Origin of the sequence: Arthrobacter sp. M2012083 (genome assembly GCF_000281065.1) — a bacterium.
Classification (GTDB): domain Bacteria; phylum Actinomycetota; class Actinomycetes; order Actinomycetales; family Micrococcaceae; genus Arthrobacter.
The window spans coordinates 1-57,671 of record NZ_AKKK01000058.1 but is presented as its reverse complement, the minus strand read 5'-3'; the positions used below and the strand labels follow the sequence as shown (position 1 = coordinate 57,671).

46 protein-coding genes and 4 pseudogenes are annotated in these 57,671 nt (G+C 60.1%); 18 read left to right on the top strand and 32 right to left on the bottom strand.

What is annotated here, in order from left to right; genetic code table 11:
- Nucleotides 1-187 precede the first annotated feature (187 nt).
- The 10 genes and pseudogenes from A477_RS0119225 to moaA all read right to left on the bottom strand — a co-directional run bounded on the left by A477_RS0119225 (nt 188) and on the right by moaA (nt 8,947).
- Entirely contained in the window at nt 188-424 is a 237-nt protein-coding gene (locus tag A477_RS0119225) for a hypothetical protein (RefSeq protein ID WP_017200517.1), read from the bottom strand.
- Nucleotides 425-439: 15 nt separating this feature from the next.
- Nucleotides 440-814 carry a DUF948 domain-containing protein gene (locus A477_RS0119220; protein ID WP_017200516.1) on the bottom strand — a complete coding sequence of 125 codons (375 nt, stop codon included), beginning with the start codon at nt 812-814 and terminating at the stop codon, nt 440-442.
- Between the two features lie 553 nt (nt 815-1,367).
- Nucleotides 1,368-2,645: a (S)-6-hydroxynicotine oxidase gene (locus tag A477_RS0119215; protein ID WP_016359462.1), complete on the bottom strand. Its 1,278-nt coding sequence runs from the start codon at nt 2,643-2,645 to the stop codon at nt 1,368-1,370.
- 67 nt (nt 2,646-2,712) lie between these two features.
- The gene (ndhC, locus tag A477_RS0119210; protein WP_026005773.1) at nt 2,713-5,163 is read right to left on the bottom strand and encodes a 2,6-dihydroxypyridine 3-hydroxylase subunit NdhC; all 2,451 of its coding nucleotides are present in this window, start codon (nt 5,161-5,163) and stop codon (nt 2,713-2,715) included.
- Nucleotides 5,156-5,653 (bottom strand): 2,6-dihydroxypyridine 3-hydroxylase subunit NdhB, encoded by a 498-nt coding sequence (gene ndhB, locus A477_RS0119205; protein WP_026005772.1) that lies wholly within the window; start codon nt 5,651-5,653, stop codon nt 5,156-5,158. The genes ndhC and ndhB overlap by 8 nt, the downstream gene beginning before the upstream one ends.
- Complete coding sequence (gene ndhA / locus A477_RS0119200) at nt 5,650-6,501, bottom strand: 2,6-dihydroxypyridine 3-hydroxylase subunit NdhA (protein ID WP_016359465.1); 852 nt, start codon at nt 6,499-6,501, stop codon at nt 5,650-5,652. The genes ndhB and ndhA overlap by 4 nt, the downstream gene beginning before the upstream one ends.
- A 443-nt stretch (nt 6,502-6,944) precedes the next feature.
- Nucleotides 6,945-7,118, bottom strand: a pseudogene (locus A477_RS23555) (IS481 family transposase); the annotation flags it as partial.
- Nucleotides 7,105-7,278: pseudogene (locus A477_RS23550) on the bottom strand (helix-turn-helix domain-containing protein); the annotation flags it as partial. The pseudogenes A477_RS23550 and A477_RS23555, both read right to left, overlap by 14 nt.
- Nucleotides 7,279-7,555: 277 nt before the next feature.
- The gene (locus A477_RS0119190) at nt 7,556-7,822 is read right to left on the bottom strand and encodes a MoaD/ThiS family protein (protein ID WP_017200510.1); all 267 of its coding nucleotides are present in this window, start codon (nt 7,820-7,822) and stop codon (nt 7,556-7,558) included.
- A 6-nt stretch (nt 7,823-7,828) separates the two neighbouring features.
- The gene (gene moaA, locus A477_RS0119185; RefSeq protein WP_017200509.1) at nt 7,829-8,947 is read right to left on the bottom strand and encodes a GTP 3',8-cyclase MoaA; all 1,119 of its coding nucleotides are present in this window, start codon (nt 8,945-8,947) and stop codon (nt 7,829-7,831) included.
- A gap of 223 nt (nt 8,948-9,170) precedes the next feature.
- Here moaA and A477_RS0119180 point away from each other — a divergent pair, with 223 nt between their 5' ends.
- From A477_RS0119180 to A477_RS0119155, 6 genes are all read left to right on the top strand, one after another.
- Entirely contained in the window at nt 9,171-10,526 is a 1,356-nt protein-coding gene (locus tag A477_RS0119180; RefSeq protein WP_017200508.1) for a molybdopterin molybdotransferase MoeA, read from the top strand.
- Complete coding sequence (gene moaC / locus A477_RS0119175) at nt 10,523-11,029, top strand: cyclic pyranopterin monophosphate synthase MoaC (protein ID WP_017200507.1); 507 nt, start codon at nt 10,523-10,525, stop codon at nt 11,027-11,029. Before A477_RS0119180 ends, moaC begins: the two co-directional genes overlap by 4 nt.
- A 112-nt stretch (nt 11,030-11,141) precedes the next feature.
- Nucleotides 11,142-11,609, top strand: coding sequence for a molybdenum cofactor biosynthesis protein MoaE (locus A477_RS0119170; RefSeq protein WP_017200506.1), 468 nt, complete (start codon nt 11,142-11,144; stop codon nt 11,607-11,609).
- On the top strand, nt 11,569-12,408 hold the full coding sequence (gene modA, locus A477_RS0119165) for a molybdate ABC transporter substrate-binding protein (protein ID WP_082038923.1): 840 nt from the start codon (nt 11,569-11,571) through the stop codon (nt 12,406-12,408). Before A477_RS0119170 ends, modA begins: the two co-directional genes overlap by 41 nt.
- Entirely contained in the window at nt 12,383-13,246 is an 864-nt protein-coding gene (locus tag A477_RS0119160) for an ABC transporter permease (protein ID WP_017200504.1), read from the top strand. The genes modA and A477_RS0119160 overlap by 26 nt, the downstream gene beginning before the upstream one ends.
- Nucleotides 13,243-14,292, top strand: a complete 1,050-nt coding sequence (locus tag A477_RS0119155) for a sulfate/molybdate ABC transporter ATP-binding protein (protein WP_017200503.1) — start codon at nt 13,243-13,245, stop codon at nt 14,290-14,292. Before A477_RS0119160 ends, A477_RS0119155 begins: the two co-directional genes overlap by 4 nt.
- A 1,558-nt stretch (nt 14,293-15,850) precedes the next feature.
- Here A477_RS0119155 and A477_RS0119145 read toward each other — a convergent pair.
- The gene (locus A477_RS0119145; RefSeq protein WP_017200500.1) at nt 15,851-17,602 is read right to left on the bottom strand and encodes a glycoside hydrolase family 3 protein; all 1,752 of its coding nucleotides are present in this window, start codon (nt 17,600-17,602) and stop codon (nt 15,851-15,853) included.
- Between the two features lie 11 nt (nt 17,603-17,613).
- Nucleotides 17,614-18,888 (bottom strand): MFS transporter, encoded by a 1,275-nt coding sequence (locus tag A477_RS0119140; protein WP_017200499.1) that lies wholly within the window; start codon nt 18,886-18,888, stop codon nt 17,614-17,616.
- Nucleotides 18,889-19,039: 151 nt separating this feature from the next.
- On the opposite strand from A477_RS0119140, the gene A477_RS0119135 reads away from it, so the two are divergent.
- Nucleotides 19,040-20,092 (top strand): LacI family DNA-binding transcriptional regulator, encoded by a 1,053-nt coding sequence (locus A477_RS0119135; RefSeq protein WP_202801628.1) that lies wholly within the window; start codon nt 19,040-19,042, stop codon nt 20,090-20,092.
- Nucleotides 20,093-20,413: 321 nt separating this feature from the next.
- Here the strand turns inward: A477_RS0119135 and A477_RS0119130 are convergent, their stop codons facing one another.
- Together A477_RS0119130 and A477_RS0119125 are read right to left on the bottom strand one after the other, a co-directional pair.
- Nucleotides 20,414-20,719, bottom strand: a complete 306-nt coding sequence (locus A477_RS0119130; RefSeq protein WP_017200497.1) for an antibiotic biosynthesis monooxygenase family protein — start codon at nt 20,717-20,719, stop codon at nt 20,414-20,416.
- A 265-nt stretch (nt 20,720-20,984) separates the two neighbouring features.
- Nucleotides 20,985-22,478, bottom strand: a complete 1,494-nt coding sequence (locus A477_RS0119125) for an APC family permease (RefSeq protein WP_237715840.1) — start codon at nt 22,476-22,478, stop codon at nt 20,985-20,987.
- A gap of 552 nt (nt 22,479-23,030) precedes the next feature.
- Here A477_RS0119125 and A477_RS0119115 point away from each other — a divergent pair.
- Complete coding sequence (locus A477_RS0119115) at nt 23,031-24,407, top strand: FAD-binding oxidoreductase (RefSeq protein WP_017200494.1); 1,377 nt, start codon at nt 23,031-23,033, stop codon at nt 24,405-24,407.
- Nucleotides 24,408-24,977: 570 nt separating this feature from the next.
- The gene (locus tag A477_RS0119110; RefSeq protein ID WP_157367129.1) at nt 24,978-26,336 is read left to right on the top strand and encodes an APC family permease; all 1,359 of its coding nucleotides are present in this window, start codon (nt 24,978-24,980) and stop codon (nt 26,334-26,336) included.
- Between the two features lie 55 nt (nt 26,337-26,391).
- Here A477_RS0119110 and A477_RS0119105 read toward each other — a convergent pair whose 3' ends face one another.
- Nucleotides 26,392-26,976: a TetR/AcrR family transcriptional regulator gene (locus A477_RS0119105; RefSeq protein ID WP_157367128.1), complete on the bottom strand. Its 585-nt coding sequence runs from the start codon at nt 26,974-26,976 to the stop codon at nt 26,392-26,394.
- A 703-nt stretch (nt 26,977-27,679) separates the two neighbouring features.
- Nucleotides 27,680-28,285, bottom strand: coding sequence for a MarR family winged helix-turn-helix transcriptional regulator (locus A477_RS0119100; RefSeq protein ID WP_157367127.1), 606 nt, complete (start codon nt 28,283-28,285; stop codon nt 27,680-27,682).
- 152 nt (nt 28,286-28,437) lie between these two features.
- On the opposite strand from A477_RS0119100, the gene A477_RS0119095 reads away from it, so the two are divergent.
- The 4 genes from A477_RS0119095 to A477_RS22555 all read left to right on the top strand — a co-directional run bounded on the left by A477_RS0119095 (nt 28,438) and on the right by A477_RS22555 (nt 34,918).
- Nucleotides 28,438-29,715 carry an MFS transporter gene (locus A477_RS0119095; protein WP_017200490.1) on the top strand — a complete coding sequence of 426 codons (1,278 nt, stop codon included), beginning with the start codon at nt 28,438-28,440 and terminating at the stop codon, nt 29,713-29,715.
- A complete protein-coding gene (locus tag A477_RS0119090) occupies nt 29,712-32,234 on the top strand; it encodes an alpha-L-rhamnosidase (RefSeq protein WP_017200489.1) in 2,523 nt (840 codons plus the stop codon). Before A477_RS0119095 ends, A477_RS0119090 begins: the two co-directional genes overlap by 4 nt.
- A 66-nt stretch (nt 32,235-32,300) precedes the next feature.
- On the top strand, nt 32,301-34,547 hold the full coding sequence (locus tag A477_RS0119085) for a glycoside hydrolase family 3 C-terminal domain-containing protein (RefSeq protein ID WP_017200488.1): 2,247 nt from the start codon (nt 32,301-32,303) through the stop codon (nt 34,545-34,547).
- A gap of 107 nt (nt 34,548-34,654) precedes the next feature.
- A complete protein-coding gene (locus A477_RS22555) occupies nt 34,655-34,918 on the top strand; it encodes a hypothetical protein (RefSeq protein ID WP_017200487.1) in 264 nt (87 codons plus the stop codon).
- Between the two features lie 324 nt (nt 34,919-35,242).
- Here the strand turns inward: A477_RS22555 and A477_RS22550 are convergent, their stop codons facing one another.
- The 3 genes from A477_RS22550 to mobF all read right to left on the bottom strand — a co-directional run bounded on the left by A477_RS22550 (nt 35,243) and on the right by mobF (nt 44,024).
- Nucleotides 35,243-36,001 (bottom strand): S-layer homology domain-containing protein, encoded by a 759-nt coding sequence (locus tag A477_RS22550; RefSeq protein WP_017200486.1) that lies wholly within the window; start codon nt 35,999-36,001, stop codon nt 35,243-35,245.
- Nucleotides 35,998-39,144 carry an S-layer homology domain-containing protein gene (locus A477_RS22545; RefSeq protein ID WP_017200485.1) on the bottom strand — a complete coding sequence of 1,049 codons (3,147 nt, stop codon included), beginning with the start codon at nt 39,142-39,144 and terminating at the stop codon, nt 35,998-36,000. Before A477_RS22545 ends, A477_RS22550 begins: the two co-directional genes overlap by 4 nt.
- Nucleotides 39,145-39,611: 467 nt before the next feature.
- On the bottom strand, nt 39,612-44,024 hold the full coding sequence (gene mobF / locus A477_RS0119065) for a MobF family relaxase (protein WP_017200484.1): 4,413 nt from the start codon (nt 44,022-44,024) through the stop codon (nt 39,612-39,614).
- A 405-nt stretch (nt 44,025-44,429) separates the two neighbouring features.
- On the opposite strand from mobF, the gene A477_RS0119060 reads away from it, so the two are divergent.
- Nucleotides 44,430-44,864, top strand: a complete 435-nt coding sequence (locus A477_RS0119060; RefSeq protein WP_017200483.1) for a hypothetical protein — start codon at nt 44,430-44,432, stop codon at nt 44,862-44,864.
- Here the strand turns inward: A477_RS0119060 and A477_RS0119055 are convergent.
- From A477_RS0119055 to A477_RS0119025, 7 genes are all read right to left on the bottom strand, one after another.
- Nucleotides 44,808-45,290: a hypothetical protein gene (locus A477_RS0119055; protein WP_026005769.1), complete on the bottom strand. Its 483-nt coding sequence runs from the start codon at nt 45,288-45,290 to the stop codon at nt 44,808-44,810. The genes A477_RS0119060 and A477_RS0119055 overlap by 57 nt on opposite strands.
- 7 nt (nt 45,291-45,297) lie before the next feature.
- Nucleotides 45,298-45,558, bottom strand: coding sequence for a hypothetical protein (locus A477_RS0119050; RefSeq protein WP_017200482.1), 261 nt, complete (start codon nt 45,556-45,558; stop codon nt 45,298-45,300).
- A gap of 40 nt (nt 45,559-45,598) precedes the next feature.
- Nucleotides 45,599-46,189, bottom strand: coding sequence for a thermonuclease family protein (locus A477_RS0119045; protein WP_017200481.1), 591 nt, complete (start codon nt 46,187-46,189; stop codon nt 45,599-45,601).
- A complete protein-coding gene (locus tag A477_RS0119040) occupies nt 46,186-46,443 on the bottom strand; it encodes a ParB family protein (RefSeq protein ID WP_017200480.1) in 258 nt (85 codons plus the stop codon). The genes A477_RS0119045 and A477_RS0119040 overlap by 4 nt, the downstream gene beginning before the upstream one ends.
- A 5-nt stretch (nt 46,444-46,448) precedes the next feature.
- The gene (locus A477_RS23815; RefSeq protein ID WP_017200479.1) at nt 46,449-47,306 is read right to left on the bottom strand and encodes a single-stranded DNA-binding protein; all 858 of its coding nucleotides are present in this window, start codon (nt 47,304-47,306) and stop codon (nt 46,449-46,451) included.
- A gap of 4 nt (nt 47,307-47,310) precedes the next feature.
- The gene (locus A477_RS0119030; RefSeq protein WP_017200478.1) at nt 47,311-47,577 is read right to left on the bottom strand and encodes a glutaredoxin family protein; all 267 of its coding nucleotides are present in this window, start codon (nt 47,575-47,577) and stop codon (nt 47,311-47,313) included.
- Between the two features lie 323 nt (nt 47,578-47,900).
- A complete protein-coding gene (locus tag A477_RS0119025) occupies nt 47,901-48,173 on the bottom strand; it encodes a hypothetical protein (protein WP_157367126.1) in 273 nt (90 codons plus the stop codon).
- Between the two features lie 586 nt (nt 48,174-48,759).
- Here A477_RS0119025 and A477_RS0119020 point away from each other — a divergent pair.
- From A477_RS0119020 to A477_RS22535, 4 genes and pseudogenes are all read left to right on the top strand, one after another.
- Complete coding sequence (locus A477_RS0119020; protein WP_026005768.1) at nt 48,760-49,035, top strand: hypothetical protein; 276 nt, start codon at nt 48,760-48,762, stop codon at nt 49,033-49,035.
- 547 nt (nt 49,036-49,582) lie between these two features.
- Nucleotides 49,583-49,711, top strand: a complete 129-nt coding sequence (locus tag A477_RS23915) for a hypothetical protein (protein ID WP_286130205.1) — start codon at nt 49,583-49,585, stop codon at nt 49,709-49,711.
- A gap of 248 nt (nt 49,712-49,959) precedes the next feature.
- Nucleotides 49,960-50,376, top strand: coding sequence for a DUF7878 domain-containing protein (locus tag A477_RS0119005; protein WP_020372850.1), 417 nt, complete (start codon nt 49,960-49,962; stop codon nt 50,374-50,376).
- 441 nt (nt 50,377-50,817) lie between these two features.
- Nucleotides 50,818-51,216 (top strand): annotated as a pseudogene (locus A477_RS22535) (recombinase family protein); the annotation flags it as partial.
- On the opposite strand, the gene A477_RS23810 reads toward A477_RS22535, so the two are convergent.
- The 6 genes and pseudogenes from A477_RS23810 to A477_RS0118970 form a co-directional block, all read right to left on the bottom strand.
- Nucleotides 51,197-51,583: a hypothetical protein gene (locus A477_RS23810; RefSeq protein WP_017200470.1), complete on the bottom strand. Its 387-nt coding sequence runs from the start codon at nt 51,581-51,583 to the stop codon at nt 51,197-51,199. The pseudogene A477_RS22535 and the gene A477_RS23810 overlap by 20 nt on opposite strands.
- Before the next feature lie 99 nt (nt 51,584-51,682).
- Nucleotides 51,683-52,162 (bottom strand): annotated as a pseudogene (locus A477_RS24035) (TniQ family protein); the annotation flags it as partial.
- Nucleotides 52,159-53,067: a TniB family NTP-binding protein gene (locus tag A477_RS0118985; RefSeq protein ID WP_026005767.1), complete on the bottom strand. Its 909-nt coding sequence runs from the start codon at nt 53,065-53,067 to the stop codon at nt 52,159-52,161. The pseudogene A477_RS24035 and the gene A477_RS0118985, both read right to left, overlap by 4 nt.
- Before the next feature lie 2 nt (nt 53,068-53,069).
- The gene (locus A477_RS0118980) at nt 53,070-54,758 is read right to left on the bottom strand and encodes a TnsB C-terminal domain-containing protein (RefSeq protein WP_017200468.1); all 1,689 of its coding nucleotides are present in this window, start codon (nt 54,756-54,758) and stop codon (nt 53,070-53,072) included.
- 454 nt (nt 54,759-55,212) lie between these two features.
- Complete coding sequence (locus tag A477_RS0118975; protein WP_020372849.1) at nt 55,213-55,590, bottom strand: hypothetical protein; 378 nt, start codon at nt 55,588-55,590, stop codon at nt 55,213-55,215.
- 252 nt (nt 55,591-55,842) lie between these two features.
- On the bottom strand, nt 55,843-57,183 hold the full coding sequence (locus tag A477_RS0118970; protein WP_017200466.1) for a ParB/RepB/Spo0J family partition protein: 1,341 nt from the start codon (nt 57,181-57,183) through the stop codon (nt 55,843-55,845).
- Nucleotides 57,184-57,671: the final 488 nt, after the last annotated feature.

The window sequence follows — 57,671 nt, the reverse complement described above, 5'->3', positions numbered from 1 at the left end:
CCACAGTGTCAGTCCAGGGCTTCTGTTCGAAGAACGGACTAATCCCGAATAAGAGCCATGGTCAGCACCCTAGGCGAGGTACCGGTCACTTCCCGATAGATGGTCCTTGAAACGGCCCAGATATTTGCTTGTGTCCAACGAGCTCTGGAAGAGACAGTTGCGCTGTCCCTACAGCCGGCTTCGATGGTCATAGGTCGCTTGGCACTTGGACCGCGCTACTTGCCTTAAGCGCGACGCGAAGCTCCGTGTCCCGTTCGCGCATTCCTGCGCGGACGGCGTCGGCAAAATCGTGAATTCCCTGAGTAATGCCGGCTACTGCCCGCTCTAGGCCTTCATGCCCCAATCCGGACTTTTTTTCATCCACCTTCCGAAGGGCAATGATTCCAATAGCCACACCGATTCCCATCCAAACAAGTCGTTTCATGCTTCTCTCCGGAACTCAGCGGCTTCGGCGGCCGGTGGCGGGTTTGGAGTGATTCACCAAGGCCGTTCTGACACCGTGACTAAAAGCCAATACCTTGATCAACGGTGACCCTATACTGGCAGCGAAGAGAGAGGACAGGGCGGAGACGTTGGCGCTGGCGTCAGAAACGTTAGTCGCTATGGTGTCCACCTTCTTGAGTTGGTGGTGTGTGGTGGTCACAATAGCTGTCACCTCATCCAACATCGGTGCGGTGCCGTCACTTAATGATCTGACTGCCATTCGCACCTCGTCGAGTACCTGGCCTAGCTTCATAATGGGCACCGCCAACAGCAGGACAAGGAGTGCAAAGACCCCAGCGGCAATCAGCCCGGCGATAGCACCAACAGACATAGATTCATCTCCAACAAGATTGATGTGTGAGCACAAAGGTGCCCGCAATGACGGGGAAAGAGTGGCGCTGAAAGCGCTGGCCTTGGTGCCGGCGAATCCTAAGGCAACAAGGCGAGACAGCAGCCTTTTACGCACCAAAGCCACCTGGTTAGCCTGAAACCTGATGGCAGCGTGCCACGAGAGAATCGGCCGATACTTACGGCTCCTGCCAGACACCCGCTGGAGCAGGAGAAACAGGCGTTGGGCACCGTAGCGGCACCAAGTTATGCGAAATACCCTGTATCAAGTCCTTGAACCAAAATCCGATGACCACGAAGCCCAAGCGGGGCGACCCTTGACAACCAGAAGGCCACCGGCCGCCATTCCTAACGGCCGGTGACGTTCATCAGACTCAGTGCAACTGCTTGCTGTCGTGGTTGCAGCAGGCGCCGGCGTCAACCCGTACGCTGCAGACGGTCACCTGTATCTGGGAGGTACCGCTTGCCTTAGTAATGCTGTCTTGGGCCGAAGTCATCCGAGAGCGCCGAGGAATGCATAAGTGAGGCTGCAGGTTCTACGAATGCAGAATTGCGTTCACCGCGCATTCAGCGGTTTCCAGTGCGCCTTCAATATATCCGGGGAACTCTAACGAAACATCGGAACCTACGAAATGAATCCGGCCAGCGGGCTCTCCAAGTTCCTTATGCACTCGACTAAATTGTCCCACGCGCGGTGCTACCCAGGGCCCTTCGAAAAGCGGGTCTGCGATCCAGTCGTGGTAGTCGATACCCAGAACTTCAACCTCCGGCAAGTAGTAAAGCACCGCGTCCTTGACTGCGCCGATATCGGTCGGATCGAAGGATCCTGAGTCCGTGAAAGCCACCAACAGTCGTTCGCTTTCCGACACCTCGCAATAATCGTAGAGAGTGGGAAATATTCCGTCTCCGACGCATTCAATTCCTGCCTCGGCTCCACGCACGTGGATAAGAATTTTCAGACCCTGACCACCATGCCCTTCCTCGATTACTGACCTGCGCCGTTCAGGAAGTGCGGGGGTGAAAACGATCCTTCGCCAAGTGTTCATTGGAGTAGCAACAATCACGGAATGAGCCTGGAAGGCATGCCCATCCTTGACCGTCACGTTCACTACATCGCCAGACTGGTCTATTCCGGTCACGACAGTCTGCAGTCTGATTTCAGGAATTTCTTGGCTCATTGCATCGACAAGGTCAGCGGAACCATTGGAAAAAACTTCATCCAGCGAGAGAACAACACCTAGGATGCTGTAGTGATGCGCTGCAACAAGTTGCAGCATCCAAAGCGCGGATGCTTGGTCAGCCGGCTGGCCAAGCATGTTCCATGCCCAAGCGAGCAAGAACTGCCTAGAAACAGGGGGCAAATCGAGTTTGTCAACATACTCGTTCAGTGGGATGTCCAGGTCCTCAAGGTCCTGGTTTTCCAATCCCTTTTCCAGATCTATCCTGTGCGCATCACGCAGCAATGTGTAGGTGGCTGCTTCCACCGCAACTGCTTCTGAGCCAGGAATAGGAAATGCCTGGTCTACTGCGGTCGGTCCAAGGCGATGCCTAAACGAGGTGAACTCGCTTGCAGCTGCAGTGGGAATTCCATACCGGTCCAATTCAGCTGCCAAACGCGGGTGGTGCTTCCGGTGAAGGTATGCTCCACCGATCTCGACCCGCAGGCCAGGTACATTCCGGGACTCCCGGGAATACGCCCGTCCTCCCAGACGTTCACCGCCTTCAAGCAGAAGTACCTTCTTGCCGGCGTTGGTAAGATCGCGTGCTGCTTTCAGCCCGCTGAAACCCCCACCAACCACAATCGCGTCATACAAAGTTTTCCTTCTTTCAAGTTTCTAGCTCGGGCGCTTTGAGCTGCATCAAAGATGCAGGAGCAATGCGTTACTCCCTGTCCATAGGGCCGCGATCAAGCGCGGGTACCCCTGCCCGTTCCCATAGCTCTGACCAGTCCTGGGGGCCCTGCAGGTCAATGATGCCTTTCGTTGCACGAACAACCTTCTCCGGAGTGGCAGGGAGTTCATAGAGGACAGAACCAAACGGAGATAGCGCATCATTTACGGCGTTCAGCACCGCAGCCGGCGCCGAAATCAGACCCGACTCCCCCATGCCCTTCACCCCAGATGCTGTCATCACGGACGGTGTTTCAATGTGCCTGATTTCAAATGGCGGGGAAACATCCATAGTCGGCGTCTGGTAATCCAGGAAAGATGTCGTAGACAAGTTTCCTGCGTTGTCATAAGCCAGCTGTTCGAAGAGGCCCATACCAATTCCTTGTACGACCCCACCTCGAATTTGACCTTCAACAATTGTGGGGTTGATAATAACGCCGCAGTCCTCTACAGAATGAACCTTTTCGACTTTCACAAATCCGGTGACAGGATCCAGTTCAACAATAAGGGCATGGCCGCCGTTCGAAAACATCGGCCGGGATGTGTCCCACGCCTTCGTGAACTCCAAACCAGGTTCAAAACCGGCGGGCCACTTGGATGAGTCCCAGTAGACTGCCATGGCCACGTCGGCGATGCTCACTCGTGATTCCGCAGCGCCTATGACGGACGCGAAGCCGTCTTCCAAAACGATATCTTCCTCAGAAGATTCGAGCATGTTCGCAGCTACGGCCACCAGTTTCTGTCGAATGGCATAAGCTGCACGGTTGACGCACCCGCCCGCGATGACAGCCGCTCGGCTTCCAATGGTACCGCTGCCATAGGCCCCCTTGGTGGAGGTCCCCGCATCGACACTGATCGATTCAAAAGGAATACCCAACACGTCCGCCGCTACCTGAGCGAGCGTGGTTTGATGGCCCTGACCCTGTGAGTTCAATCCCGATGTTATAGTGACCGACCCGGTTGAATCCATCTTGACGGTAGCCGTGTCATGAAATACATCCGTTGCGCCGTGAGCCTGCATCATGCCGGTGCTCTCGCCGCTACTTTCGACGAAAACGCTGATTCCCAGCCCTAGGTACTTTCCGGCTTTGCGGGCTTCATCCTGTCGCTTAAGAAAGGCCGGGTAATCGACCATTTCTTCCAACGCATCGATTACTTCAAGAAAGGATCCCTCCTCATAAACGACGCCCTGGGGATTTGTCCAGGGGAACTCCCTGACAACATTCCGTCTCCTGATTTCAAAAGGAGACACCTTCATCTTTCGCGCCAAATCATCCATGAGGGATTCTCTGGCAAGAGTTCCCGCCGTGTAACCAACGCCACGGAAGGCACCCATGGGGCACTTGTTGGTAACGGCCCCCTCGTAGACGTACTCAGCGGCCGGGATATCGTATACACCAGTTGGCGTGACTGCGGCGGTCGCCCAGCATTCCACAGCCATGGTCTGCGGGGGCATGTGGTAGGCGCCTCCATCAACTAAGGCATGCGTACGAACGCCGGTTATTCGTCCTTCAGCGTTGGCCGCATATTGGATCGTGACGAACTGTTCGTGGGCGTGTGAGCCCGCCAGAAGATTTTCCCGGCGATCCTCTACCCATTTCACCGGCGTCTTCAGGTGCTTCGAGGCCAAGGGCATGAGCATTTCCTCAGGAAATACGTGCGCCTTCTGACCAAAGCCTCCACCCGTATCGGGAGAAATGACCTCACTTCGGGACTCATCGAAACCAAGAAAGAGGCTGAGGCACATTTTTACGTAATGGGGCATCTGCGTCGACACCCAAAGTTTAAGCCGGTCCTCAGTCCATTCGTAGTCCGCTAGGCACCCCCTTGTCTCCATCGGTGCGGCGGCCACCCGACCAGGGTGATACAGGGCGGAAACCACATGCTCAGCATTGCTAAAAGCCTCATCCACGTCCCCAAAAGAAGCCCGCCCGCGAATGCCTACATTGTCGGGGCGTTCGCCATTCGCTACGGGGCCCCCTTGAATCGACTTGCGCGGGTCAAGCACTACCTCGAGGTGCTCAAGCTCAAGGCCTACAAGATCACAGGCATCTTCTGCAGCCGCTCGCGACTCGGCGACTACCAATACAACCGGTTCTCCAACGTAACGTACGACGTCCTTGGCCAAGAGCGGCATGGTCATAGCTTCGCATCCCTCAGCGGTGTACTGCGCTTCGATGCCGGCGCAGTATTGCTCAATGTCGGCGGATGTCCAGACAAGGTGAACGCCAGGCATTTCTGAGGCGGCCGACGTATCAATGCCGGTTATTTGAGCATGAGCAGCAGGGCTGCGCACGAAACAAGCATGCAGTTGGCCGTCGACGTTGATGTCGTTCAGGTACTTCCCGCGCCCGGTCAGAAGTCTTGCGTCCTCAGTTCGCGGAACTCGCTTACCGATGACGTTTCTTGTTATGGGAGGAGAGTAATAGTGTGGGTTATCCATTTTTGTTTCCAATCTGGCCCGCTGCGTCCAGGACGGCCTCAACAATTGTCTGGTAGCCGGTGCAACGGCATAAGTTACCGGAAAGAGCCTCGATAACTTCCTCTTTTGTCGGGCTTGGGTTTGCCTCGAGCAACTCCGTAGCCGACATGAGGAAGCCTGCAGTGCAAAAACCGCACTGGAGGGCGTGGTGCCTTTTGAAAGCTTCCTGAAGCGGGCTGAGGGCTCCGTCCGATAGGTCCTCGACGGTCCGTATGCTCCTCCCATCGCCCTGAGCGGCAAGAGTCAGACAAGATCGTACGGCTGCCCCGTCCATGAGTATCGTGCACGCACCGCAAACCCCGTGTTCACATCCGAGCTTAATACCCGTAAGTTTTTGGTCATTCCTCAGGTGGTCGGCCAGAGTTTCCCGCGCGTCCACTGCAACAGTGCGGCGACGTCCGTTTACTTCCACGTCTATTTCGACGCGATCTGATGGCGATGGTGTTGTCACGTACGTGCTCCTGCTTCAACTATGGTGCGGCGGATCAGCTCCTGCACCAGGCCATGCCGATATTCGGCCGATCCGTGGATGTCTGAGATATACGAGAGCGATTTCGCTCCAGCTTCTGAAGCGGCTTCAGCCCTTTCCGGTGACAGTTCGGATCCGTTGAGGACGTCTTCTGCATCGGGCACTCGTTGTATTTTGCCGACAGCGCCTCCTACGGCAATCCGGACATCAGAAATTCGCGAATCCGCAGTCGATAGAACGACTGCGACATTGGCGAGCCCATAGTCCCCGGATCGCCTGGCGAACTCCCCGTAGCCCCAGCCATTGGGCCGTGACGGTATCCAGACATCAGTGATGATCTCATCAGCGGCCAGGCTTGTCATGTACGGACCGACGAACAAGTCATCGGCCTCAATGGTGCGACGTCCTCTTACGCTTTGGACTTCCACCATTCCGTTGAGGGCAAGCAACACGAGCGGCCATTCCCCTGCTGCATCGCCATGGGCCAAGGAACCACCCAGGGTCCCCCGATTCCTGATCTGGGGATGGGCTATGTGGCGACCAGCTGCCGCCATCATTGGCAGGTGCTTGGCAACGGCAGGCGAATTTACGATTGTTGCATGGGTGACCATAGGCCCGAAGCGGACGTAGTCTCCGACTTCTTCCAGTCTAGTCAAGCCAGGAACGTTCCCGAGGTCTATAACGACGGACGGTTGGGCTAGTCGCATAGCCATGACAGGTAAAAGACTTTGGCCTCCGGCAATGATCTTGGAGTCCTCGTCGGTTGACAGTAGATCGCAGGCATCTTCAATAGATGCAGGTGATGCGTATCTGATAGCAGGTAGTTTCATCCTTCACTCCCTCGAATGACCTTCATCTTCCCCTACTCGCCGGGGCTTCTTGCATGACATGGAAGAACAACTCCATCGCACCATTTGTCGAAGTGCGCATAAGGAGCACCACGTCCGACATTCGGGGATAGACCGGGCAGAGGTGCGCAGGACAATGGTTCCATTTGAACGTCGTGAACCGTTTCATTAGGCACGTCTGGACGGGCATTCCTGGGTCCCTTGGGTTCTTTCCCGGCACAGCCTGTTAGAGCGCCGGTTAATTCACCAGCCGGAAGCCGCGGTGCGGCTTTGTCGCATGCCATTTGCGCCCGTCACCGGAGGAAGTAGCTGTCTACCCAGCACCCTCTGAGGAAGGTACGAGTACTGATACTCCTGAGGTAGACACCAAGCGAGCCTCTCTTGTTGGGCAACCATTGGAAGTCCACAAAAAGCCCCGGCAGCAACTAGTTGTATTGACCTGAGAGGTTGGTGACGCGGCTGGCTGGCGTCTGACCTTTGAGCGCAGTGGCGGCTCGATGGTGATTGTAGGCATGGAGCCAGTCGGGGAAAGCAGCAACCCGCTCGGCTTCTGAGCGGTAGGGGCGGATATAGGCCCATTCCTCGAGCATGGTGCGGTTCGGGTCCCTCCTCGAGGTAGCGCTTCGCCCAACGTTCAGCGGTCGGGACCGAGACCGGAAACCGCTCCGCGGCACGGCGCAGGCTCCAGCACTGATCAACAACGCACTGCGCGAGCTGCAACCGGCCACGAGGAGTGAGGAAAGCGTTAGGGTGGGACACGAAGACCTCCGTGTGTGGAAAAGGACTCTAGACAAGCCCCACTCCACCCGGAGGTCTTCTTCATGTCACCAAACCACGCCGAGCGTCACTAACGTCCGTGGTCAATACAACTCCAAAGATCCACAGGCTGCCTCTTCATCAGGGCTAGGGTCCAAGTAGCTATCGACGATCCTTAACTACGGCGTCGTGCGTAAAGCAGGCCTTCAGTGGAGTTCACTCAGACAGTTACTCTCGGTAACAGCGAGGTGTCGGCCGGATGCACGAGGACAGAACCGGCTTATCCCCCAGCGAAGGGGGGCAGTACGTCAACCACGTCGTCCGGCCCCAGCACCGTCGCCTGGTTGCGGACGGCAACCTCATTGAGAAGGAAGCTGCACCGCGCCAGGATCCGGGGGAGCGGAGGAGTGCCAGCCGGAGGTTCCGGCCGCTGCACAGACTGGATGGCCTCCAAAAGCCCGGCCACGGTTGTTCCCTCCGGCAGGTCGAACTTCTCTTCCTCAAGTCCCGCAGCAGCGCGAGCGGCAGCGAAGTAACGTACGTTCATAACAGGTCAGCCTCCGATGGCGCTCATGCTGCGGTCCGGTTGGACGAAGTCCGGAGCGTCAAGTCCCACGTGGTCCATGCCGTGGGCCTTTGGCTTGAGCCACATCGCATCCTGCCACCGGCGAGCCAGATCATCATCGGAGGCGCCCGAACGCAGGAGCCCCAGCAGGTCGAACTCCTCCCGGGAGAACAGGCAGCTCATGATCTTGCCCTCGGCAGTAATCCTGGTACGGCGGCAATCGGAGCAGAACGGCTCCGTAACAGACGCGATGATGCCAACCGTCCCAAGCACGGGACCGAGCCCGGCACCGGACCCCGCCACCCGGCGTCGTACCTCAAACCGCTCGGCCGGGGCACCGTCCCGTGCCCGCGGGTCCGGGGTGAGGACAAAATCAGTGGACAACAGATCGCGGATCTCCGCCGCGGTAATCATGTTGCGCCGGGTCCAGCCATGGTCGGCGTCCAGCGGCATCTGCTCAATGAACCGCAACTCGTAGCCGCGCTCCACTGCCCACGTCAGCAGCGAAGGAGCTTCAGCGTCGTTGATCCCCCGCATCAGCACCGCATTCAGCTTGACCGGGCCCAGCCCGGCTGCCCACGCCGCATTCACCCCTGCCAGGACCTGGTCCAGGAACGGCCGACGGGTCAGCTTGGTGAAGGTCTCCTCATGAAGCGAATCCAGCGACACGTTGATCCGGGTCAGCCCGGCAGCCTTGAGCGGCGCAGCCTTCTTGGCGAGCCCCACGCCATTGGTGGTCATGGAAATCGGCAGCTCAGGATGGTTGCGGCGCAACTCCGCGATGATGTCCACCAGGTCGTGCCGCACCAGCGGCTCGCCGCCGGTAAGCCGCAATTCCCGGACCCCCAGGCGCCCCACGCCAATCCCGACAATCCGGACGATCTCCGAAGCCGACATCACCGCCTGCTTGGACAACCACTCAAGCCCCTCGGCCGGCATGCAGTACGTGCAGCGGAGGTTGCATTTATCCGTCAAGGACAGCCGCATGTCCGTGGCACGGCGGCCGTAACGGTCCACCAGCCCGACACCCGCGTCTGCAGACCGAGCGGCGGGCACGGACAAGCCTGCGCCCTCCCGGGGTTGCGGTATGCCTAGCTGGACAGTCATGAATTCAGGCTACGCGAAAGCAGGCCAGGTGCGTTTGTGCTGGAACTGACAATTGCGGCAGCCAGTTGTGGCAAGTAGCTATAGCCCGAAGCGCCGCTTTCCTGCTGGAATCATTTTGCACTCAGGAGAACACGTTTGCGCGGTGCGGCGGACGGAAGGCGCACACGAAAACAACAGAGTTTGCTTATCGTCAATAGCTTTGTCGGAAATAAATCAGGTTGGCATGGCCGAGCAGGACCGACAAAATCTCCCGAAGGCAGGACATGCAAAGGCAACCCGAAAGCAGGACATGCAAAGGCAAGAAGAGCAGCTGACCGGACTGGCTGGCAAGCGGCCCGGCGTGGGGACCATTGGAAAGTCACTGCCGGAACATGAACACCGAAGCGTTTCAGTACACAGGCAGGCAATCAGGGATGTTCTCTTTCCGCTGTTGACCCCACCGCGGGTGGAGCGAATACCTCTAATGCAAGCAATGGGACGCGGCCTGGCCGAAACCATACATGCACCGACAAACTTGCCGCCCTTTACTAACTCCCAAATGGATGGCTATGCGGTTAGATCCCGCGACACAGGAGACGGCCAAGGAGGTTTGCGTGTGGCAGCGCCCATCCCGGCGGGCGCAGTACCGGCCCCATTGGCTGGAGGGACGGCTGCTCCAATCATGACGGGGGCTTTAATACCCGATGGAGCCGATGCTGTCGTCCCCGTTGAGCGCGCAGAGCCAAACCATTTCCCTCCTCCCGGTTTGGATGTGACAGTGCGGCTTCCTGAGATAGCCGCCGGAACGTACATCCGCAGCGCCGGCAGCGATATAGCTACAGGCGAATGCGCGCTGTCCGCTGGAACCGTTCTAGGCCCGCGTCAGCTTGGTCTGCTCGCCGCGTTGGGCATCACTGAAGTAGTTGTTAATCAGAAGTTGACGGTGCTGCTGGCTACCACTGGGGACGAGGTCCTTGAGCCCGGAGAGAAACTCGCCCTGGGCAAGATTTTCGATGCAAATAACACGCTCTTGCAGTCCTCTATGCTTCAGGCGGGGCTCAACGTCATCAGGGCCGGGATAGTCAAGGATGAACCGGGGGCTCTCTCGAAACTCTTGAGAAGCCATACCGCGCATGTCGACCTGATTGTGACCAGTGGCGGCGTGAGCGCTGGTGCCTACGAGCCCGTTAGACAGGCCATGATAGATCATGACGTTGAGTTTTCGCATGTAGCCATTCAACCTGGCGGTCCTCAAGGAGTCGGCACCTTCGAGGGGATTCCAGTCCTCGCATTCCCCGGGAACCCGGTGAGCTGCTTTGTCTCGTTTGAGATGTTCCTGCGTCCCCTCATCAGCGAAATGTTTGCAGCGCCCACACCTCGACTCTCCTTCCGCGCCCCCCTTTCGCATCCCCTGACGTCACCCCCAAAAAAGCACCAGGTCAGAAGGGGCGTCCTCTCAGCGGACGGCACTATACGACTGGAGGGCGGCGAAGGTTCCCATTTGCTGGGAGCACTTGCACGCTCGAACGTTCTGGTGCACATCCCAGAGGGAATTTCGGAACTGGCCAAGGGATCGGAAGTGGAGGTATGGGCGGTATGAGGCTGGAAAGTTGGTCTCCAGGCCTCACCCACCTGCGAACGGACGGCACTGCCCACATGGTCGATGTATCAGAAAAAGTTGAGTCCACCCGGGAGGCGACAGCTACGGGAACAGTTCGTACAACTCGTGAAGTTCTGCTGCTGCTCACATCAGACGGATTGCCCAAGGGTGACGCCCTGGCCGTGGCCCGGATCTCGGGCATCCTGGCGACTAAGAAGACGTCCGAATTGATTCCGCTGTGCCACCCCCTGCCTGTTTCTCAGGCGACTGTCGACTTCGTGCTCGGGTCTGACAGGGTGCAGCTCTTTGCAACCGTGAAAACACGCGGTGTGACAGGTGTAGAGATGGAAGCACTGACTGCAGTGAGCGTCGCCGCTTTGAACCTTTACGACATGTTCAAGGCTATTGATAAGCACGCTGTTCTCACCGACATTCGAGTACTGGCTAAGAGTGGCGGCAAGAGTGGGGATTGGGACCTGGGAACCTATGAGGAGAGAGCGTGACTGCAAACACCAGTGGACTTATCGGACGAGGGGACTGCCATCTATTGAGAGGACGGAAATGAGCGCTGTCCAGCCTAGGGGTACCGGGGAATCCGCCACCGGAGGGCAGTCAATGAGGCAAGCCTTTGCCGTCGTCCATTCCGCGCTCAGCGATCAGCCAATTTCCGTCGACGTGGCCATTGCGGCTGTGGATTCACGTACGTCTGGAGCAGTGGTGAGTTTTTGTGGAGTGGTGCGCGATCACGACGGCGGCAAAGCAGTCGACCGACTTAGCTACACCGCTCACCCCACGGCACACCAGGCCCTAAGCGACGTCTTGGAAGCGGTTGCTGCCAAGTACTCGTTCAGTGACGAGGCGGAGGAAGGCGTTCCCGTGCGAATCTGGGCGGCGCATCGTGTGGGCGCACTCCAAATTGGGCAAGCGGCACTCGTTTGTGCTGTAGCCGCCGGACACCGGGGACAGGCATTCGCCGTGTGTTCGGAACTGGTTGACCGCATCAAGGAAGAGGTACCCATTTGGAAGGAACAGTTCTTTTCCGATGGAACCGTGGAATGGGTCGGTGCCGGTGTCGCAGGTTGATTTATTCCGCTTATGCACCGGCGCGCTGCTGGCCGCAGGCGTCGTTGCAGCAGGACTGGCTGCTTGCGTTAACTCCACCCCGGACAAAGCCCCGAGCGCGAGCACGGACGGACGCAAAGCGGCCGCCAGCTCCGTGACGGTTTACGCTGCCGCGTCGTTGAAGTCGCCCTTCACCGAGATCGCTTCCAAGTTCGAGGCCGCCAACCCGGGCACGAAGGTTACGCTGAACTTCGCTGGGTCCTCAGCCCTGGTCTCGCAGATCACCCAAGGCGCTCCGGCCGACGTATTCGCCTCCGCCGACAGTAGGAACATGGACGAGCTTTCCGCCGCCGGCCTCATTGACGGAACGCCGACCAACTTCGCCACGAACGTCCTGACGATAGCAGTTTCGTCAGCGGACCCGGCATCGATTTCATCCTTCGCGGACCTGGCGAAGCCGGGCATCAAAGTTGTTGTCTGCGCACCGCAGGTTCCTTGCGGCGCCGCCACACGGAAGGTGGAAAAGGCTGCCGGAACGACATTGATGCCTGTCAGCGAGGAATCCTCCGTTGCCGATGTCCTAGGCAAGGTCACCTCCGGGGAAGCCGATGCCGGCTTGGTCTATGTCACCGATGTCAAGACCGCGGGCGATAGGGTCAAGGGCATCACGTTCCGCGAGTCGGACCAGGCCGTGAACACATATCCGATCGCCGCTATGGGCAGCAGCAAGAACAAGGAACTGGCCAATGCCTTCATCGCCATGGTCACCGGCAGCGAAGGCAAGAGGGTCCTCGGTGACGCCGGTTTCGGTGCCCTGTAGGAAACGCTGGACAGCCAGCAAGACAAACGGGCAGAACACCGGCTACACCGGTTTCCCGCCGTGGGTTTTCGCCCTCGCGGCAGCAGGAGGGCTGTTTGTCCTGCTGCCGCTGGCCGCGATGGTGGCCAGGATCAACTGGGGGCAGTTCATCCCGCTCATCACGTCGGAATCCTCGCTGACGGCGCTCGGCCTTAGCCTGCGGACGTCGGCTGCTGGCACGGTGCTGTGCATCGTCTTCGGGGTACCGCTGGCGTTCGTCCTGGCCCGTGCCAGCTTCCCCGGCCAGCGCCTGCTCCGGGCGTTCGTGTTGCTGCCCCTGGTCCTGCCCCCCGTCGTCGGCGGCATCGCGCTGCTTTATACTTTTGGCCGCCAGGGCCTGCTCGGGCGAACCCTGGAACTAGCGGGGATGCAGATCGCGTTCTCGACCACCGCCGTCGTCCTCGCGCAAACGTTCGTGGCGTTGCCGTTCCTGGTGGTCAGCCTCGAGGGTGCTCTGCGCACCGCCGGCATCAAGTACGAGGCGGTCGCGGCGACCCTCGGCGCCCATCCCACGACGGTGCTGCGTCGCGTCAGTATCCCGCTGGTGTTGCCCGGTATCGCCTCCGGATCCGTGCTGTCCTTCGCACGCTGTCTGGGCGAATTCGGCGCCACCCTCACCTTTGCCGGCAGCCTGCAGGGTGTCACCCGCACCCTGCCGTTAGAGATTTATCTTCAGCGCGAAACGGACGCCGATGCCGCTGTCGCGCTTTCCCTGCTGCTGGTGGCGGTGGCGGTAGCCGTCGTCGGGCTTTCCCGCCCCCGGCCCCGGCCGCTGGCGGAAGAGGCGGAATCAGAATGACCCTGGACTTCAACGCCTCGCTGCGCGCGCGCAACTTCAACGTTGCCTTCACAATGGAGGCCACGGAAACAGTCGCCGTGCTGGGTCCCAACGGGGCAGGCAAGTCGACGCTTCTCGGGATCCTCGCCGGGCTCATCCGCCCGGATAGCGGGAACGCCATGCTCGGCCGGAAACGGCTGTTCAAGCTCGACGGAGGCACTAACCACTTCCTGCCGCCTCATACCCGGGGAACGGCACTGCTCGCCCAGGAACCGCTGCTGTTTCCGCACATGAGCGTGCTGGAGAACGTAGCCTTCGGGCCGCGGGCGGCCGGCGCGAACCGGTCCAAAGCTCTGCAGACGGCACGGCACTGGCTTACAGAAGTGGAAGCCGCGGGGTTCGCCGATCGGCGGCCCGGCCAGCTCTCAGGGGGCCAGGCGCAGCGCGTCGCCATCGCGCGTGCCCTGGCTACGGACCCCGAGCTGCTGCTGCTCGATGAACCCATGGCGGCCCTCGATATTCACGCCGCTCCTATGCTGCGTCGCCTTCTGAAGCGTGTCCTAAGCAACCGCCGTGCCATCATCATCACGCACGATGTCCTGGACGCGCTCGTGCTCGCCGACCGGGCCATCGTCCTCGAAGGCGGGAGGATCACCGAGGAAGGCCCCACCCGCCGGGTTCTGGAAAAACCGCGCAGCAAGTTCGCTGCCGGACTCGCGGGCATGAACCTGCTCCCCGGAACCATCACCGGCTATGGGCTCACATCCGACGGCGGACTGGACATTACCGCGCATCCCGAGGACGGGGCCGTCCCCGGCCAGAACGGCGTCGCCGTCTTTTCGCCGACCGCAGTTTCGGTCTTCCCGAGCGCCAAGCACGGAAGCCCTCGGAACTCGTTCGCCGTGAACATCACAGAGCTGGAACCCCAAGGCGACCAGATCCGCGTCCACGCAGGCGGCCTGTCCGCAGACATCACCCCGGCGGCCTCGGCAGACCTAGGGCTCATGCCCGGGATGACCGTCTACTTCGTCATCAAGGCCACGGCCATAGCCGTCTATCCGGCGTAGCACACAAGACATGCAAAAGCCCCGTCTTCTCCCCGCCACAGTGCTGCTCCTATGCGATGGCGACACGCTCCCAGAGAGTACGCCTGCGGTGAGTAATGGCGCACAACACCGGCACTAAGCGCGGCAAGGTACGGCTATATCTTGGCTGCTGGTCCTTCCGTTTCAGACAACTGCCTTCAGAGAACGGAGTCGATCACTTCATGGTCTGCCTTCGCGGTCGCCGCAGGACCCGTTACTCCGCCGCATGAAAGCCCCACCTGCATGACCCTTAGCCTGTTAACGATCTCTCGGCTCCCTGACGGAGGCTTTGATGTCAGCTGACGGTGATAGTGCCCTTTTGCCGTAAAGAAATATTGATGGCCGCTATGAGAGGAAGGAGGCGCCGCGGACCTCTTCAAGTCGCACGGCTCGATTCCGACGTTCGGCGGAAAAACCTCAGGTGTCTCCGAATCCATCGAATTGAACGGCGCTCTCTCCGCTCCCCTTCAGCGGGGATGTAGAAGTCCGGATCTGTGCCCCCGCGAGGAAGATAGACCTCCTCACACGGCGCTGGAAACGACGTTGCTGGTTTCGTATCGTTAGAAGTCATCTAATCCTCCTTCGGCCCTCCCTGAAGGGCGTTCTTGATGAACCTGCGTTTCACAGGGAAATTCTGGTTGGCAATGCTCAACCTATGAACGCGCCCCCTCGACCAGTGATGGATTCACGATAGCCTCAGCGTGGCTGAGCGTCTTTAGACGCGTCCGTCATATTTGTCGTTCTGGCAGGGTCGAGGAACCCTTTACTTCCCGCCAGGTGCATGATATGCATCATTGCGGCAGGCGAAGAAAGCACCCTGTGCCGTGGCAAGAGCTCGTCACATCTGCCTTTTACGTGAGCTATTTATGGATTCTTGCGAGTCACCGGTTGGGTGAATAGGGGCTTCTCTCCCTGCCTTTGCCACTTGTTAACGCTTGGTTCCACTCCGGAGGCGAACTTCCCTGGACCCTTTTGGATACATCGGTGACCAGCTAGTTCGAACAGTGACTATCCAAGCGGACGACTTCCGCTACGAGAGAAGAATAATCATTGCAGGCACTCGACCGAACTCCTGGGTCTGACGACATTTCCAGCACCGTACCCGTGGAGTCAGCAGGCTGGAAAGATCACGCCCCACATCCCTGATGGCGCACGAGGTCAACGGGGACTGCTGGATGTGCCCTTACTACGTACTGACCCATTCCAAGATCAGTGACCAAGATCCCCATGTCGTTGCGTTGTGCGGCCTGAGCCACCAGATTGATGGCGGCATCAACTGCTCGCCCCTTTTCGGCACCCTCGGTTACCGTTACCTCAAGCATTCCTGGAGACCTTGAATCTTCGTTCCGGACAGTTGGGGCATCCTGCCTTCTCGGATCAGAAGCCCTGCTTTGAAGGTAAAGACCGTTGTTCGTGGCCTCCGGCATGGTAGATCCTTCTTGTCGTTGTGAGGTCGGCGGGTAATCAAACTTGCGTGATTCCTTTCGCGAGGGCCGTGCTGCCGTCAACGCCTAGCGGGCATTAGACGGGTTGGGAGAGGCTAACTGAGTGACGTGGGGGTTAGGCCCGCATTTAGCTTCAGTCCAAAGCCGGCGCGGAAGAGCGGAACCGCCATGTCGAACGGCACATCTTCCCGTGAGGCCTCGATATCGGCCATGGACGACGGAAGGTCAAAAGGAAGGCTTCCCCTGAACGCGGTACGTCCAGTAAGTGCATCCAGCAAAACCTCGTCGCTACAGCCAAACTCACCGATAATGGCTGACGCAACGCCGATAAATTGGGTGAGCACTGCCGGGCGTTCCAGGTATACCGCGAGGTAGACCGGGGCTTTTTTGGCATACGCGTCAATGCGCTCCACCGTCTCCTGGGAAAATTCGAGGGTCCCGCCATGGAAGAAGTCGCCGAGCGAGCCGCGACCGGGTTCGAAGGGCGCGTCAAGCCTCACCACAATGGCCTCAGCGTCCACGTCATTGTCAACGACAATTAGCTCGTTGCCTACATTTTGGGCTGACAACCCGTCAAGATACACACGGCTTCCGTGCCTAATGGGCAGTAAGGCCTCGTCTGCAGTGAGCAGCACCAGCGAATCTTTTTGAGCTACAACTCCTCTCTCGACGAAGACTGGCGAACCACACACTTCCAGGGTCCTTTCCAGATCCACACGCCGGTGTTCGAAGGCTCCCAGCCGAAATCTCTCACGCAGGAGCCGCAGCACTGATTGGTCGATGCGTTCTTCCGTTATGCGGCCGGAGTCGATGAGCTCCTCGATAAGGGCTGGGTTGCGGTCGCCACCAAACTGGTCCACGCCGACGTCTATTGCGATGGCAGCGCGTTCCTTCGGGTCGAGATGCTCAAGTCCCCAGCCATTTGGACCGAACGACAGCCCGCCGATCTGCTCTGCCTCAAGTAAATTCCAGTCTGTTAGAACGACGCCGTCGAAACCTAGTTCCTTTCGCAGGATGTTCTGTACAACAGGGGCATTGAATGCAAAGCCGACTTCTTCCCAGGATGTTCCCATCGGCTTCCCGTAGTACGTCATAACCTGCGATGCCCCTGCCGCAAATGCGCGCCGGAACGGGGCCAGATGCAGGTCCTGCATTCCCCCGGGGTACACCTGTTCCGGATATCGCGGATCGTGGGCGTCGTCCCCTTTGAGCTGAGGGCCTGCACCCGGGAAGTGTTTCACGACGGCAGCCACCGACTGCGGGCCCAGATGGGGCCCTCCCCGCAAGGCCTCAATGAACGCTGCGGTGAGCTCGGAGACGCGTTCGGGGTTCTCGCCAAAAGTCCCCGAACCGCGTGACCACCGTGGTTCACTGAAAATATCTGCCATAGGCCCGAGGAAGACGCGGATTCCCATGGCCAGCAATTCTTGGCGCATAGTGTCGGCGTAACTGCGGACGGTGGTAAGTTCTCCAGTCGCGGCGATTCCGGTGGTCTCCGGCCAGCGCGAAAGACTTCCTAGCGCCTGCCCGGTAAACGGATTACTACGGAAGCCATGCCGGGGGTCTGTCGAGAGGGTGACTGGGATAGCTAGCCGGGTTCCCTCGGCAATCTCCTGTAGAGTATTGTGCCATTCCGCAACGGAGAGACTGTCTTCGCCGGCGAGCACATTGAAGTGGGTGATGCCGATGTTGCCAACGTAAAGTTCCGCAGCAGCGAGTAGGCCACCATCACCTGGCGTGGTTGATGGGTGAAACATCAAGGCCGCTTTTTCAGCGACTGTCATGCGGCTGAGCAGGTCTTCTGCCCGGCGTTCTACGGGCAGGGATGGGTCACGATAATCATTCACAACGGCTCCGATCAGCGGGTCGAGCGTATGAAGAAGAGGGGCACAATGCCGAGCAACGTCAGAGCAGCGCCCACGGAGAGTAGCAGGGGGTAGTTTGGAGCTCCCCCGCCGACACGTAACAGCAGCGGCGCGATAAAGGGCATGACCGAGAAGGGCAACGTGAAGGCGATGTTGGTGACACCGAGGTCACGCGCCGCTGTGTTGGGGTCATTCATGGTGGCTACGGCCAGACCGATGTAGCCGCCATAGAGCATTCCGCCGGCGATGCCGCTCACGATGCAAACACCGATTAGGAAAGGCACGATGCCTTCCGCGAACGCGATTTGGATGGTCCCGGCTGCCATAAGCACAGCCGTCGCCGCCAGGACCAACTTCCGGCGGCCCGTGCGGTCATTGAGCCAGCCTGCTATCGGCGCGAAGATCACCGCGAGGATGCCGGGGATGACGTAGGCCAAGGTGATGACACTCGGCAGTTCCTCTTCCGGCACTGCAATCCGGTCCTGCAGGAGATAGACAGTGTATGTCGAAACAACGCCCCAGGCGCACGTAACGAGGAACATTGCTACGAGAAAGGCGCTGAAGTCAGGGGACTTCCGCGGATTCACGTAGAAGCTTCCCAGAAACTCGCGGAAGCCGAAAGGACTGATGTCCCCCCTTGCTGGCTTGTCGTCGCGCAACAGTACGAGCAGCAGCCCGCAGAACACCACTGCGACCGCAACCGGCAAACCGAACTGGGCCAGCACATTTGACGGGAACCACTGCACGAAAAAGACGCCGACGAGTATCGCCGCAGAAGCGGCCATACCCGAAAGCGCTCCAACAAAACCCTGCTGTTTCTCGGGAATGCGGTCAGCGACGATGGCCAGGGAGGCAGCAATGGCGGCGTTTACGAACGCCTGCATCATGATCCATCCGAGCAGCAGCAGCGGCATTGAGTTGCTGAATCCGATGACACCGGCCCCGGCAATGGTGCCGCTGAGCCCCACAACTATCCAGGGTCGTCTACGGCCAAACCTGCTTCGGGTCCGGTCGCTGAGTCGTCCGAAAAGGGGGTTTGCGAGCAAAGCGGTCAACGTGCCAATGCCGGCAGCCATCGAATAGCTCGTCGCTTTGCCTTCAGGGTCGAGCTCGTCGATACGCAATGCGAGGGTGACGGAGGCGGGCAAATTAATCGACATCCAGATGCCGAACAGCGCGAGTACGTAGATTGCTATGAAGATGGGGCTGACGCGCTGCGGTGCGCTCGTAGTAGCCCCCGTTTCGGTAGCGCTAACTGGTCCTGACATGAATAAGCCTCAACATTGAGAGTAGTGGCTTGATCGGAAACGATACCGGAAACGTTACCGGAAACGCTCCCGATAGACTAGAAAGGGTCGTTTGCAGCGATCCTTGCACCATAGGTTTTAAGATCGGGAGTACATGCCTCGTAAAGTCACATTGGCTGACGTCTCACGTGCGGCAGAGGTCGGGGTAGCCACCGTGTCCAGGGCCCTCGGGGACCATCCGGATGTCAGCGAGGCGACACGCCAGCGCGTACGGGCAGTGGCGCGGAGTCTTGGTTATCGTCCTTCCGCCACAGCGCGCGCGCTCCGCACCGGCGAGTACCGGGCGATAAGTGTCATCGTGCCCGATGCAGGGTGGGGATGGTGGGAGCCGGTCGTTCGTGCTGCATTCAAAGCCGCCGCCGAAGTGGGCTACTACCTCATGGCCCATCCCGTCGCCGGCACTAAAGGTGGAGCCGCCGCGATTGTCGAGGCACTTGCCAACGTACCCACCGACGGCGTAATCGTAATCGGGGTGCCGGATCAAGATGGCGTGTGCGAAGCATGTGACCGCATCGCACTACCTGCTATCGCAATTGATGATACAAGTCGCACTGTCCGGTTTCCGACGATTTCTGCACAGAACCGGGAGGGTGCCCGACTTGCGGTCGAGCATCTGATTTCTCTTGGCAGACGGTCGATCGCGCTGCTGCGACCAAACATCGGAGTGGAGACGGACAACTGGGGTGACGGGCTGTTCATTGACCACCGCACCCTGGGTTACCGGGACGCCCTGGATTCGGCCGGAATTGCCTTCGACGAATCGCTGATTATCGACTGCACTGATCCCTTCAACGAAACACGAAAGCACTGGAGGGAACTGGAAGCCGAACTTTCGACAGGCGTCAGAATCGACGCCATGTTCTGCGCTGCAGACTCTATGGCGGGTGCCGCCCTACGGACCCTTCGTGCCCACGGGTTGAAAGTGCCAGAAGACGTATCGATCGTAGGTTTTGACGATGAGCGCGCCGCCATCCTGGTCGATCCGCAATTAACCACAATCCGGCAGCCCTACGAAGAGATGGGTTGCTACGCGGTTGAGTTACTACTGCGTAAAATTCAAGGCGAACACGTCGATATCCGCCGCTACGAGTTCGTCACGGAACTCGTCCGACGATCATCAACTGACGAGCCCGAGAGATTAGCAAAACCTGACGGCACAACGTAATGACCCGAAACCCGTCGGGGTTCGGCAGGCACAGCCGGAGGGTATGACTGAGCGCCTCGCGGCGGTAGACGTCGGTCGTCGTGACACGTCGGACGAGTGCGCAGGGTGTTGCGGCAGGCTTTTAGCTTCTTTAGGACAAGCGCGAACTCAGATATATTGCAGTCTCGGTACGCGCAAAGTGGCCTATGGTTAGCCCCCTGTCGACTCTTTGAACCCAAACGATCACAGGCACGTCGAAATCCTGTTTCTGAACCGATTCCCGCCCGACAATGCTCGGCCCGATTTGAGGGGAAAATACGGCTGGGGTCTTGGTTGGCCAAACTAGTTGCTGGCCTGGGCGCCCTCTATTACGTCGTACAGTGCGGTCTGATGGTCTATATGCTGTAGTTTGTCAAGCCTTCTCCGCGACGTGAGAAAGGCAGGATCCTCATGCCAAGCCTCCCAGTCCTGTCGGCTTTTCCAAGTCCCGATGATGACACGAGTGTTAGGTGCGTCAGAGGGGGCGAGCAACTGACCGGAGATCCACCCCACCCTATCCCGGGCTGATCTGAAGCGCTCTCGGATTAGTTGGTCCCACTCTTTCTCTGAGTTCGATTCAAGCTGCATAGTGCTAACGACGGTTATCATGCGACCTCCTCATAAGGATCCACCTCTACCACGAACGGTTAGTAGGTTCTTAAGGTTAGTTGCAGGCCTGTAAACGAAACAAGAGTGGCGCAGAAGGGAGTCGGTTTCGTAAGACCCGCTAAGGGATTCGGAATTTTCCCTTTTGCTGCGCCACAACTTTGGTCGTCCACCAGCCATAAAAATGCATCTACCGAGGGGACCCGCTCGACTTTGGAGCAGGTCCCCTCGATCATTGCCGAAAGAGCGGGTGCCTTACCGAAGTTTCTTACCGCTGTGCCAGCACTCGTTTCTTCTCTTTGGAACGGATAGATACTACTAAAGCGATGAGAAAGACCACGAACGTGCCGATCATGACGTACGGCAGTGCGTTCAGAGGTGCAGGACCGGGATTTATTATGCCGTTGAGGTATAGCCACAAAACAGTTGCTGAGGCTAATGCTGCTCCGACGTTGACGATGAAAGATCTACTGCCCTTGGTCCGGTTCAGTAGAATGGCGCCGCCAATACAAATGAGGAAGTAAGGGATCACCCAGAAATAAACGAGCAATGTCGCGATGTAGCCGTTGATTTCCAATGGGCTCGCTGGAGTAAGCCAAAGCAGCAAGGCTGGTCCGATCAATGAGGGAACCCCGATGAAAGCGATGGCAGCGCCGGGGCTTTTGTGTAGCTTGTTGACCTTGACTAGTGAAGATGGCAGGAGTCCATCGGATGCGGCGCTGACAACTACGCGGGATCCGTAGTTGAAGAATCCGATAAGGCTGGCGAAGATGGCTACTGCCAGAACGAGGTCGCTGACGTTGGACAGAAATCCAACGCCTGCTGCTTCTGCAAGTACTGCGTTGGGGGAGATGCCCAGGGCGAGTTTGTCGGCTGCACTAACAAGGGTCGGTACCTGAATCACCGTGCCGGCCAGATAGAAGAGACCTATGCCGACGGGAATGACTATGATCGCGCGGGGGATGTTGCGGTTGGGGTTTTTGGTTTCGGCGCCGAGCGCGGCGCTGCCCTCGAAGCCGATGAAGTATGCCGAACCGATCGCCAGGCCCTGGAGGAAATTGTTGAGCGTGAAGTCGTTGAGGCTGAACTGTCCCGCCAAGTCGACGTTTCCGCTGAACGCGGTGGCTATCGTGATGACCAGCATCACCGGCAAGGAGATGACAGTGAGAATAACGCTGGATCGGACTGAAAGGTCAATCCCCCGATATGCAATGGTCATAGCTACCAATGTTGCTACCACGTAGATCAACAGTTGAATTCCTGGTCCCGCCGCGTTTGCGACCCCTACCGACACTAGGAAACTTCCAAAAAAGACCCCCACTCCCACGATGAGCGACATGATCGCGACAATGTAGCCCGGGATCATCGCGGCGGCGATGACGAGCGTGCTCCATGAACCGAACGCGTGGCGAATGTAGGAGTAAAGCGACCCGGTTCCAATGAAGCGTCGGGCGAACATGGTAATGAACAGGCCAATGAGGGTGAATGCCACCACCGAGGCGGCCATCGCCAGCCACGAGGACCGCCCGGAGTAAGCGGCAAGGTATGCCGGCACTTGTGCCAGACCTACAGCTGGAACGAAAGAGGCTATAGAAAGGCCCATCACCTGACGTCCGGTTAAATGCCCTAACTGCAGGCCAGGGTTGGCAATATCACCCCCCGTCCTGCCTGTTTGGGGACCAACGGCCTCTCGCTGGCTCTCAGAAGAAGAAACTTGCAATGCAATACGCCTTTCAAATAGCTCGAGGAGCCGTTTGGCCACCTTACTTGAGGTTTCGACAGCAGATGGTGATCGACTGCGAGATTTGGGAAAGTGCCTTTTCGTCCACCTTCAACACATCCTCCCGGGGAGTCCTCCATGACTCATTAGCACCCCGAAGGAAGACCGGCCTAGGCGCCGCGGCCTTGAATGCCCAGCGAGCAGATCGCCCGCCCTTTGCAGCCCTGCCTGTTTCTGTTCAACTGGATGCCTGCCCTCTATAACCGCAGCATTCGCTACACGGCGAAAAAGCGCTGACGTAAAGTTGTCGTGCTCCCCCACCAAAGACCAGGGGAAGCCGCTGACTCATGATCTTCTTTTTTTGGGCAAGGAATCGCCATAGACGGCAGGATAAAATTTTTCCATCATTTTGACTGGACATGGCCTTGACAAGGACAAGTGTCCATGTCAGGGACAAAGTGCGATGTGTTCCGCCCCCCTAGTCGCGCAAAAAATAAACCCCATTGACATGGACACCTGTCCATGTATCAATAGGGTGATCACTCTCTCGAAGACGAGAATGCTGATTGTCAGCAGACAAAGGAGTTGGAATTGGTGTCATCAAAACTAGCCACCCCCCTTAGTATTCAAGGTGAAGTTATTTACCCTGATGACAGCGGATTTGATGCCATCGCGAGTATTTGGGACGGCCGTCATTTGCAGCGGCCGTCGCTAATTGCCCGGTGTCTGAGTGCGGGCGACGTTGCAAAGTCCGTCCGCTACGCATGTGACAACGGCCTGGAGATCGCGGTTCGATCCGGTGGCCACAATCCGAATGGCTATGCGACCAACGACGGTGGCATCGTCTTGGACCTCAGACTCATGAACAGCATCCACATCGACACCGCCGGGAGTCGCGCGCGGATCGGGGGTGGCGTAGTCGCTGGCGATCTCGTGAAGGACGCGGCCAAATTCGGTCTAGCGGCAGTCACCGGCATGCATCCTAAGGTCGGGTTCTGTGGACTAGCGCTCAATGGGGGCGTCGGCTTCCTCACCCCCAAATTTGGTCTCGCCAGTGACAATATCTTGGGAGCGACTCTGGTGACCGCAACTGGTGACGTTATCTACTGCTCTGATGATGAACGCCCGGAATTGTTCTGGGCGGTCAGAGGTGCGGGCCCCAACTTCGGTGTCGTCACAGAGGTCGAGGTCCAGCTCTACGAGCTACCGAGGAAGATGCTCGCCGGATTCATTACCTGGGCCCCCTCGGTCAGCGAACTCGCAGGGCTCCTGACATCCCTCCTTGATGCGCTCAATGAAATGGTGGATCACATCTACCCCAGCGTTTTCGTGGGCGTGGACGAAAACAGGGCACCTTCCGTTACGGTATGCGTGGGGCACCTCGGAGGGCTCGATATCGCTGAACGGGACATAGCACGGCTTCGGAGTCTGGGTCGGACGGTGTCCGATTCGATCGCCGTCCGATCATATGACGAGGTAGTGGCTCTTAACGCCGAGGTGGGCAGTTTCGAGGACGGAATGTCCAATCTCTGGATCGACCGGGAGATCGCGATGCCGAACGCTCGTTTCGCCGAAGCGATTGCAGGCAATCTTGACAAGTTTGTTAGTGAACCCGCAAGCGGAGGCTCCGTCAAACTGGAGATCGAGGGAATGCCGTTCGGAAACCCCAAGGGGACGCCCGCTCGACATCGCGATGCGATGGGCGTGCTGGCCCTGGCGGAATGGAGCGGGGCGGCTCCTGGAAGTGAAAAGTACCCCGAGTTGGCACGTGAACTGGACGCCGCGCTCCTTCGCGCAGGCGTGACGACTTCTGGGTTTGGACTGCTAAACAACAACTCAGAGGTCACAGCAGAGATGGTCGCCGAAGTTTATAAGCCGGAAGTTTATTGTCGTCTTGCGGCAGTCAAACGTGAATACGACCCTGAGAACCGTTTTCGTCACAACTACAATATAGATCCCGAGGGATCTTGAAACAGCCCCACCGCCACTGCACTGACTGCGGGTGCTTTGACGGATTAAGAAGAAGTGGGAGCTACGGGAAAACTATGCCGTCTCCTGCGATGCTGAACGCAGTTATACCGCTGGCCATGCACACCATTGAAACGCCCTAGCTAGTGTGATCATTTAAGCGCGAGGAGCGACCTTCACTGAAGGTAAGCCACAGTGCCGGTTAACTTTGCCGTTCAGGCTTCATTACCCCTGGCACGGCCTGCACGGAACGGGCTACCAAAAGCTGTAGCGTTCTGGTATCTGAGCAGCGTCTGACCTTAGAAGCATGGAGAGCCCGGCTGCAGATGTCGCCGTTTCAGATCTGGTGGCTCGTCTTGTGAAAGGGACCGTGCATCAGATCCTGTCTTCTACGACTGACGGCAGGCCTCCATGCGGGTGAGCGGCGGGTAAGCCCTGCCGCCGAATGGCGCGTCGCACTTGAGCTGACTAAACAAAAGCTTTCCCCTCTACATACAGAAGGTGATACCTATGTCTGAGTCCTCGTTAACTCTTCCTGGGCGGAAGGGCCTGCGGGCCCGCGACACCGTTGCTATGTGTACACCCCTCTTGAACGTCGTCTTTGTGGTCGCTGGGTCAACGGCCGGGGCACTCGGCATTTGGGGTGCCGCAGTGGTGTGCATTGTGCTTGCCGTGGTATCACTGTTGCAGAACTATCTTTTTGCAGAAATGGCTGCAATGTTCCCCGGCAAACCAGGTGGGGTCGCTCTGTTCGCAGCGGAAGCCTGGAAACAATTCTCTCCATTGCTTGCATCGGTTGCCGCGTTTGGCTATTGGTGCGGCTGGGGGCTGTCTCTGTCTCTGGCTTCTTTGCAGATCGGCCAAATTGTCACAGCGCAATGGTTCCCCGCAGCCACGAACCTCGACGTTAATCTGGGCATTGCCTCCATAGGCCTACCCCAGATACTGGCGGCAGCAGTGATGATCACGGCCGTGGGTGCCAACCTCTTGGGACTGAACGCCACCGTAAACCTGAATAAAGTGGTCGCCGCGGCCATGGTCTTCGTCCTGGCCGGATTGCTCGTACTGCCGGTGTTCTTCACTGAATGGTCGACTGCGAGCTTCAGCTTTAATCTTCTCGGCGAAGGAAGCAGCGTAGTGTCCGTGCTGGTTTGGATGTACGTGGGTGCTTGGTCGATTTACGGCAGCGAGCTATGCGCCACTTTTGCCCCCGAGTACCGCCGGCCCGTGCGTGATGTCAAGCGTGCGCTCAAGACCATGGCGATGATTTATATTTTGGTCTACGCACTTGTACCGGTAATCACCGCCGGCGCGATTGGGGAGCAGGGAGTCGTCACCGATCCGGTGAACTTCGGTGTCAATTTCTACTCGCAGATGCTCGGTGAGCCCGCCGGCGGAGTAGTAGCGGTCATTCTGGTTGTTGCCACCTTTGCCGCACTCTTGTCTTCTTCGGCGGATGCCTCCCACGCTCTCAAGGGCCTTGCCCAAGAGAAGCTGACCATCAGTCAGCTCGCACACACGAACCGGCGGGGTGCTCCGTCTGGCGCATTGGTCTTCACGCTGGTCGTAAACCTCGTTGTGCTCTTCTTTGTGGGCAACATAGTGGCAATTATTATCGCCGCCAACCTTGGCTACATGATTTCCGTTACCCTTGCCACGGCCGGCTTCCTGATCATGCGCAAAACTCACGCTCACATTCCGCGCCCCATCAAACTGGGACGTTACTGGGTCCCTGTCGCAGTCGCGGTTACAGCTTTCAACGCAACCATCCTCATAGCCGGCGCATTCAATCCGGGTCTTGCCGCCGGTGGCCAGGGATCGGAAATCCTCATCGCCCTCCTCCTACTTCTTCTCGGCGGCCTGTTTTACTGGGTCCGGTGGCGCTTCCAGGCAACTAAAGTTGCTGATTACAAGAGGCACTCGGCCCAATAGTCTGAGCGAAGAAAGACGTCGGCAGAAAGCGGCGCATCCCCATAAGGAGCAAGGGTTATAGTCCTACCCGATCGAGGTATGCATCTACGAGGTTGTCGCAGAGGTCCTTGTGGCGAGGGTCGGATGGGTCGGCAAAGTACTGAAGACTGCATCCATCCATGATCACAATCAGCGCCCTAGCAACGTTTCGAGCAGCTATGGTCTGCTTCTGTCGCTTTGCGGCGGCGACCAGCAGTTTTGAGATTTCCTCTTCGTAGTCGCTGTAAACGGTGCGGGACAGATCACCGTGATGCGGGTTACGCTTCGCCCAGATCCCTATTTCAAATTGGGCCAGGATATTCAACTCGTCTGAAACCATCTGGGCCCAAAACAAGTCCATGACCCGATGCGCGATAGCTCGAACGTCCTCCGAGCCGTCGACCACGCGCGGAATGGACCGGACCAGTTGCTGAAGCAGCTCTGCGGCAGCTGCCTGCATGAGCTCATCTTTGTTCGTGAAGCAAACGTGCACGGCTGCTAGAGAAGCCTTCGCTTCGCTGGCTATCGTTCTTAGGCTGGCACTTTCGACTCCATCCCGCCTAATTACACGAATAGCTGCGTCGATGAGCTGTTGGCGACGATCCACCGTGGAAATACGCAACTTGTCTCCTTGCCCCTGGACTCAGGTCTACTCTAAATGCCGTAGCGGTCCCATGAGGGTAGTCGCCCGGTTGGACCGTTCTGGTTTGGCCTCACAGCAACGCGGATCAGTTGAGGGAAGTAAGCGTTCGGCGTGTAGCGGAGGCGGTGCGGCATCCCAGGTGGCAAGTCCACAAAGACCATTCGGGCTGAACTTCCGGGGTGACCTCACAAGTGAGTGCTAAAAGCCCTGGAAAGCCAGTATCGGGACTCCGCGATTCTGCCCCTGCCTATTGGTGCGCCTGCACCGAAGACGATGGTCAATCCGTATTTGCAAGATGAGGAGCTTTCCGGCCGAATCGTGCGCAGAAAACCGTACACCCCAATCTGACGTAAAGGCCGTCTGACGTGGGAGGACTTTGCCGTTGGGTGAGCGTCTCAGTTGTTCTCGAACTTACGGCCCAGTCACGGCGGGTGACAAGCCCCTGGTTGACCCGACGTTGGCTCATGTAGTCCGAGTCTCTTGGACTGTTGCCCTGTTCTCAGGCCCCTGTCCAGGCCGCTTTCCTGACTCTTCGACTGTCAGGATGAGATCTGAGAACGTCACGGATCATTGTCAGGGAGTCCGGATTTCGCTCTATTCTGACGCGGGGTTGTTCTACTTGTTCGTGGTGACTGTGTGGCGTGGACTTTGCCGTGGCCAGGTCAATGCTCGGCCCGTGGACTCAGTTGGATGCTGCCATGTCGTTGGACTCCGTCGGTGTGCCTGCTCGTGGGGGTCTGGGGATGTGGACGCCGGATGTGCGTTCGATGGCGTGGTCGAGGCGGTCGTCGATGTTTGCTACGAGCCGGACGACCAGGGTCTCGAGTTGGTCGAAGTCTTCTTCGCTCCAGTCGTGGAAGATCAGTTCGTAGGCGGCACTTGAGACTGCGACGATCCGGGCGGCGACTTCCCTGCCCGCAGGGGTGAGGCCCACGACGCTTTGCCTGCCGTCTTCGGGGTCCGGCATCCGTCCAACGAGGCCGGCGACTTCCAGACGCCGGACGATTTTGCTCACGTTTGACCGGCCGGTGCCTATGGCATCGGCCATGTCTGTGGGGCGCGCTGTGGTGCGGTAGATCAACTGGTTCAGCAGCAGGAAGGCGGGCATGTCGTCGGGCAGGGGGAAGCGGCTTTGGGCGAGTATTCCCTCGCGGACTGCGGTGGAGTTCATTGCCGTCACCAGGGCCTGCAAGGCAATCGAGAAGTCAGATCCCCGGCCATGCAGGAGCGGCGCCGAACTCACGTCCACGTCCCGGAGGTCAACACTGGCTTGCGGTCTTCTGGCCATGCCCCCATTATGCCGGTAAGAAGTCCAAACAAAAATGATTGTCCTGAAGACAATGAAGATGTATGGTGATGGAAGTTCCGCGGAAATGAGACGTTTCAAAAACGCGGTATCACCGGCGGTTCCGCCGCTTATCGTCTTCAAAGGAGAAGCTCATGTCTCAACTCGCATCGGCCCGCAAGGCTCGTCCATGGTGGACGGCCGTCGTGTCCGGAATGGCCTCGTACATTGACGCGTCCGCGATTGTCAGTTTCGGAACGGCCATGGTCCTTTATCAGGCCGCGTTGGGTATCACCCCGGGCGAGATTGGTCTCGCCTCCGGAGGCCTGACACTTGGCATCGCCTTCGGTGCCATTGTCGGCGGCCGGCTGGGTGACAGGTTCGGACGCAGGCCGGTCTTCACTGTCACCATGGTCCTCATCATCGGTTCGGCCATCGCCCTAGCCCTGGCGACTTCCTTCCCGATGATCATGATCGCGGCATTGCTCCTCGGTGTTGCCACCGGAGCGGACCTGCCTGTCTCCCTGTCCACGATCTCCGAAGCGGCCTCAGACGAGAACCGCGGGAAACTCATCGGCTTCTCGCACCTGCTCTGGGCCGGCGGCATCATCGTCTGTTCTTTCCTGAGCGCCGGCGTCGCGAGCCTCGGTCAGTTTGGCGCCCAGATTCTCTTCGTCCACATCGCCGCCGTCGCGGCCTTGGTCCTGATCGGCCGCCTGACGATCCCCGAATCGACCGCCTGGATGGTCGCCCGCGATGAACGCCGCCGGGGTATCACCACTGTCCGGGCTGACCGGGCGTCCGTCAAAGACCTGCTGCGTGGCTCCTACCGGGCCCCGTTCCTTGGCTTGCTGGGCTTCTACGCCCTGACCAACCTCGCCGCGAACACCGGCGGCCAGTTCGGCTCCTACCTTCTGGTCAATGCCGGCGGCGTGGACCTGCAGACCGCAACCCTGATCGGCTTGCCCTTCATCCCCTTAGGCATCATCGGTGCGCTGTGGTTCATGAAGATCGCCGACTCGCCCAAACGGTTCACCTACTTCACCATCGGCGCCATCTGCTGGGTCGCCTCCCAACTGGTTTACGTCTTCTTCGGCATCAGTCTGCTCACGGCCATCATTGCCGGGCTCATCGGACTGATCGGCACCACGTTCGCGTTCGAGGGAATCATGAAGGTATGGACCCAGGAGCAATTCCCCACCCTGCTGCGCACCACAGCCCAGGGCACCATCATCGCCGTCGCCCGGTTGCTGGCCGCGGTACTGGCCACCGCAACCCCGCTCCTGGTGGCGCTCAGCCCAAACCTCTTCTATCTCTTCCTGGCCGTGGTGATCGCCGCCGGTTGCGGCATCGCCTGGAAGGTCTTCCGGACCCGTGACCGACACGATGAATTCAACAGCGAAGTACAACAGGATATGACACCCGTAGCATGAACACCCACACCCACACACCCACAGGATCACCAGCCGTGAAGTTCACTAGCCGGGCCGGGGCGTTCATCTCCGCGCCAGACACCACAGGCCAGGCAGCCCCCTATTTCCGCCGGGAGTTTACGGCGGAGCCAGGGCTCGTCCGGGCGACGCTGTCGGTGACAGCCCTCGGCATCGTCGAGCCGTACCTTAACGGCTCCCGCGTCGGGAACGAAGTCCTCGCCCCGGGCTGGACCTCCTACAAGCACCGCGTGATGGTCACTACCACTGATGTGACCTCAGCAGTCCGTCCCGGGCTGAACGCTATGGGTGCGATCGTGGGTGAGGGCTGGGCTGTTGGCCGGCTCGGGTGGGAAGGCCAGCGCCACCTCTACGCCGACCAGCCGGCACTGTTCCTTCAGCTCGTGCTGGACTACGGCGACCACGCCGTGGTCGTTGGCACCGACGAGAGGTTCCTCGTCGGCACTGGGGCGGTCCAGTCGAACAGCATCTACGACGGCGAGACCTACGACGCGCGGCTGGAACCGGACCGCTGGAGCGAACCAGGGTTCGACGACACCGCCTGGACGCACGCCCACCTTGTTGACTGGGACCTCACCACCCTCGAGGAACCGACCGCTCCCCCGATCCGCCGCATCGAAGAACTCGCCCCTGCAACGATCCTGACCAGCCCCTCCGGGAAGGTCATCGCTGACTTCGGCCAGAACATCTCCGGCTGGGTTCGCCTCACCGTCACCGGCGATGCGGGTCAGGAAATCACGATCAGGCATGCGGAGATCCTCACACCCGCCGGGGAGATGGAGACAGAAACGAACCGCACCGCCGAAGCCACCGACCGGTACATCCTGCGCGGCGGCGGCCCCGAAACCTGGGAACCGCGGTTCACGTTCCACGGCTTCCGCTACGCCCAAATCGACGGCTGGCCCGGCGAACTAACCGCTGACTCAATCAGGGCTGTGGTCGTGCACTCCGACATGGTCCGCACCGGCTGGTTCGAAACCTCCAACGACCTCATCAACCAGCTGCATTCGAACGTGGTCTGGTCGATGAGGGACAACTTCGTCGGCGTGCCCACCGACTGCCCGCAACGCGACGAGCGGCTCGGCTGGACCGGTGACATCAACGCCTTCGCCCCCACCGCCGCGTACCTCTACGACGTCCACGGAGTCCTCGGATCCTGGCTACAGGACCTCGCGGCAGAACAAGCAGAAAAGGGCGTCGTCCCCTGGGTCGTCCCCGACGCCCTGTCCCAGCCATCAACACCCACCGCGTTGTGGAGCGATGCCGCGGTCAGCCTCCCCTGGACGCTTTACCAGGAATACGGCGACCCGGACATTCTCCGGACCAGCTATGCCTCGATGACCACCCACACCCGCCAAGTAGCAGGGCTCCTGGATCAGGCCGGGCTCTGGAGTTCCGGTTTCCAGTTCGGTGACTGGCTGGACCCCGACGCCCCGGCGAACAACCCCGCCGCAGCCAAAACAGACCGCCACCTCGTCGCCTCGGCGTTCCTCTGCAAGACAACCCGGGAAATGGCCACCACGGCACGCTTGCTCGGCCACGACCACGACGCTGCCGAATTTAGTGCCCTGGCGACCCGCGTCCGCGAAGCGTTCCGGCACGAGTACGTCACCGGCTCGGGAAGACTGGTCACCGAATCCGCGACCGCCTACGCCCTGGCCATCACCTTCGACATCCTCGATCCCGCCCAGTTAAAGAAGGCCGGTGACCGGCTCGCCGACATCGTCGCCCAGCGCGGATACCGGATCTCCACAGGCTTCGCCGGAACACCCCTCGTGACCGAAGCACTCAGCAGTACCGGCCACCTGGACGCCGCCTACCAGCTCCTCCTGGAGCAAGAATGCCCTTCCTTCCTGTACCCGGTAACCATGGGAGCCACCACCATCTGGGAACGATGGGACTCCGTGCTCCCCGACGGGACCATCAACGCCACTGGCATGACCTCCCTGAACCACTATGCCCTCGGCGCCGTCGCTGACTGGCTCCACCGTGTCGTTGGCGGGCTCCAACGCACCGAACCCGGATACACGCGCGTGCGCATCGCCCCGCAACCGGGCGGTGGAATCACCCGGGCACACACCGCACACGACACCGCCCATGGACGGATCGAGGTGTCCTGGAAAATCCACGACAGCCAGGTCACCGTCGAAACCACCATCCCGCACGGCACCCAAGCCGACGTCGTACTCCCCCTCAAAACACACGACGCCCTGCACACCGTCGGCGAAGGCACCCACACCTGGCAATATCCCGCCCCGGAAGGGCACGACACCGCGACCACGGTCACCATGGACTCGCCCATCCGCGACCTGGCCAAGGACGGGACCATCTGGGAAGCCGTCATGAGCGTCCTCCACCGCTATTTCCCCGGCCTCCCCTTGGACGCCACCGCCCCCGAAGCCGCGGCAATGTCCCTGAACGTCGTCCTCCAACACGTCCCCGGAGTATCCCCCGAACTGGAGCACGACCTCAAAGACGCACTGGCCACAGCCAGCGCCTGAGCCCCAGCACAACTTCCCGTTGATCACCAAACAGCCCAACCACGGAGGGCTGCCAAAGGAGTTCCCATGCACCCGCTCATCGCGGAAATGACCCTTGAAGAAAAAGCAGGGCTCGTTTCCGGGGCTTCGTTCTGGACCACACGCCCCGTCGACAGGCTGGGTGTTCCTGCAGCCACGATCACGGACGGCCCTCACGGTGTCCGGATGCAACGAGAGTCCGCCGACCATCTGGGCCTGAACGCCAGCGAGCCGGCCACCTGCTTCCCCACGGCAAGCTCAACCGGTTCCACCTGGAACCCGGAACTCCTCACAGAGATGGGCGAGGCCCTGGCCGCCGAGAGCCGCGCCCACGGCGTCGATATCCTGCTCGGCCCTGGGGTGAACATCAAACGTTCACCCATGTGTGGCCGTAACTTCGAGTACTTCTCAGAGGACCCGTTCCACGCCGGTGTGATGGGGGCAGCCCTGGTGCGGGGCGTGCAATCCGGGGGTGTCGGCATCTCCTTGAAGCACTTCGCGGCCAACAACCAGGAAACGGACCGGATGCGGGTCGACGCCCAGGTCGACGAACGCACCCTTCGGGAAATCTACTTCCCCGCCTTCGAGCGGACAATCCGGGAATCTGCACCCACGACCGTGATGTGCTCATACAACAAAGTCAACGGCACCTACGCATCACAGAATCACTGGCTCCTCACCGAGATCCTCCGCAACGAGTGGGGCTTCGAGGGCTATGTCGTCTCCGACTGGGGAGCAGTGACAAACCCCGTGGCCGCCGTCGCCGCGGGCCTGGATCTGGAAATGCCCAGCACCGGCGACCGGAGTGTGCAGACAATCGTCGCGGCCGTGACCTCAGGTGCATTGGACGAGGCCGTGCTGGACGCCGCCGTTTCCCGGATCCTCACGGTGCACGAAAGGGTCATCGGCAACCGGGACACCGCACCGAGGGTGGACCTGGACGCCCACCACGCCCTCGCCCGGAGGATCGCAGCGGACGGCACAGTCCTCCTGGCCAACGAAGAACAGTTACTTCCCCTGTCGGCCACTGAGGGCGGATCCATTGCCGTCATCGGGCACTTCGCCACCACACCCCGCTACCAAGGCGCGGGAAGCTCACACGTCAACCCCACCCGCCTCGACGATGCCCTCACCGCGATCCGCGAGGCGACCAGCAGGACCGTACAGTTCGCTCCTGGATTCACTTTTGACGGCGACCACGACGATGAACTGCATGCAGAGGCCATCGCCTTGGCAGAGCAATCCAGTGAGGTCATCCTCTTCCTCGGTCTGCCCCCGAAGGACGAATCCGAGGGTTTCGACCGCACCCATATGCTGCTTCCAGACACCCAACGGTCACTCCTCAGCGCTATCGCACGCGTGAATCCGAGCCTTGTTGTCGTTCTCAGTAACGGAGGAGTCGTCAGCCTCGACGGCATCGCCGGCACGGCACCATCCATCCTTGAGATGTGGCTCGGCGGTCAAGCATCCGGAACAGCAGCCGCTGACCTTCTCTTCGGCACAGCACAGCCAGGCGGGCGCCTCGCCGAAACCATCCCGCACGCCCTGGCCCAGACACCGGCCTTCGTGAACTGGCCCGGTGAGAACGGAGTGGTCAGGTACGGCGAAGGTCTCTTCGTCGGATACCGCTGGTACGACCACACCGAACAGGACGTGGCGTTTCCCTTCGGCTACGGCCTCAGCTACACCACCTTCGAGTACACCGGCATGACCGTGACCGTACCCGACGACACCGAAGCCGCAGCCGTCATCGAAGTCACCGTCACCAACACCGGCGATCGGCCCGGCTCCGACGTGGTCCAAATCTACGTTACTGACAACGAAGCATCCGTCAGCCGGCCCCGCCGGGAGCTCAAAGGCTTCGCGAAAGTTTGGCTGGAACCCGGCGAACAAGCCCAAGTCCGTCTCGACCTGGACGAGCGCGCCTTCGCTTTCTGGGGACCCACAGGATGGACCGTCGAACCGGGGACATTCACTATCCACGCCGGACCCAACTCCCGCGACCTGCCACTCACTGAAGCGATCACACTCAACGTCCCGGAACCCGCAATCGCTTTGGACGCGGGATCAACGCTGCAGGAATGGGCCAACCACCCCACCGGCCTCGCCGCGCTGGAACAAGCCATGATCAGCATGGGACAACCAGCTGACACCCTCACCAACGAAGAATCCCTCCCCCTCTTCGGGTCAATGCCGTTACGCACCATCCTCGGATTCGCTCAACAAGCCCACTCAGCCGACTTCAACGTAGACGAAGCCATCGAGTCCCTTCTCACCGCAGTCAGGACCGCGTAGCCCAACACCTAACAAAGCCCGGCGTCAGGAGCTGCTGCACAAACCAAGCAATCAGCTGAGCCCCTCACCGTTCGGGCTCTGTTTCACGCATAAAGGAGGAAACGATCTTGGAAGCTCCATCAGAGACGTTCCATCACCAACAGCATGACCCTTGGCAGCCGGTAGACGACTGGACAACGTTGGAAGGCGGCCTCGCAGAATTCCATCAACGCGGCCGGATCATTGAGTCCGGCGCAGTAGAAGCCGTCACCAAAGACGGAAACATTCTCTGGCTCCAACAAGACGGTCCCACATGCCGCCGCATGCTCATGAAGCAGGAGGACATCCACGCCCGTTTCATTGCATCAGCTCACGTGCACAACTCCCCCTAGCGATTCGAAGAAGGGCTAGTAGAAGTCCACATGGACCACACTCCAACCTGACGTCAGCTAGTTGGCCGGCTCGCTGTCAGGATAGGGTTCGAAAGCTGGATCCAAGACGTTCCGCACTCCGGGTCTTAGATATCAACCTGACAAGTGGATGCTCGTCAGGAGCGAAGGTTTCCGGCCGGCAGGCGCAATCCCTGCACGGAACATGTCGAGATGCTGGCCGACCGCGGACGGAGATCTTTCCCAAGGCTGGAAAATCACGAACCGTCTGATCGCCCGATATGTGCAACCCGGTTCTGTTCAGTCCGAGGTCCGTGCTGTCTCGGTTCATGCTGAGACCGCGAGAGGCGGGTAGAAAAGGTTGGCGTACCGGGTCATGAAGACCGCCATGGCATCGCGGTTGACCGGTTGCCCGGGGCGAAATGTTCTTGAACCGTCGGCCTCGGTCCAGCCGCTGGAGATTCCAGTGTTGGCCAGCCAGGTTATTTCCTTGTAGAACTGTCGGCCGAGCGCGACGTCGGAAAATGGGCTGCTTTCAGGAGGGATGAACTCGGGCGAACCCTCAGACCTGTACAGGAAAGCGGCGTTCGCGTCCCGGTACACGGGTTGGGCGGGCCGGAAGGTCTTGGAACCGTCCGGTTCCATCCATCCCGAGGAGATGTTCTTGCTTGCCAGCCAAGTGATTTCCTTATAAAACTGCGTTCCTACCGGCACGTCCGTGAAGGGTGAAGATTCGGGAGGTACAAAATCAGGAGACCTTGCCAGCCTGTAGAGGAACGCTGCCATTGCTTCCCGGCTGACAGGTTCCAAGGGCCTGAAAGATCTGCGACCGTTGGGTTCAACCCATCCGGTGGCGATCCCTTGACCAGCCACCCATGAGATTGGCGCATAGAACTGGGACTTTGGAGTGACGTCGATGAATTCTAAGGCCTGGCCTTGAGGATCTGCAGGGGAGACTGTGTGGAAGGAGCCCCGATTCGAGCCTGAGGATAGGTCTTCCGCAGCAGCCAGACCGGCCGAAACAGCGCACCCGGTGACAGCCAAGAGGACGGCAGCAGCAGCCCGGCCTAAAATTACAATCTTCATTCTGACTCTTTCGCCACTGTTGCACGGTAAAAGGCGCTGCCCCAGCGGGTCTCGTCGGGACGAAGGTCCAAATCAGTCGAGGAAAAAGCTACGTAGCGACCATCTGCTGACAGGGTTTTCATTAGGTGCGAATCGTCAGAAGGCAAACCGCTAGGAGTACGCGACACGAGTTGCATGGCCCCAGTTTGCATGTCCCGAACATAAATGTCTTCGCCCTGCTTGGTCGCCCCGCTGAGCATGTCGAGTTCCGCTGTGATGAAGGCTACGTAGCGGCCATCTCCAGAGACCGAGGGGCTCACGGAAAAGCCGTCCACCGAGCTTCCCACTGGCTTTTCGGAAACAAGCCTGGCTTGGCCGGTTTCCATGTCCCGAAGGAACACATTGGGTGTTGAGCTGGTTGAGAACGAATGATAAGCAACGTAGCGACCATCGGCGGATATCGAGGGGCCGCCGGATCCTTTTCCAGGCTGTCCATTTAGCGGTGTGGATACCAAACGCGTTGATCCCAGTGTCGTGTCATGCACGAACACATCGACCACGCCGTTGGTATCACCGGCAACCAGATTCGATGCGGATGAGGAGAATGCAATGAAGCGGCCGTCAGCGGAAATCGAAGGATAATCTGACGAGCCGTTGGCATGTCCACCCGAAGCGGAGGCAGATATTAGACGAGTGGTTCCTGATTTCACGTCGCGAACAAAGACATCCGCCACACCGTTGGAGTCCCCCGCGACCAAATCTGAGGCTGTAGAGAAAAAGGCGACGAACCGGCCGTCACTGGATACTGAGGCGGCTAAGGAACCTCCATTGCCACGGTTTCCTGACGGTGTGGCAGAGACAAGCTGTGTAGAGTCGCCGGTCAGATCGCGAATGTAAATGTCCTGAGTCCCCGGCAGAAATGCATTTGAGAGGTTGGTGGCATCAGACACAAAAGCCACAAATTTGCCATCTGCGGAGATGGCCGGGCCGTCAGATCTCAAATCTCCGGGTTGTCCCTGTGGAGTGGCTGAGACCAGTCGCACGGTCCCCGATGACATGTCCTTCACGAACACGTCGTCCACTGAATTTTCGTCTCCGGACACCAAGCCAGGCACTGCAGAAGTGAAGGCCACAAACTGTCCGTTGCCCGAAATGGAGGGGAGGTAGAAATCCCGGTTTCCGGGGGTGTCGTTTGGAATGAACGAGACTATCTCGACACCGCCGCTTCCCGGGTCTGTGGCCGTGGGTGTGGGTGTCGGCGTGGGGGTGGGTTCCGGGGTCGGGTCCGGGGCTACCACGGGTTTGTTTTCGCAGGGGTTGGAGACGTGGAGTGTCCAGCCTGTGGTGGTGGTATCTTCCCATTCGCCGAGGTTGATTCCCATGATGTTGATGCCTGCTTTAAGGCCCAGGCGCGCCGCGAAGCCCAGTTCGATCGGGCAGGACCATGTAGGGCCGTTCCCGGTGTTGGCTACTTCGATCGCCGCGGAGACGTATGGGCCCGCGCCGAAGGTGATGCCGGCGATCCCGTAAAGCTTGACGGTGGCGTCGAAGTCCAGAGATGCCTTCGCGGTCAGCGAGGCCGAGGCTTTGACGGTGTTTTCCACCCCATGTGAGCCGGGCTTGCTGTTGATCAGGGTGAAGGACCCGTCTTTGTATTTGAATCCGTGATCACTGGAGACTGTCTGGGACGTGGAGAACGCGATCTCTGCTGTCCCGTCAACGGTCAGGTTCGCCGAAACCTCCAGTTTGGTGGTTACCACTACCGGGACCGGTCCGGCCATAAACGTGAATGCAGAGTTCAGCTCCCCCAGCGGCGCGCTGATCTTTCCTACCAGCTGTCCGCCGACCCTGATCGAATGCGAGGCTGTGGTGGAGGGAGTCAGCACAACGGAGGCTTCCTTCAAGCTAAGGAATCCTGTTTCCAGCGCCATCTTCGCTTTCGCGGAAGCCTTGATCTTAGACTCAATGACCAGCGAACCCGTGCCGGTGAGGTTTGGCGACTTCGCTTCGGACCTGAAGGTCTTTTTCCAAGCAAATGACCTCGAATACACGTCCGCGGAAGCCTCAGCGAACGGTTGCGCCAGATCGGGTTTCGTTGCTGTTGGGGCGGCATCGGGTTCCACGGTCACATCGGGTTCGGGGATGAACTCGGAACTGACCGGGGTGCCTGTCACTTCCAGCAGCCCGTCCGTGGAGACAATAGCCTCCGGCAGGGTGGCGGGTTCTGTCTTGACCAGGGTATTTCCACCCGGGTCCCTGACCACCTGCACGACGCGGGCGAGCAGCCCGTCCGGGGTCCCGGTGGTGACACCGGAGACGATCACGTCGTTGGGTCTAATGTCGGTGGCCTGATCCGACGGAAGAACCACTGTGTCCCCGGTGACCAGAGCGGACTCGAGCTGGGTTGGTTCCAGGACCTCGACGTTCGGGGCAACGGTGACGGTGCCCGCTGCCGGGTTGGCCGGGTCGGCCGGTGCTTTCTGGCCCGCGTACCGGTACAGGAACGCGGCCATCGCATCACGGGCGATCCCGTTCAACGGCCGGTACTCCCGCACCCCGCCACCAACATCCCAGCCCGTGGAAATCCCGGACGCGGCCAGCCAGGTGATTTCCTTGTAGAAAAATCCGCCACCGGCAGGCACATCACTGAACGGCGAAACCGCGGGGGCGGTGAAGGCCGGATTGGACGCGTACCGGTAAAGGAACGCGGCCATCGCATCACGGGCAATCGGCGACAGCGGCCGGTACTCACGCTTGCCACCACCAAGGTCCCAGCCGGTGGAAATGTTCTTTGACGCCAGCCAGCTAATCTCCTTGTAGAAGGCAGCACCGGCGGGGACATCGATGAACGGTGAGTCCGCGGGCGGGGTGAACGCAGGAGATCCCGCGTGCCGGTACAGGAACGCTGCCATCGCGTCCCGGGCAATGGACTCCAACGGCCGGTACTGGCGTAACCCGCCACCGGCATCCCAGCCCGTGGAGATTCCTTCACCGGCCAACCACGCAATCTCCGTGGCGAACTGCGAAGATTCCGGGACATCGGCGAAAGAAATGACGTTCTCCACCACCGGATCCGCGGCCGCCGCCGACGGCAACACCAACAACCCTGGTGCGACCACCACCAACACCACAGCAACCAACCACGCCACACCACGACGAAACACCGCAACCCCCACACACCGGTGACACCCTGAGAACACTCAGAAAACCAACTAAAAAGTAACAGTCTCGCTTTTGCAACAGATCGACTGGCTAACGTCGGTGTATTTCCGAATGTGTCGGCGATGCCGCCGGGCTTTCAACCCCTTTCAAAAGTCAAAGCTTCGCCTTTCAAACTGTGGCGAGCTGTGGCTACTGGAGAACTTCGGGACGACTCACCAGACTCATAAGGACTCACCAACCTCCTGCCGATGAGTTCTAGTCGTTGACCATCGCAGCCAACGTCATGGCAAGTCTCGGCGCACTCACCCCGCTAGTGCCCGGCGCCGGAATTGGCGAAGCCCCGGTCAAATAGCGGTTGACCGAAGCTTCGTTCGCAGTATGCCCAGCAAAGCTTGAGGTTGCCTGTGAGGACACTCGACCATCATGCGTACGTCCCGCCACCGCGGCAGTTGGACTGCGATGCCTGCGGCTAGAGTTCACGTCCTTGGTCTTGCTGGTTTTGGCGGGCCTGGGCAGCTGCACGCTCGGCCTGCTGCTTGACGGCTTCTTTCTGCTCGGCCGTTTCCTCGGTTTGCGGCTGTGACTCCTGCTGAGCCGCGAGCCGTGCAGCGTTCCGTTCGGCTGTGATCTTCTCCAAACGGCTGCGGAGGCGTGGCTTATCGGTCTGAGGCGGGGTGATCGCTGCGGGCTCCTGAGCGTTAGCTGCCCGGTCCGCATCGGTGGCTCGCTGCCCGGGGGACTCAGCGGCGTGTGTGTCCTTGCTGCGCTCTACCGCGCGCAGAGCGTCCAGCGTCCTGTCGTGGTCGGTGGTGTGTTCGGATAGGGCGTGTGAGCGTTTGGAGACGGTCACTGCCTGGTCGTGGAGTTGTTGGCCGATCTCTTCGTTTCTGAACCGTTCTGGCACTGGTGTGGCTTCCGTTTCGGGAACGTTGTAGCGGGCACGGAACATTTCGATGCTTGCAGCGGTGTCGCGCCATTGTTGCGCGGCGTCAGGGCTTGCGGGGACGGGTCCGAGTTTCTGTGCCCATTCCGGTGGTGTGGCCGCCAGTAGGTGGCCGCGTTCGTCGAACCTCGCGGCGAGGACTTCGCGGCGGGCTGCGAGTTCTTCCTTCCATGGCTGGGGCAGGTACGGGCTCGCTGCCGCGCGTGACGGTGCGACCCATTCCGGCAAGCGGTCGGGAGCCTGTACCGGCGCGGCGGGGCGTGGTGTGAGGGTGCGGAGGCGTTCCTCAGCGCGGGCGCGGGCGGCGATGGTTTCGTGTCCCCAGGCGCGTTGGGTGTTGGCGCCGCCGGCGGGGTTCTTTCCGTAGGCGCTGCGGCTCCCGCGTTCGGCGGTTTCGGCCATGCGCTGGGATTCTTTGAGCTGCTGGTTGCGGATCCGGTGTTCTTCCTGGAGCGCGCGCAGCTGCTGGTGGGCGCGGCGGGCCTGGGCCGGGTCGTTGATGGACGAGGTTTCCCGTGCGGTGAACCGGGTGGTGAAGATCCGGCGTTCAAGCTCGGCGTCCGTGAGCTTGCCGTGCCGGCGGTTGGTCCAGTGGTCAGCTGGTTTCGGTCCGTGGACTGCAGCTGCTTCCCGGGCGGCCCGGGCACCGGCTCCGGCTTCTGCACGGATGCTCGCCAATTGCTCGTCGGTCAGTCCCTGGAGGGGCCGTTCCCCGGCTTGGGCGATCAGCTCGGGGGCTTTGTCCATGATCTTTTCCACGCGCCAAGCGAGCACGGCGGAGAGGTCATCCGCTGTCTGGAATTCGCGCTGGCCGGCTGCGGTGCGCAGCAACCCGGCAGGGTCCCAACCGCCCTGTTCGGCCTTGACCAAATGGGTGGCCACCGCTCCCCAGGATTCGGCGGTGATGAACTTCTCAGCGTCCGGCCCGAGGATCTCCCTCACCATGGCGGCCATGCGCAGGGTGTTGGCTTCTTCGGTGACGTAGCGGTACTGATCGGCCAGGGTCAGGGGCGAGTTGATGCGTTCGTATTCGGTGGCCATGGCCTCGTGCGCGGAGGAATCCTGGCTGTGGTTCCCGGCGATAGCGGCGAGAACACTGTCGCGGTCTTGGCCTTCCTCGACGGCGACGAACAGCACGTTCTCATCCCGGCCACGTGTTGCGGCGACGTAGGCGTTCTCCCGGGTGGTGGAGGCATCGAGGATCGGGATACCGGCATCTTTTGTCATGCCCTGGGCGCGGTGGGTGGTCAGGGCATATCCGAGGTGGACGTGCTCTGAAACGTACCCGGCGGGGAGCCGGATCGTCCCGCCATGCTCAAGGTGGGCCACCGACAGGGAACCGTCCTCGTGGGCTTGTTCGACGTTCCAGAGGTCGCCGTTCTTCACGACGTCCCGGCCCCTTTTGATCTTCAGCTGGGAGTCGTTCAGGCGGGTCACCACGTGGTCCCCTGCCCACGCGTGGGAGCCGTCGCGCAGCTGCACGGAAGCCCCGGCGCCGGAGACTTCTCCGGTCTCGATCCGGTAGGCCTGGGCACGTTCGGAGAGCCGTTGGGAGCTTTCGTTGGTCGGGGCCATCATCACCGCGGCGTCGCCCTGGTTCAGGAGGCTCTGCCACAAACCGAACGCCAGGCCTTCAACGGTTTCGATGCTTCCGGCCTGCACCCGTCCGTTGTCCTTGTACCAAGCGAACGGGTCAGCTTCGTGCTCGGTGGGTGTGCGCAGGAGCAGGGAGGCTTCTGCTTCTTCGGGGCTGTGGAACCGGTGAATCGTCTCCAGTTCCGTCGCGCCAACTTCGTTGATCAGCAACCGCAGCGCACCGCCGGCCTGGACGGCGGACAGCTGCCGGTCATCACCAATGAGCCGGACGAGTCCGCCGCCGGCTTCCACTGCCCGCACGACGTCGGCCAGTTTGCCGGTGCCCTGCATTCCGGCCTCATCAACGATCACAAGGGTTCCGGGTGTGACTTTGAAAGCCTCGTTGGGGCTGAGCAGGAACTTGTCCGTTGTCGCCGCGGTGATGCCTAGCTGTTCGCCCAGGTTCGCTGCCGCCACGGCGGACGGGGCAAGGCCGATGACCCTCCCACCGGCGTGGGTGATCGCGGCGCGGACCAAGCCCATGGAGCTGGACTTGCCGGTACCGGCGGCCCCGATGCCCACGGCCAGGAGCTTCGATGACGTGGCGAATTCGCGGGCCAGTTCGATCTGTCCGGCATCCAGCGGATGGGACTTTTCCCCGGTGGCCACGGCGAGGTTGTAGGCGTCCACGGCGGCGTCGAAGTCCTGCATGGCTGCTGCCGGGATGACGTCCTTCTTCCCTGAACGCAGCAGCAGGTTTTCGTCTTCGAGGATCTTCGTGGAGGTGTACCGGGTGTCGGTGCGGTGGTTGAAGTCAGCTGTTTCGGCATTCCTCGTGAGTGCTTCGAACCGGCCATGAACCTGATCCGGGGTGATGCGCACCGAGACGGTGCTCAGGCTGTGGGAGACCACTTGTTCCACGGTGCCTGCCGGGACCGGTCCGTGATCGACGGCGTATTCGCGTGCCCATCGGTTGGCTTCGGCCATGACGTTCTGCGCTGTCCAGGTGGAGCGCTTGTCCGAAACAGCGGTGACGACCTGACGTGCAACGGCGTCAATATCGATCTCGGTCTCCGCGGGTCGGAGTGCCCGGGACCGGGCACCGGTGATGCGTTTGAGGTCCTTGTCCGTGAACAGGGTTCCGGCTTCCTGCCGCCATGCTTTGGCTTGTTCAGAGAGGGTCCGGGGCTTCTCCTTGTCGGGCCTCGTGTCCAGCGTTGCGGCTTGTGCGAGCTTGATCAGGGCGGCCTGGTCGGGGCGGTGGCCGTGCTGTTCCTCGTACGCCTGGCGTAGGTCGGTCAGGCTCGAACGGATCCCTGCGCTGCGCTTGGAGAACAACGCGTTCAGCTCCCGGGGGACGGAGGCTACTTCCATGACGGGCTGCTTTGACCCATTGACGGTGCGGGCTTCGAACTCCACCCCGTTCTCTTCAAGGTACGCCTGGATCCGGGTGTTGTAGTGCTCAGAGACGGCCACAGCCGAGCGGTGCAGGAGCTTGCCGTCGATGGTCTTCCAGTTCCCTTGCAGGTCCTGGACCTTGTTGGAGACCACAAGGTGGGTGTGCAGGTTCGGATCCCCCAGGCGGGAATCGTGGTGCCGGAACGCCGTCGCCGTTAGTCCGCCTTTGACGGAGGTTTGCGCGATGCCATTGGTGCCCAACCGGGTGGCCAGGGCGTGGGTTTCCAGATACTCCACCGACTGCTTCAACGCTGCTTGGTGGGCTTCCTCGACAAGACGGCGGGTGTCTGCGTCACCGAGCGCCCACAGCACGGAGATGCTTTTGACCGGGGTAAAGGTCAGGTCATAACCGGCCACTGCGTTCTGCTGGGGACGCAGCTGCGCGGTGATGTACTTGCCCAGTTCTTCCTTGGACGCGGGTGGGCGTCCGTGGCCCTCACGGAACATCACAGCCCCTGCAGTGGCCCGGATGCGGTGCCGTTCGGCTGCCGTGGGTTTGCGGCCCTGCATGCGTTCAAAGTCGCTCTCGCGGACGCTGATGGCCTGTGCCAGGGCGTTGTCTTTGGGGCCATAGTCGTAGTAACGGCGTCCTAGTTCAGCCTCGGCCTGGGCAGCTTTTTCGGCCGCTTTGGCGGGCAGACCATCAGCGAGTTTCGCGGCGAGAATAGCCTCGTATTCCGGGTGTCGGCCCTGCCCGAAGAGGTTGGCCATTTGGGCTTCGGTGACGTTCCCGGACACGCCGAGGGCTTCGGCTCCGCGTCCGAGCCACTGCCCCGGCGGAAGGCCCTGTACGGCGTAGTAATCGCCCAATTGGCGGTCGCCTGCGCGCAGCTCATCACCGCTGGCGGTCTCCTGTGTGTAGTACAGGTAGCCGGTGCCAGCACTGAGAACGTGCAGCGACATCATGACCCGACTCTAGCGGAATCGGCCTCGTTTATTCGAAATGCAAGAGGTGTAACTGAATTTGGCGTTTTGAGCGTGATGCGAGCTAGCGAGTATCGGTTCGAAAAACGCCAAATTCAGTTCATCAGGATTGATGCGAGTATCCATATGAAAAGCGAAGGCTTTGATTGTTGATACTCGCATGCAGGGGTTATGCACAGCTCGACAAACAACTGAGGTTCCATGCCTGACCAGGGCAAGCTGTGTCTAACCCCTGCCTGCGACCACGGACCGCCCCCGTCGGCCCCGCCGTCCGTCCGGAATGAACACGCGTGGGCTTCTGTAACCGTTAGGTTTCCGGTTCACCGAGGGCCTTCTGCAAGAATGGGGACCGGAGACAGAAAACCGACCACACCAAAGGGGGCCGTGATGGCTGGCAAGACACGCAACACGATGATCGTTCAGGCACGCCGCAAGACCGAGGAACTGGCCGCGAAACGGCGCGAACGCGAAGCGACGCTTCAGTCGCTGGCCACCGACTACCACGCCGCCACCATGATGGCCGAAGCGGGAGTTGAAGAAGCCGAACGGCAGGCAGCCGAACTGATCGCCACGGCGAAGAAGAACGCGGCCGCCGCAGTTGACGACGCGAAGGAAACCGTTCGGAAGATGCTCGCCACCGGTGAGACCAGGCAGGGCATTGCAGAGCTCTTGGACGTCAGCGTTTCCTACGTCCGCAGTATTGACGTGGCCACACCGAAGAAGGCAGAGGCCGACGCTGATACAGAAACAGTCGAGGCCCAGAAATCAGAAGAGAGTGGGAGCGTCGGGGTCGTGTCCGGACATGAGGGGTCGGATCACTGACTCATCCCACCCGTGCTCTTTGAGCGCATCACGCAGCTGCCGCGACTGAGCGGCGAAGTTCGCGCGGCCGACGCCACGCCAACGCCACGAATGGGCGTTGGCGTGGCGTCTCTTTTGTGACCGGTCAATCAGGTTCTCTGCCTGTGTGCCAGGAAGCAGATGACTGTCAGGTCCGCCCGTCGCGCGGACACAAATCGGGATATCGCACGAATGCAGAAGCTTGGTATCAGGGTCCAGTTGTTCACCGGTCAGCAACAGATGGGCGAAGCGCTGTGGACGGACGGCCTGCTGCCCCGTGGCGGTCTTGATCCAGTACCGGCCGTAACCGTCATCAGCCACCGCCCCGGTCCAGAGCCAGCAGTCATTCTCCCGGGGTCCTTTGATGACCTTGGCCCAAAAGCGAGCCTCGTCCCGCGTCATGGACATGACAGATTCACCAGCGACGCCAGCGGCGTTCCAGCCGGTTCGCGGCGAAGAAGAAGGCGACCATGAACAGGGCCGGCGGTAATGCCTGGAGCAGGCTCTGACCGAGCCAGGCCACCACGGCTGTGATCAACGCAATCACGCCAGCGGCTTTGCAGAGGAAGATGAGGATGCCTTGGCCGGCGGCTACCGGGTGCGTGAGTGCGTAGATGATCCAGCCGCCCAGGGCGACAGCGGCGAACGCTGCGAAGAAGATCAGAACGACAGCCATGGTGTTCCCCTAACGTTGGGCTGATGCGTGGGCGGTGGGTTCAGCAACTCCATCGGCCCGCCTTGCTGTTCTGGGCGTGGTCGGCGGCCGCGGTGAAGTCGCCGCTGTAGGCGAAGGGCTTGCCGTAGCCGGTCGCTTCGGCGTGGCCGTGTTCAAGGATCGCCCGGTTGGCCAGGGCGCCATCGGCGGTCCAGACGTAGGCAAGAATCCTGTCGTACTTGTCCCGCACCCCTTGGCCGGGATCCGCCGAGAGGAACACATGTTGTCCGTCCAGGAGTGAGTGCAGGAAGGTGGACGCTTCCGGTCCTCCGCACTCCACCGGTGCGTCGTCTTTGACGCTTTCCGGGGCGTTGATGCCAACGAATCTGACGCGGGTGCTGGTGCCGTTGCAGCTGATCCGGATAGTGTCACCATCCACAACAGTCTCCACGGCATAGGGGCCGCTGGCTGTGGCTTGAAGCGCCGGAGGCCGCGCCGCCGTGCCCGTCGCGTCACACGGGACTTCATGCAACGGTGCATGGCTGCCGGCAGGAACAGTCAGCGGTCCTCCCTGGGCCGTGCAACCGGCCAGGGCAAGAACGGCCAGAACGCTTCCGAGAAGCAGCCGACCCCTGTGCTGGGTGCTGGTCATGGGTGGTCCTCCCTTGCTGCTGTTTCGGCGCGGGTGCGTCGCCCTGGGCGGAGTTCACCGGCTTCAACACCCGGCCATTTCCGGCCGTCGTTGTACTTGCGCTGCAACCGCCGGAGCTCACGGCGTGCAGCTGCTTCAACGAAGTCAGAAATGGACACATACCCCTCTAGCTTCCCGACGGCTTGGACCGCTGCCCGGATCTGCTGCAGGTCCGCTTCAGTGAAGTAGGGCCCCTTCTTCTCACTCGGCTTCATGGGTTTTAGAACGGGGGTTCGGAGTCGGGGCCGTTGCCCCAGGAACCGGCGCTGGCTGACGAGTTTGCGGCCCATGGGTCGTCCTGCTGAGTTGCCTGAGCGCCGGCGCCGTGGTTACCGAAACCTCCGCCGTTTCCTGCGCCCTGGTTGTTGTTGCGCTGGGTGCGGTTCACTTTCGCGTTCGCGTAACGCAGTGAGGGGCCGATCTCGTCTACCTCGAGTTCGATGACGGTGCGCTTCTCGCCTTCTTTGGTTTCATAGGACCGGGACTTCAACCGGCCCGAAACGATGACGCGCATGCCCTTGGTCAGGGACTCGGCGACGTTCTCAGCTGCTTCCCGCCACACACTGGCGCGGAGGAAAAGGGTCTCCCCGTCCTTCCACTCGTTCGACTGACGATCGAAGGTCCTGGGCGTCGAAGCGATCGTGAAGTTCGCTACCGCGGATCCCGACGGGGTGAAACGCAGCTCAGGGTCCGATGTCAGGTTTCCAATGACTGTAATGGTGGTTTCGCCGGCCATGATGGTTCCTTTTCCTCGTGTGCTGGTGGTGTTCTCGGTGTGTGTGCTGGTTTCGTTCTGAGGTTCGGTCCCACCCGGTGCATCGTGGGTGAGGTCGTTGGGTTGGTGCTGGTCTGCGGTGTGTTCATCCCACAGACCACCGGCCCCGATGGGTGCCCTGCTGATTGCGGCAAGGTAGCGGTCGTCCTCGATGCTGGGAGGGATGCCGTAGTAGCCGGCGAAGGGTTCTTCCTTCGCGTCGGGGTAGACCCTGCCGCTGGGGGTGGTCTCCCGGAACAGGTCCACTTCCAATGGGATGCGCGGGGTGATCTTGAACCCGTCCACGGGGTGCGGGGTGCTCATGTTCTCACGCTGCCCTGTGGCTCATGGCGGCTTGGACGAGTTTGTCCTGGCGGAGGCCGGACCAGTGGTCCTGGTCATCGGAGTTGTTCACGATGACGGGCGCCTGGGAGTAGCCGAGCTCCTGGGTGATGTACTCCAGCGCTGCCGGCACTTCGGTGATGTCCACGGGTTTGTAGGTGATGCCTTTGGAGTCGAAGTACTCCATGGTGCGGTCGCAGTTCGGGCAACCGGGCTTGGTGTAAACCGTGTAATCGGTGATTGAGGAAGTCATTTTCAGTCCTGCGTTTCGTATCAATTTTAGTTCGGTTCGTCTGGCTAACTTGCTACTACTATTCTAGCGTTTATCCACTCGGATTAAAAGGGTTTTGCCTCTATTTCTAGGGGTTTTTGCTCAGTATTTTGTAGTGGTTTTTCTGGTGATTATCGCGCGTGGCGTGTTTTGGAAGTGTCATTTTCAGAAGCTGACTGCACTGAATGTCAGAAGTGGTCTGCACTGCGGTTGAGTGTACGTAAGCGGATCCCTTAGCGGGCGCCAGCCCTGATTTTTCCTACCGGCCGCCATGCCGGTGGGAATCTGGAGAGAACAAGCCCTATTCAACGCCGGGAGTACAGGACTCTCCCCGTCGAAGCGTCTCGGACCTTGGCGACCTTGTCGGTGAAGAAGAAATCGATCGGCTGGCCGACCACGAACGGGCTCGCGTTAGTTGTTATATGCGCGTATTCATCGCCAAGGTCGTATCCCCAAGCGATGTTGAAAACCGTGAAAGTGTCCCCGTCCTCTACGTCCACCAAGGTTCCGATGCCGTCACGAGCATTTAGGAGGTGGACTAAGTCCGCATCTCGGGGGTCAGGGTGTGACGTTTCCATGAAAGCCAGACTAACGGCGGCACGTCCCGAGCTGTCCACGTTTCTTGCTCAAACAGGCACGTACTGAGTAGCCGAACCACGTCCGATAGAGGATCCTTTACCGGACACTCACGCGCACGGTTGCTGTCAACGCCCCGCCTGCCCGGATCAACTACAGTTCCCTACCCCGACGGTCAAATTCGGCTCTCCGAGCTTCTTCCTCGCTCCAGAAAGGGGCATCGTTGCGCCGGACGCGGAGAAGATACAAGAACCAGACGGCATTGGCGAGTACGGCCAGAGAAAAGATCCATGCCGCTCCGGCGTCCCAGCCATTACTGCCACCGAACTTTGTAAAGGCCAAAGGAGAGAAACAGAGAACCATGAGACCTGATGACCATACGGAGAGACGCCAACTGCCGCGCGTCATTCGCGGCTGGAGACGCCTTTGACCCTCTAGCTCCGACATAACCGCAGCCTATAACAGGTCCAGCTGGAAACAACCGCCCTATGAGGATCCTTTACCGGGCGGCATGGTCACTAATCAAGAATCTGCACAAGGTTGGTGGTCCTGCCTACGAGCGGCACCGCGACCGGGCAGACTGCTGTCATGACGACTGACTACTTTCGGCGGCAGTGGAGTGAGTCTCGCGGTGACGAGCATGCTTCCTGGGGGTCTGCTACCTACTACTTCGAGGTCGGCGATGACGGTTGGCCAATTCGCCAGATCGAGATATATGAGGCTGGCCCGACCCTGCGCTACGGACCGGAGCATGCGGAGGACAGGTATGGTCAACTCAGCCAGACGCAAATCCGAGCCGAAGACTGGCAACCATGGGCTATCTCGGAAGCTGAATTTAGCCAGGCTTGGCAGACGCGCGACTAGCGCCCTAGCCTTCGAGTCCAGCCTCAATGACTGCGCGTAAGCCGATCCCTAGACGGGCACTTGGGACGTCCGTTAGGCCACCAGCCTACGTGCGGCCAGGGTGGTCGTACCCTCCGATGGTGAGATCTGGCGTTCTATAGCGTGACGTTGGGTTTCTGGTCCTGGAATGGGGGATGTCGATAGGTGACCACAGCAAATGTGAGGCCTATGATCAATCCCAGTACCATGCCAAACAACCACGGGTCGAAACCCACAACTATGTGGGTTATATACAAAGCCACGAATACGCCTGATGACGCCCAAGCCATCAGACCCATGGCAGTCACACGCACCATAAGGGGCACCCGTTCGGGGAGGGCTCGGTGGCACCAAAGGACCAGCCCGCCAATCACTATGCCGGCTAGAGCTCCTACAGGAATCTCTAAAAAGACGAAGGACATCAGTGCCCACTGCAAATAGGCCAGATTGAACTCGGTAAAGAAGTAGTACACGCGCGCTGCCAGTGCTACCGCGGCTCCAACCAGAACGCCCAGCCACAGTAGACGGCGTGCGCAAGTTCGTGATCGCCACCAGCTGGCCCACGAACTACTCTTCACCGTACTTCTTCGCTGCTGCGGTCAAATTCGCTGCTTGGGTTAACCAGAGTCTGGTCAACGAGGTATATCTTCCGAAGTGACGCCTGGGCAAGGTGGTGTGGTGCTGGCATACACGCATGGCATCCATCCTTTGATTGAAGGACCAAACTCACGGCCGCTGATCCTTAGCTGAAATTACACTAGTTGCCACATGAAACATGCCTGATCATGCGCCCGTAAGCCGATCCTTCACCGGGCGATAGAAAGGTCTGGACTTCTTGCGCGCTGAATCCTCGGACGTCTACTGTGCGAGTGAACTGCGGGCAGAGCACCGAGGGTTGGTGGTGAGATGGCAACTATGAGACTTTCCTACGCGAACTTAGACTCTGACAACATCAGAGGGACGAGCCAAGCTGACTACTTGGTCGGTCTTGATGCCGAACTCACTGTCTCGGAAGGGCCTGCACTGCTCTATCGAGAGCTAGCCTTTCCCGTAGTCGAACTCGCTCGCAGCTTGCTTCTCTGGCTCAACGACGCGAACCGAGGTGACTTCATGTTTGACTCGATGTCCTTTGAAGAAGTTGGCGCGGTTTCCCTAACACGTGGGTCGTCAGGCTGGCTGGTGGAGTCAGTATTCAGCCCCGATGTGGTCAGCAATCCACTCGATTGGGCGGAAGTTGAGAGCGGCTGTAAAGAGTTCATCAGTCAAATCGAATTCGACCTTTTATCGCTGGGGCTCGACCCTAGTGAGTTGATTCATCGTTGAGTGAGGTTCTTCTCCGGACTCGAGGGAATGCCCGTTGCTGGATCCTTTAACGTGCAACTGGCCCCGATCTGTGTGGCGGGCTGGTATGGCAGCATGTGGTTATGAGTGCCCAGCTGGAAGTTCCAAGGCTTGAAGACCTGAGTGATGTTGGGGTTGTTATCGAGACGTCTGATCAGCCTTGGGTGGTCTCCCTGGTGGCGTGGGCGAACGACGGTAGCACCGTAACTCTCACCTGGGACGAGATCGCTGGGTCAGCGAGCATCCGCTGGCTCTACGGTGACGAGGTGCGCCTTGTTCTTGAACGAGAGACACCCGTGAAGGTCAGTGTCCGAGACGAGCGCGGCGTCATTGAGTTCCACGTCTGGTCCTGCTGGGAAGGAATGGCCGGCGAATTGATCGTGAGGGTCGGCGAGCACGTTTCGGTCCACGACACACTTCTACGTCACGACATTGGACCGACTCGGCCGCTCCACCCAGAACATGCTGACCTTCGCCGAAAATCTACGCGCCACAGGGGCCGGGTTGAGGGTGCTAAATCTTGGCGGCGGCGACGTTGACACATCCACACCGATGGGCTCCATGCTCTTCACCATCATGGCTGCTCTCGCGCAAATGAAACATGACATCAAGCGGGAACGGATCAACGATTTGGTCAGCAAACGACGTGAGGCAGGTAAGAATCTAGGCGGCAGGCCCCGAAGGATCACCGACAGCCAAATACACAACGCGCTTCGCCTGGTTCGTGATGGCGAACCCGCGGCCCAGGTAGCGAGGAACCTTGGAATGTCGCGGGCATCCTTCTACAGGAGGACACGGGGACTTACCCAGCCGCGGGCTTAGTTGAACTCCCGTCAGCACCCCCGCGAGGTGGGCGCGGCAGGAAGAATGCTGCGTCCGGGCCCTGCCCGGTAAGAGCGCTGGCTTCGAGCAGGTGGATAGCCGCCGCAGCAGCTTCAAGAGCGAGCAGTTGCATGGTGGGTACGTGATCCTCGTGCGTGTGCCATCGTGCCAGGCCCAGGCGCAAGGGAAGGCCGGCTTCGTTCCATGCAGTCATCACCGTCTTCCTCGCGTTCTGAAACTCGCTGAGGTTGGCGCAGAGTTCGTCGATGATCGTCCTGAGCAGGTGGAACCAGATTCCTGCATCAATGTCCGCACCCTGCAGGGCGACCTTTCCCGTGGCCAGCGCTTGCCAGGTTCTGGTGTCCATCGCCAGCAATACTGGCGCGACAGTCCTTGGCGTCGGTGGTCTGCTCTGCCAGTCCCGGAAATCAACGACCTGGCTGTCACGGGCCTCAAGACGGCATCCATGTTGAGGGCAGCTCAGGGTAATTGGGAGCAGCCACAGCAGTTGGTAGGGGTGGGGTGGGTTTGTCTCCGCGATGCATTGCGGGCATGCTCTCATCCTGGGCAGCGAGGGACGCCACGGCAACCAATGGCTAATCTCGCGCGGTCGAAGCCGTCCGGCCGGGAGCAGCACAGAGAACTGACGGGTGTAGGTCATGAACAGATGCGGGTTGGGTTCGGTGCTGTCCAGAAGCCAGGGTGACCAACCGCTGAGGCTCATCCTTCGGATCAGGTGGCCATCGACTCCGGTTCGCTCCGAGAGCTCATGGGCCAACCGGTCAGGCGGGCTGGTGTCCAGGTCCGCGACCCTGCCAGGCCAGAACCCCAAGTCAGCCACGAGATCTTCAACGGTGGAAGTGTAAAGAACAGCGATCCTTGTGAGCCACGACGAAAGCGCCTCGTCTGGTCTCGGGGCCGGGTGCAAGGGCCATCGCGAAGTCACAGGAGTTGTTGCTCGAAAAGTCTCCGTCGCTCGGTGGGGCCCTTATAGTCCGCCAAAGTCAGGGTCCGGTGATTAATCCTCTCCTCACCGGTATGGACGGCGACGACCGCAGCGGCCATCAAAAGGTGGGCGAGTTCACCGATGGTTCCTTCGCTGCGGGCGAGCAAATACCTGGCCATGTCCTCAGTGTCGATCTTCGAAGGATATTGCAGAGGGAACGAGGCAGCGAAGCTGGCCAGCAAGGACCGGGTCTCCATGCCGACCTCCCAGAGCGGCAGGATAAACGGTTCGAACCTGTTCTCGAGCTGATCATCGGATCTAATAGCGAGGTAGGCCTCCCGTGTTCCGACGCCGACCAACGGAATCCGAAGCTCGTTGCCAAGAAACCGCAGCAGGTTCAAGAACGCACGGCGTTTCTCGCCATTCCCGGCCAAGACGTTGTGAAACTCATCGATCACCAGCATCCGGACTCCCACCTGACGCAACAATGCGAGCCCCAGCCGTTCGGCCTCGTGCAGACGCAAGTTGGTCCGGATAGGTGCACCGAGGGCTGAGAGCAGCGCAGTATAGAACCGGATTTCTGTTGGTTCCGAGGGCATCTGCATGCACAGGACGGGGATGTTTTCCCCGTCCCGTCCGGTGACAGGTGGGTGTCTCCTGCGGAACCGTTCCACGATCATGGACTTCCCGTTGTTTGTCGGGCCTGCTACTAGGAGGTTGGGCATGCGTTGTTTTTTGGGCCAGTCGTAGAGCACTTCCAGCCGCTCAACGGCTTCCAAGGCTTTTGGATATCCGATCCACCGGTCCGCGCGGATGCGGGACACACGCTCCTCCGGCGACAGTGTCGCTAGTTCGCGGGCGAGGGGATGCAGATGGGACAAGTCTCCAGGGGCGTTCTTGTCCACGGTCACCACTCCTCAATCTGCTCAAAGGGCCGAACGGACACCTCACCCGGTGGTTCGGCATCTGTTGGAACATCAGGTGGCGGTGAGAGTTTAGGGGCTTGCGGTTTTGGTTTGTCTGAGACGTTTCCATGTTTGCGGCGTTCGTTTTCCCTGCGGACGCGCTTGGTTGTTTTCACCGCCGTCTCACTGACCTCGCGCATTTGCCCGATCATCCGGAATAGCGCTGCTTCGTCGACCTGGGCGGCTCCTTGCGCGCGGAGACGAGTCAGGGCTTGCCGGTGTTCCCACATGCTGATGGGTGGGTTGGCGATCGACTGGTACGGGACTTCGACGTAGTGGCGGCCGTCAGGTTCCAGAACCCAGATCCTGCTGATGTCCCGTGGATCCCGCCGAATAGTGAAAGGCTCCAACTCTTCTCGCCGGCTGATCCATGGTTTCAAGGCATTGGCGAAGTAGCGGACATGGTCGACGATGAACCCGGCGCGGGTCAGGGTGCGGTGAATGACCGGGAGGAAGTCCACCAGGAAGGAGGTCGGGTTCGCGACTGTCGTGGGTGTCCCGGCGGCGGCAACCCCGGCAGCCCACCTGGCGGCCGGGGTCTGCCCGAGAGTCTGGTGAACGCTGCCGTGATACGTGGCGACCGCCAGCACTAGCCACTTCTCTAACTCCGGCAGTGTCAGGGCGGCGAGCTTTTCGGAGTCGTACTGGCCCCGCTCAGCCGGGTTGGAGAATGTCGTCCCCGGAAGTTCGTGGATTTTGCTCATGGCCGTGCCGATTACGCGTTCAACAATGCCGCCGTAATGAGGTTGGCCCGGTGGTCTGTAAGACAAACGGATCTCGTGTTGCTCGCAGCCACGACGCAGCGCTTCGCTCTTGAATTCCGTCGCGTTGTCCAGATACAAGGACTTGGGTTTGCCGCTCATCGGCCATTCCACATCCACCCCAAGGCGCTCCAGCCAGGGACGTTTGTCACCGATGATACTGGCAAGGCATAGCCCTACCGAAACCGCAGAAGGCGGTTCCAGGGTGAGGACCAGACCAACGATCGTCCTGCTAAAGACGTCAATTGCGACAGTCAAGTAGGGGCGGCCAATCGTCCGGCGTTCACGTTCATCGACGATGATGACGTCGATTATGGTGTGGTCGATCTGCACTTGGTCAAAAATCGAGCGGATTGGCGGTGGTTCACCGCCGGCGTCTTGTAGCGTCCTTACCGCGTCTTTACCTTCTCTGCGCCGTATGACGTCGACGGGGTTGAGCTTCGCGATGCGCCGCGACACCGTGTTTCTTGTCGGCGGCTTCACTCCTTGTGAGGCGCAGGCACGGACGATCTCCCGGTGGAGTGCTGCCAAAGAGAGTTTCTGCCGGGTAAGGAACCGCCGGCGGATCAGATCGCGCATGATGGCCTCGGTCGGTTCAGGTAGGCGGTGACCGCCCTTGCCGCCGGTGGAATGCCTGACGGCAAGGTCGGTCACGAGCCCTGAGCCTTGGCGATACCGGTCCAACAGCACATAGATCTGGCGGCGGGAAACACCTAACTCCTCAGCAGCGTCGTCAACGTCGGCAAGATGCATAGTGCTCCGCTTCGCCAGCGAACCGATCACAGAAGCACGCTTCTTCGCCTGCTCCCACGAAGCGTCCGACATCGTCAGCTGACCATCCTCAGCGATCCGACCCTGGTCCGGTTCCATGCTTTCCCCTTTTGAACAGGAGTAGCGAACAAGAGCACCATATTGCAGAGGACTACCGACCGACCAGTGCCCTTGAGTACTCTGCAAGGCTTCCTGTGTTCACACGGGCTTTGATGCAGCCAGCTTCGGAAAATGACAGGAAGATCGCGGGTAGTAGTCCGACGTGACTCCCCTGGCTTCTCTGGTAGCCGCCCTGGGCGTTGGGTTCTGTGTCCGTGTCAGGTTGGTCCGGATTCCCCAGTGTGTGGTCCCGGCTGAAAGGACTGTTCCCCCGCGGATGGCGGGTCGGCGGCGGACGTCTTGGACCATGGGGGGCTTGGCCGTATGTGTGGACGCATAACCTAATGATTTGGGTTAAAGGGTGAAGGGCCGGCACTGTAAGTGCCGGCCCTTCAATTTTTCCCTCTGCAAAAGGAAATCTGTGGTTCAGTCTACAAGACTGAAGTCTTCCGCGTCAGCGCGTGGTTCGCGGGTGTGTTGCCCGGTAGCGGCGCAGGAGAAGGTATGTGCCCAGAGCGAGGGCGGCTCCGATCGCTGCTCCGAGGATTAGGCCGGTAATGCTGCGCATGTTGTTCATCAGGATCAGGGGCAGGGAGATGGCGGCGACGAAGCCCATGTGGAACGGAAAAGTGTCGTTGTCCTCATCAAGGTCTTCCATCCTGGAGTGGGCAATCATCCATCCGATGCCCAGATAAATTGTGGCAACGGCCGAGAAGATCAACGCCCCCATCACCACTTGGTCAAGGACTGGCGACAGGCCAGGGAAGATCTCAGCGAGAGTGACCCCTGGGGTTGTCTGCGTGTTCATGGTGATTCCTGTCTGTGCTGCCATGGGATGAGCCTAACGGTGGCCTCTGACAAAACTTCCCGGTGGTGACCCGATACAAGTAGCCCGGGGGCGCCGGGAGCGCGGCTTTTGGTTCCCGTGTGCTTGGTGGCGTTGAACGGCGGTCCGTCGCTGGTGATTGGCTGCTGTGGTTCGCCCTGGGCGGCGGACCGCCCGACGTTTGGGAGGTTCCCGGCCCCGCCGTGGTGAGTGGCCGGGGGCCTTGCCGGGCGGTGGGGGTTCCGCCCGGCAAGGGGTCTAGGCGGCTTCGGGTTCGTCCGCGCTTTCCGTGGTTTCCTCGGTCTTGGGGTCGGTGATGATGATCTTTTCGACGTCGCTGGCTTCGTATCCCCATGCCGTGAGCTGGGTAAGGTAGTAGCGGTTGTCGCTTCCTCGAGTCCGCCAGCTCGTGCGATCAATGTTCGCCTCGTAGGCGGTGATCATCATGGCGAGGGTGACCGTTTCGGGTTTGGTGGTGGGTTTGTCCACGTAGGCCGTGAACTCGCCGTACCCGGTGCCGGTGCCCAGCAGTTCCGCCGTGAGTTCGGTCTTGTTCAAGGCCTTGGTCAGGATGTAGCTGGCGTGGGCAATGGTGTGGGCGATGAACTTCTGGGCGTTCTTTGGCAGGGCCTTGCGTGCCAGCAGGGTTTTGACGAACTCCCTGCGTACCACCTCGGCCGAATCCATGGCTTTGTTGTTTTCAATGACCTCCCGTCGTGCGGCCTTTTCCTCGTCGGTCATCCCTCCTGCCGGGGCTTTGCCGTCCTTCCGCAGCCCGCGGGCCTTCCAGTCAGCCACGGCGAACCTCGTCATCAAACCGCTGTATCCGATGCCGATGTAAACCGCGTCCGCGTCCGTCTCGCTGAGGCGTTCGCCCTCGGGGGTGGTCAGTGCGGAGATCAGGGCGGCGGGTCCCTTGTAGTCGTAGTAGCTGGGGTCTTGTTCCAGCACGGTGAGTCCTTTAGCGGCAGCCTCGGCGCAGGCTTCGGCGAGCAGGGCGTTGTTCTTGCGCTCGTCGCGGAGCCGCTGCGCACGGTGGGCGAAGTTGCCGGGGTTCTCAGTGGCGAGGCTTTCGAGCGTGGCCACTGCGTCGGCGTCGTCTGCGAATTCCTCGATCACGGCGGACTGTTCCAGTGTCAGGCCTTGGTCCAGTGCCTGGGCTGCGGTGGCGTTCGCTTTGACCTTCAGCGCGGTTTCCACCACTGCTTTCTTTGCCCCCATCTTCCGGGCGATGACGTTGGCGCTCACTCCCAGCAGTGCCATTTGGTGGAAGGCTTCGGCGCGGTCGCTGTCGGTGAGTGCGCTGCGGTGGTCGTTCTCCACTACCTGCGTGGCGAGGCGTTCCGCTTCCTCGGGGCTGGCGCCGACGAGCACGGGAATGGTCGCCGCTCCTGCCTCAACGGCTCCAAGGGTGCGGCGCTGTCCCATCAGGACGTGCACGGTTCCGTCCTCGGTCCGGTGGGCGACGACGGGCACGAGCACGCCGTGTTCTTTGATGCTGGCGACGAACTCTTTGGTGAGTCCGGCTTCCTTGCGGACGTTGGTGTCCACCGTGAGGGTGGTGGGGTCAAGCAGTTCGAGCGTGGGTGTTGCGTTCATGGTTCTGTGTCCTTTGCAGAGGATTGGTGAGGGAGCGGTGTGACCCGGCCAGCTGCTTTCTTTCCTCCCCCGTTGTTTTTTGGCTGCTGGCGAAGCTTGCGGAGCTGTGGCCGACGGAGGCCTGTCTACCCTTGGGCAAGGGCAGAAAAATCTTGCGGGATCCGAGCTAGCGAGGATCCCTGGCTAAAGAATTTTCGGACCGCAGGCCCCGGAGCCTGCGGAGGGGCTAGACGGGGTGGAGCGGACACATAGAATCCGAAGGACAGCAGCCAAAAAACGTCGTAGACACACAGGACCGGGCACGGCGGAGCTCTGCGACGTCGGGACCGGGCCCAACAGCCGGCCACGGAGCGAAGCGGAGTGGACGCCCAAAGGGGTGCGAGCCCTGCGAGCATGCTCTCTCCTGGTCCGCGGGGGATCCGCCCAGGCCGATCCCGGCCCGGGCTTGCCGCACGCACCAGGTGAGTGGTGCCGGCCCTTGGGCGGGA

Excerpts from the sequence above, each read along its gene's own strand:
- A477_RS0119225 (WP_017200517.1), bottom strand. The coding sequence starts at position 424 with ATGAAACGACTTGTTTGGATGGGAATCGGTGTGGCTATTGGAATCATT.
- A477_RS0119220 (WP_017200516.1), bottom strand. The coding sequence starts at position 814 with ATGTCTGTTGGTGCTATCGCCGGGCTGATTGCCGCTGGGGTCTTTGCA.
- ndhC (WP_026005773.1), bottom strand. The coding sequence starts at position 5,163 with ATGGATAACCCACACTATTACTCTCCTCCCATAACAAGAAACGTCATC.
- ndhA (WP_016359465.1), bottom strand. The coding sequence starts at position 6,501 with ATGAAACTACCTGCTATCAGATACGCATCACCTGCATCTATTGAAGAT.
- A477_RS0119190 (WP_017200510.1), bottom strand. The coding sequence starts at position 7,822 with ATGAACGTACGTTACTTCGCTGCCGCTCGCGCTGCTGCGGGACTTGAG.
- moaA (WP_017200509.1), bottom strand. The coding sequence starts at position 8,947 with ATGACTGTCCAGCTAGGCATACCGCAACCCCGGGAGGGCGCAGGCTTG.
- A477_RS0119180 (WP_017200508.1), top strand. The coding sequence starts at position 9,171 with ATGGCCGAGCAGGACCGACAAAATCTCCCGAAGGCAGGACATGCAAAG.
- moaC (WP_017200507.1), top strand. The coding sequence starts at position 10,523 with ATGAGGCTGGAAAGTTGGTCTCCAGGCCTCACCCACCTGCGAACGGAC.
- A477_RS0119170 (WP_017200506.1), top strand. The coding sequence starts at position 11,142 with ATGAGGCAAGCCTTTGCCGTCGTCCATTCCGCGCTCAGCGATCAGCCA.
- modA (WP_082038923.1), top strand. The coding sequence starts at position 11,569 with ATGGAACCGTGGAATGGGTCGGTGCCGGTGTCGCAGGTTGATTTATTC.
- A477_RS0119155 (WP_017200503.1), top strand. The coding sequence starts at position 13,243 with ATGACCCTGGACTTCAACGCCTCGCTGCGCGCGCGCAACTTCAACGTT.
- A477_RS0119140 (WP_017200499.1), bottom strand. The coding sequence starts at position 18,888 with ATGTCAGGACCAGTTAGCGCTACCGAAACGGGGGCTACTACGAGCGCA.
- A477_RS0119130 (WP_017200497.1), bottom strand. The coding sequence starts at position 20,719 with ATGATAACCGTCGTTAGCACTATGCAGCTTGAATCGAACTCAGAGAAA.
- A477_RS0119110 (WP_157367129.1), top strand. The coding sequence starts at position 24,978 with ATGTGTACACCCCTCTTGAACGTCGTCTTTGTGGTCGCTGGGTCAACG.
- A477_RS0119100 (WP_157367127.1), bottom strand. The coding sequence starts at position 28,285 with ATGGCCAGAAGACCGCAAGCCAGTGTTGACCTCCGGGACGTGGACGTG.
- A477_RS0119095 (WP_017200490.1), top strand. The coding sequence starts at position 28,438 with ATGTCTCAACTCGCATCGGCCCGCAAGGCTCGTCCATGGTGGACGGCC.
- A477_RS0119090 (WP_017200489.1), top strand. The coding sequence starts at position 29,712 with ATGAACACCCACACCCACACACCCACAGGATCACCAGCCGTGAAGTTC.
- A477_RS0119085 (WP_017200488.1), top strand. The coding sequence starts at position 32,301 with ATGCACCCGCTCATCGCGGAAATGACCCTTGAAGAAAAAGCAGGGCTC.
- A477_RS22550 (WP_017200486.1), bottom strand. The coding sequence starts at position 36,001 with ATGAAGATTGTAATTTTAGGCCGGGCTGCTGCTGCCGTCCTCTTGGCT.
- mobF (WP_017200484.1), bottom strand. The coding sequence starts at position 44,024 with ATGATGTCGCTGCACGTTCTCAGTGCTGGCACCGGCTACCTGTACTAC.
- A477_RS0119060 (WP_017200483.1), top strand. The coding sequence starts at position 44,430 with ATGGCTGGCAAGACACGCAACACGATGATCGTTCAGGCACGCCGCAAG.
- A477_RS0119055 (WP_026005769.1), bottom strand. The coding sequence starts at position 45,290 with ATGTCCATGACGCGGGACGAGGCTCGCTTTTGGGCCAAGGTCATCAAA.
- A477_RS0119050 (WP_017200482.1), bottom strand. The coding sequence starts at position 45,558 with ATGGCTGTCGTTCTGATCTTCTTCGCAGCGTTCGCCGCTGTCGCCCTG.
- A477_RS0119045 (WP_017200481.1), bottom strand. The coding sequence starts at position 46,189 with ATGACCAGCACCCAGCACAGGGGTCGGCTGCTTCTCGGAAGCGTTCTG.
- A477_RS0119040 (WP_017200480.1), bottom strand. The coding sequence starts at position 46,443 with ATGAAGCCGAGTGAGAAGAAGGGGCCCTACTTCACTGAAGCGGACCTG.
- A477_RS23815 (WP_017200479.1), bottom strand. The coding sequence starts at position 47,306 with ATGAGCACCCCGCACCCCGTGGACGGGTTCAAGATCACCCCGCGCATC.
- A477_RS0119030 (WP_017200478.1), bottom strand. The coding sequence starts at position 47,577 with ATGACTTCCTCAATCACCGATTACACGGTTTACACCAAGCCCGGTTGC.
- A477_RS0119025 (WP_157367126.1), bottom strand. The coding sequence starts at position 48,173 with ATGGAAACGTCACACCCTGACCCCCGAGATGCGGACTTAGTCCACCTC.
- A477_RS0119020 (WP_026005768.1), top strand. The coding sequence starts at position 48,760 with ATGACGACTGACTACTTTCGGCGGCAGTGGAGTGAGTCTCGCGGTGAC.
- A477_RS0119005 (WP_020372850.1), top strand. The coding sequence starts at position 49,960 with ATGGCAACTATGAGACTTTCCTACGCGAACTTAGACTCTGACAACATC.
- A477_RS23810 (WP_017200470.1), bottom strand. The coding sequence starts at position 51,583 with ATGGACACCAGAACCTGGCAAGCGCTGGCCACGGGAAAGGTCGCCCTG.
- A477_RS0118980 (WP_017200468.1), bottom strand. The coding sequence starts at position 54,758 with ATGGAACCGGACCAGGGTCGGATCGCTGAGGATGGTCAGCTGACGATG.
- A477_RS0118975 (WP_020372849.1), bottom strand. The coding sequence starts at position 55,590 with ATGGCAGCACAGACAGGAATCACCATGAACACGCAGACAACCCCAGGG.
- A477_RS0118970 (WP_017200466.1), bottom strand. The coding sequence starts at position 57,183 with ATGAACGCAACACCCACGCTCGAACTGCTTGACCCCACCACCCTCACG.